This window comes from Citrobacter sp. VF227 (assembly GCF_052950715.1).
Map to the genome: position 1 here is coordinate 804,379 of NZ_JBRFVF010000002.1, position 57,671 is coordinate 862,049.

55 protein-coding genes (2 of these 55 only partly in view) are annotated in these 57,671 nt (G+C 52.1%); 21 read left to right on the forward strand and 34 right to left on the reverse strand.

The genetic code is table 11. The features are described 5' to 3' along the window. A protein-coding gene (gene cyoE, locus ACU8YC_RS11305; protein WP_286543130.1) for a heme o synthase crosses the window boundary here: on the forward strand, window positions 1-793 show its 3' portion. It extends 98 nt beyond the left edge of the window; 793 of the gene's 891 nt are visible here — the last part of the coding sequence; its start codon lies off the left edge, out of view; it ends in the stop codon at window positions 791-793. A 56-nt stretch (window positions 794-849) separates the two neighbouring features. Here the strand turns inward: cyoE and ACU8YC_RS11310 are convergent, their stop codons facing one another. Then, window positions 850-1,173: a DUF1493 family protein gene (locus ACU8YC_RS11310; protein WP_423390321.1), complete on the reverse strand. Its 324-nt coding sequence runs from the start codon at window positions 1,171-1,173 to the stop codon at window positions 850-852. Between the two features lie 167 nt (window positions 1,174-1,340). After that, window positions 1,341-1,715 (reverse strand): DUF1493 family protein, encoded by a 375-nt coding sequence (locus ACU8YC_RS11315; RefSeq protein WP_040232711.1) that lies wholly within the window; start codon window positions 1,713-1,715, stop codon window positions 1,341-1,343. 235 nt (window positions 1,716-1,950) lie between these two features. On the opposite strand from ACU8YC_RS11315, the gene ACU8YC_RS11320 reads away from it, so the two are divergent. Continuing rightward, a complete protein-coding gene (locus ACU8YC_RS11320; protein ID WP_423390322.1) occupies window positions 1,951-3,315 on the forward strand; it encodes an MFS transporter in 1,365 nt (454 codons plus the stop codon). An 80-nt stretch (window positions 3,316-3,395) separates the two neighbouring features. Here the strand turns inward: ACU8YC_RS11320 and ACU8YC_RS11325 are convergent, their stop codons facing one another. Continuing rightward, entirely contained in the window at window positions 3,396-3,887 is a 492-nt protein-coding gene (locus tag ACU8YC_RS11325) for a YajQ family cyclic di-GMP-binding protein (protein WP_003831002.1), read from the reverse strand. Between the two features lie 174 nt (window positions 3,888-4,061). On the opposite strand from ACU8YC_RS11325, the gene panE reads away from it, so the two are divergent. From panE to ACU8YC_RS11340, 3 genes are read left to right on the forward strand one after another with little or no spacing between them, the layout of a single operon-like run. After that, window positions 4,062-4,973, forward strand: coding sequence for a 2-dehydropantoate 2-reductase (panE, locus tag ACU8YC_RS11330; protein WP_040232714.1), 912 nt, complete (start codon window positions 4,062-4,064; stop codon window positions 4,971-4,973). Beyond that, window positions 4,936-5,526, forward strand: a complete 591-nt coding sequence (yajL, locus tag ACU8YC_RS11335) for a protein deglycase YajL (protein WP_187259369.1) — start codon at window positions 4,936-4,938, stop codon at window positions 5,524-5,526. Before panE ends, yajL begins: the two co-directional genes overlap by 38 nt. Before the next feature lie 32 nt (window positions 5,527-5,558). After that, window positions 5,559-6,641 (forward strand): hypothetical protein, encoded by a 1,083-nt coding sequence (locus ACU8YC_RS11340; RefSeq protein ID WP_446895338.1) that lies wholly within the window; start codon window positions 5,559-5,561, stop codon window positions 6,639-6,641. Window positions 6,642-6,706: 65 nt separating this feature from the next. Here ACU8YC_RS11340 and thiI read toward each other — a convergent pair whose 3' ends face one another. Then, entirely contained in the window at window positions 6,707-8,155 is a 1,449-nt protein-coding gene (gene thiI, locus ACU8YC_RS11345) for a tRNA uracil 4-sulfurtransferase ThiI (protein ID WP_005125147.1), read from the reverse strand. A 208-nt stretch (window positions 8,156-8,363) separates the two neighbouring features. Between thiI and xseB the strand changes: the two genes are divergently transcribed. The 4 genes from xseB to ACU8YC_RS11365 are packed head-to-tail and all read left to right on the forward strand — an operon-like array spanning window position 8,364 to window position 12,424. Then, the gene (xseB, locus tag ACU8YC_RS11350) at window positions 8,364-8,606 is read left to right on the forward strand and encodes an exodeoxyribonuclease VII small subunit (protein ID WP_038638224.1); all 243 of its coding nucleotides are present in this window, start codon (window positions 8,364-8,366) and stop codon (window positions 8,604-8,606) included. Further along, entirely contained in the window at window positions 8,607-9,506 is a 900-nt protein-coding gene (gene ispA, locus ACU8YC_RS11355; protein WP_151218616.1) for a (2E,6E)-farnesyl diphosphate synthase, read from the forward strand. Window positions 9,507-9,530: 24 nt separating this feature from the next. Further along, window positions 9,531-11,393 carry a 1-deoxy-D-xylulose-5-phosphate synthase gene (dxs, locus tag ACU8YC_RS11360; protein ID WP_446895339.1) on the forward strand — a complete coding sequence of 621 codons (1,863 nt, stop codon included), beginning with the start codon at window positions 9,531-9,533 and terminating at the stop codon, window positions 11,391-11,393. A gap of 56 nt (window positions 11,394-11,449) precedes the next feature. Then, window positions 11,450-12,424 carry an aldo/keto reductase gene (locus tag ACU8YC_RS11365; RefSeq protein WP_151218615.1) on the forward strand — a complete coding sequence of 325 codons (975 nt, stop codon included), beginning with the start codon at window positions 11,450-11,452 and terminating at the stop codon, window positions 12,422-12,424. Between the two features lie 83 nt (window positions 12,425-12,507). On the opposite strand, the gene pgpA is transcribed toward ACU8YC_RS11365, so the two are convergent. The 6 genes from pgpA to nrdR all read right to left on the reverse strand — a co-directional run bounded on the left by pgpA (window position 12,508) and on the right by nrdR (window position 16,614). Beyond that, window positions 12,508-13,026 (reverse strand): phosphatidylglycerophosphatase A, encoded by a 519-nt coding sequence (pgpA, locus tag ACU8YC_RS11370; protein WP_061067419.1) that lies wholly within the window; start codon window positions 13,024-13,026, stop codon window positions 12,508-12,510. Then, entirely contained in the window at window positions 13,004-13,981 is a 978-nt protein-coding gene (thiL, locus tag ACU8YC_RS11375; RefSeq protein WP_423390324.1) for a thiamine-phosphate kinase, read from the reverse strand. Before thiL ends, pgpA begins: the two co-directional genes overlap by 23 nt. A gap of 76 nt (window positions 13,982-14,057) precedes the next feature. Further along, the gene (nusB, locus tag ACU8YC_RS11380) at window positions 14,058-14,477 is read right to left on the reverse strand and encodes a transcription antitermination factor NusB (RefSeq protein ID WP_000801129.1); all 420 of its coding nucleotides are present in this window, start codon (window positions 14,475-14,477) and stop codon (window positions 14,058-14,060) included. Window positions 14,478-14,496: 19 nt separating this feature from the next. After that, window positions 14,497-14,967 (reverse strand): 6,7-dimethyl-8-ribityllumazine synthase, encoded by a 471-nt coding sequence (gene ribH, locus ACU8YC_RS11385; RefSeq protein ID WP_003021575.1) that lies wholly within the window; start codon window positions 14,965-14,967, stop codon window positions 14,497-14,499. Between the two features lie 90 nt (window positions 14,968-15,057). Further along, window positions 15,058-16,161 (reverse strand): bifunctional diaminohydroxyphosphoribosylaminopyrimidine deaminase/5-amino-6-(5-phosphoribosylamino)uracil reductase RibD, encoded by a 1,104-nt coding sequence (gene ribD, locus ACU8YC_RS11390; protein ID WP_151218614.1) that lies wholly within the window; start codon window positions 16,159-16,161, stop codon window positions 15,058-15,060. 3 nt (window positions 16,162-16,164) lie between these two features. Next, the gene (gene nrdR / locus ACU8YC_RS11395; RefSeq protein WP_016152032.1) at window positions 16,165-16,614 is read right to left on the reverse strand and encodes a transcriptional regulator NrdR; all 450 of its coding nucleotides are present in this window, start codon (window positions 16,612-16,614) and stop codon (window positions 16,165-16,167) included. 154 nt (window positions 16,615-16,768) lie between these two features. On the opposite strand from nrdR, the gene ACU8YC_RS11400 reads away from it, so the two are divergent. Together ACU8YC_RS11400 and ACU8YC_RS11405 are read left to right on the forward strand one after the other, a co-directional pair. Next, complete coding sequence (locus ACU8YC_RS11400) at window positions 16,769-17,308, forward strand: SadB/YajI family lipoprotein (protein WP_210904715.1); 540 nt, start codon at window positions 16,769-16,771, stop codon at window positions 17,306-17,308. Between the two features lie 298 nt (window positions 17,309-17,606). Beyond that, window positions 17,607-18,470: a nucleoside-specific channel-forming protein Tsx gene (locus ACU8YC_RS11405; RefSeq protein ID WP_003021561.1), complete on the forward strand. Its 864-nt coding sequence runs from the start codon at window positions 17,607-17,609 to the stop codon at window positions 18,468-18,470. 46 nt (window positions 18,471-18,516) lie between these two features. Here ACU8YC_RS11405 and ACU8YC_RS11410 read toward each other — a convergent pair whose 3' ends face one another. The 7 genes from ACU8YC_RS11410 to queA all read right to left on the reverse strand — a co-directional run bounded on the left by ACU8YC_RS11410 (window position 18,517) and on the right by queA (window position 25,231). Beyond that, entirely contained in the window at window positions 18,517-19,209 is a 693-nt protein-coding gene (locus ACU8YC_RS11410) for a helix-turn-helix transcriptional regulator (protein WP_210904714.1), read from the reverse strand. 23 nt (window positions 19,210-19,232) lie between these two features. Beyond that, window positions 19,233-19,598 (reverse strand): VOC family protein, encoded by a 366-nt coding sequence (locus ACU8YC_RS11415; protein ID WP_151218610.1) that lies wholly within the window; start codon window positions 19,596-19,598, stop codon window positions 19,233-19,235. Between the two features lie 169 nt (window positions 19,599-19,767). Continuing rightward, window positions 19,768-20,739, reverse strand: coding sequence for a protein translocase subunit SecF (secF, locus tag ACU8YC_RS11420; protein ID WP_038638190.1), 972 nt, complete (start codon window positions 20,737-20,739; stop codon window positions 19,768-19,770). A gap of 10 nt (window positions 20,740-20,749) precedes the next feature. Continuing rightward, window positions 20,750-22,597 (reverse strand): protein translocase subunit SecD, encoded by a 1,848-nt coding sequence (gene secD, locus ACU8YC_RS11425; protein ID WP_003021547.1) that lies wholly within the window; start codon window positions 22,595-22,597, stop codon window positions 20,750-20,752. A 27-nt stretch (window positions 22,598-22,624) separates the two neighbouring features. Continuing rightward, window positions 22,625-22,957 (reverse strand): preprotein translocase subunit YajC, encoded by a 333-nt coding sequence (gene yajC / locus ACU8YC_RS11430; RefSeq protein WP_003021544.1) that lies wholly within the window; start codon window positions 22,955-22,957, stop codon window positions 22,625-22,627. Between the two features lie 22 nt (window positions 22,958-22,979). Further along, window positions 22,980-24,107, reverse strand: coding sequence for a tRNA guanosine(34) transglycosylase Tgt (gene tgt / locus ACU8YC_RS11435; RefSeq protein ID WP_446895340.1), 1,128 nt, complete (start codon window positions 24,105-24,107; stop codon window positions 22,980-22,982). A gap of 53 nt (window positions 24,108-24,160) precedes the next feature. After that, window positions 24,161-25,231, reverse strand: coding sequence for a tRNA preQ1(34) S-adenosylmethionine ribosyltransferase-isomerase QueA (gene queA / locus ACU8YC_RS11440; protein ID WP_151218609.1), 1,071 nt, complete (start codon window positions 25,229-25,231; stop codon window positions 24,161-24,163). A gap of 90 nt (window positions 25,232-25,321) precedes the next feature. Between queA and acpH the strand changes: the two genes are divergently transcribed. From acpH to ACU8YC_RS11460, 4 genes are all read left to right on the forward strand, one after another. Then, window positions 25,322-25,903 carry an ACP phosphodiesterase gene (gene acpH / locus ACU8YC_RS11445; RefSeq protein ID WP_151224856.1) on the forward strand — a complete coding sequence of 194 codons (582 nt, stop codon included), beginning with the start codon at window positions 25,322-25,324 and terminating at the stop codon, window positions 25,901-25,903. 168 nt (window positions 25,904-26,071) lie between these two features. After that, on the forward strand, window positions 26,072-26,674 hold the full coding sequence (locus ACU8YC_RS11450) for a peroxiredoxin C (RefSeq protein ID WP_151224855.1): 603 nt from the start codon (window positions 26,072-26,074) through the stop codon (window positions 26,672-26,674). Window positions 26,675-27,294: 620 nt separating this feature from the next. Further along, on the forward strand, window positions 27,295-28,020 hold the full coding sequence (locus ACU8YC_RS11455) for a response regulator transcription factor (protein ID WP_151218608.1): 726 nt from the start codon (window positions 27,295-27,297) through the stop codon (window positions 28,018-28,020). 130 nt (window positions 28,021-28,150) lie between these two features. Then, on the forward strand, window positions 28,151-31,984 hold the full coding sequence (locus tag ACU8YC_RS11460) for an autotransporter outer membrane beta-barrel domain-containing protein (RefSeq protein ID WP_446895341.1): 3,834 nt from the start codon (window positions 28,151-28,153) through the stop codon (window positions 31,982-31,984). A 407-nt stretch (window positions 31,985-32,391) separates the two neighbouring features. On the opposite strand, the gene ACU8YC_RS11465 is transcribed toward ACU8YC_RS11460, so the two are convergent. The 3 genes from ACU8YC_RS11465 to ACU8YC_RS11475 form a co-directional block, all read right to left on the reverse strand. Beyond that, entirely contained in the window at window positions 32,392-34,260 is a 1,869-nt protein-coding gene (locus ACU8YC_RS11465) for an amidohydrolase (protein WP_446895342.1), read from the reverse strand. Between the two features lie 21 nt (window positions 34,261-34,281). Next, on the reverse strand, window positions 34,282-34,827 hold the full coding sequence (locus ACU8YC_RS11470) for an antibiotic biosynthesis monooxygenase (protein WP_446895343.1): 546 nt from the start codon (window positions 34,825-34,827) through the stop codon (window positions 34,282-34,284). Between the two features lie 173 nt (window positions 34,828-35,000). Next, window positions 35,001-35,642 carry a hydrolase gene (locus ACU8YC_RS11475; protein ID WP_003021513.1) on the reverse strand — a complete coding sequence of 214 codons (642 nt, stop codon included), beginning with the start codon at window positions 35,640-35,642 and terminating at the stop codon, window positions 35,001-35,003. 273 nt (window positions 35,643-35,915) lie between these two features. Between ACU8YC_RS11475 and ACU8YC_RS11480 the strand changes: the two genes are divergently transcribed. Further along, complete coding sequence (locus tag ACU8YC_RS11480) at window positions 35,916-36,818, forward strand: LysR family transcriptional regulator (RefSeq protein ID WP_446895344.1); 903 nt, start codon at window positions 35,916-35,918, stop codon at window positions 36,816-36,818. Here ACU8YC_RS11480 and malZ read toward each other — a convergent pair. From malZ to phoB, 5 genes are all read right to left on the reverse strand, one after another. Next, entirely contained in the window at window positions 36,812-38,629 is a 1,818-nt protein-coding gene (gene malZ / locus ACU8YC_RS11485) for a maltodextrin glucosidase (RefSeq protein ID WP_446895345.1), read from the reverse strand. The two genes, ACU8YC_RS11480 and malZ, sit on opposite strands and share 7 nt — an antisense overlap. A gap of 138 nt (window positions 38,630-38,767) precedes the next feature. Then, complete coding sequence (gene proY / locus ACU8YC_RS11490; RefSeq protein ID WP_151218601.1) at window positions 38,768-40,141, reverse strand: proline-specific permease ProY; 1,374 nt, start codon at window positions 40,139-40,141, stop codon at window positions 38,768-38,770. A gap of 81 nt (window positions 40,142-40,222) precedes the next feature. After that, window positions 40,223-41,542 (reverse strand): branched-chain amino acid transporter carrier protein BrnQ, encoded by a 1,320-nt coding sequence (gene brnQ, locus ACU8YC_RS11495; protein ID WP_016152017.1) that lies wholly within the window; start codon window positions 41,540-41,542, stop codon window positions 40,223-40,225. Between the two features lie 405 nt (window positions 41,543-41,947). After that, window positions 41,948-43,243 carry a phosphate regulon sensor histidine kinase PhoR gene (gene phoR, locus ACU8YC_RS11500; protein ID WP_187252930.1) on the reverse strand — a complete coding sequence of 432 codons (1,296 nt, stop codon included), beginning with the start codon at window positions 43,241-43,243 and terminating at the stop codon, window positions 41,948-41,950. A 50-nt stretch (window positions 43,244-43,293) separates the two neighbouring features. Next, window positions 43,294-43,983 (reverse strand): phosphate response regulator transcription factor PhoB, encoded by a 690-nt coding sequence (gene phoB, locus ACU8YC_RS11505; RefSeq protein ID WP_151218600.1) that lies wholly within the window; start codon window positions 43,981-43,983, stop codon window positions 43,294-43,296. A gap of 194 nt (window positions 43,984-44,177) precedes the next feature. On the opposite strand from phoB, the gene sbcD reads away from it, so the two are divergent. From sbcD to araJ, 3 genes are all read left to right on the forward strand, one after another. Then, a complete protein-coding gene (sbcD, locus tag ACU8YC_RS11510; RefSeq protein ID WP_446895346.1) occupies window positions 44,178-45,380 on the forward strand; it encodes an exonuclease subunit SbcD in 1,203 nt (400 codons plus the stop codon). Further along, on the forward strand, window positions 45,377-48,520 hold the full coding sequence (gene sbcC / locus ACU8YC_RS11515; protein WP_370611768.1) for an exonuclease subunit SbcC: 3,144 nt from the start codon (window positions 45,377-45,379) through the stop codon (window positions 48,518-48,520). The genes sbcD and sbcC overlap by 4 nt, the downstream gene beginning before the upstream one ends. Before the next feature lie 192 nt (window positions 48,521-48,712). Beyond that, a complete protein-coding gene (gene araJ, locus ACU8YC_RS11520; RefSeq protein ID WP_187259459.1) occupies window positions 48,713-49,885 on the forward strand; it encodes an MFS transporter AraJ in 1,173 nt (390 codons plus the stop codon). Window positions 49,886-49,892: 7 nt separating this feature from the next. Here the strand turns inward: araJ and mak are convergent, their stop codons facing one another. After that, window positions 49,893-50,801: a fructokinase gene (gene mak / locus ACU8YC_RS11525; RefSeq protein ID WP_151224844.1), complete on the reverse strand. Its 909-nt coding sequence runs from the start codon at window positions 50,799-50,801 to the stop codon at window positions 49,893-49,895. Window positions 50,802-50,892: 91 nt separating this feature from the next. Here mak and rdgC point away from each other — a divergent pair, with 91 nt between their 5' ends. After that, entirely contained in the window at window positions 50,893-51,804 is a 912-nt protein-coding gene (gene rdgC, locus ACU8YC_RS11530) for a recombination-associated protein RdgC (protein ID WP_003021479.1), read from the forward strand. A 50-nt stretch (window positions 51,805-51,854) separates the two neighbouring features. Here the strand turns inward: rdgC and ppnP are convergent, their stop codons facing one another. From ppnP to ACU8YC_RS11555, 5 genes are all read right to left on the reverse strand, one after another. Next, on the reverse strand, window positions 51,855-52,139 hold the full coding sequence (gene ppnP, locus ACU8YC_RS11535) for a pyrimidine/purine nucleoside phosphorylase (RefSeq protein WP_151218596.1): 285 nt from the start codon (window positions 52,137-52,139) through the stop codon (window positions 51,855-51,857). 71 nt (window positions 52,140-52,210) lie between these two features. Beyond that, the gene (locus ACU8YC_RS11540) at window positions 52,211-52,888 is read right to left on the reverse strand and encodes an AroM family protein (RefSeq protein WP_151218595.1); all 678 of its coding nucleotides are present in this window, start codon (window positions 52,886-52,888) and stop codon (window positions 52,211-52,213) included. Between the two features lie 246 nt (window positions 52,889-53,134). After that, entirely contained in the window at window positions 53,135-53,326 is a 192-nt protein-coding gene (gene yaiA, locus ACU8YC_RS11545; protein ID WP_151218594.1) for a protein YaiA, read from the reverse strand. Between the two features lie 26 nt (window positions 53,327-53,352). Next, the gene (gene aroL / locus ACU8YC_RS11550; RefSeq protein ID WP_151218593.1) at window positions 53,353-53,898 is read right to left on the reverse strand and encodes a shikimate kinase AroL; all 546 of its coding nucleotides are present in this window, start codon (window positions 53,896-53,898) and stop codon (window positions 53,353-53,355) included. A 185-nt stretch (window positions 53,899-54,083) separates the two neighbouring features. Next, the gene (locus ACU8YC_RS11555; RefSeq protein WP_151218592.1) at window positions 54,084-54,539 is read right to left on the reverse strand and encodes a YaiI/YqxD family protein; all 456 of its coding nucleotides are present in this window, start codon (window positions 54,537-54,539) and stop codon (window positions 54,084-54,086) included. A gap of 187 nt (window positions 54,540-54,726) precedes the next feature. On the opposite strand from ACU8YC_RS11555, the gene proC reads away from it, so the two are divergent. Continuing rightward, window positions 54,727-55,536, forward strand: a complete 810-nt coding sequence (proC, locus tag ACU8YC_RS11560; protein WP_151218591.1) for a pyrroline-5-carboxylate reductase — start codon at window positions 54,727-54,729, stop codon at window positions 55,534-55,536. Between the two features lie 17 nt (window positions 55,537-55,553). Here proC and adrA read toward each other — a convergent pair whose 3' ends face one another. From adrA to phoA, 3 genes are all read right to left on the reverse strand, one after another. Further along, on the reverse strand, window positions 55,554-56,669 hold the full coding sequence (gene adrA / locus ACU8YC_RS11565) for a diguanylate cyclase AdrA (RefSeq protein WP_187259458.1): 1,116 nt from the start codon (window positions 56,667-56,669) through the stop codon (window positions 55,554-55,556). 91 nt (window positions 56,670-56,760) lie between these two features. Next, window positions 56,761-57,081 carry a phosphate starvation-inducible protein PsiF gene (gene psiF / locus ACU8YC_RS11570; protein WP_003830956.1) on the reverse strand — a complete coding sequence of 107 codons (321 nt, stop codon included), beginning with the start codon at window positions 57,079-57,081 and terminating at the stop codon, window positions 56,761-56,763. Window positions 57,082-57,178: 97 nt separating this feature from the next. Continuing rightward, window positions 57,179-57,671, reverse strand: partial view of an alkaline phosphatase gene (gene phoA / locus ACU8YC_RS11575; protein ID WP_446895347.1) — the 3' end only. Its footprint extends 923 nt past the window's final position; only the last 493 of its 1,416 coding nucleotides appear in the window; the start codon falls outside the window, past its right edge — the gene reads right to left on this strand; the stop codon is at window positions 57,179-57,181.

Below are 57,671 nucleotides of genomic sequence, written 5' to 3' on the forward strand. Positions count from 1 at the left end.
CATTGATTATCCCCTGTTTATCTACACGCTGGTTGGGGTGTCACTGGTTGTGGCGTCGGGTTGTGTATTTAACAACTACATCGACAGGGATATCGACAGGAAGATGGAGAGGACCAAAAACCGCGTGCTGGTTAAAGGTCTGATTTCCCCTGCGGTCTCACTGGTATACGCCACCCTGCTGGGTATTGCTGGCTTTATGCTGCTGTGGTTTGGCGCGAACCCTCTGGCCTGCTGGCTGGGGGTAATGGGCTTCGTGGTCTATGTGGGCGTCTATAGCCTGTACATGAAGCGCCATTCCGTTTATGGCACGCTGATTGGCTCACTCTCCGGCGCTGCGCCGCCGGTGATTGGCTACTGCGCCGTAACCGGTGCGTTCGATAGCGGTGCGCTGATTCTGCTGGCTATTTTCAGCCTGTGGCAGATGCCGCACTCTTACGCGATTGCGATTTTCCGCTTTAAGGATTATCAGGCTGCCAACATCCCAGTACTGCCGGTGGTGAAAGGCATTTCAGTCGCGAAAAACCATATCACGCTGTATATCATCGCATTTGCTATCGCCACGCTGATGCTAACCCTGGGCGGCTATGCAGGTTATAAATACCTGATTGTTGCTGCGGCGGTGAGCGTCTGGTGGTTGGGCATGGCGCTGCGCGGTTATAAAGTGGAAGATGACAAAGTCTGGGCGCGCAAGCTGTTCGGCTTCTCCATCATCGCCATTACCGCGCTTTCCGTGATGATGTCCGTCGACTTTATGGTGCCAAACTCGCAGAACCTGCTGACTTACGTCTGGTAAAATCTGCTGATACGAAAAGGGTGCTTCGGCACCCTTTTTATTGGCAAGAAAGCTATTCAATCATATAGCCATTTCCCGGCCTTTGCTGACTCAATAATCATCCCAACTGTCAAAGGCTTCAACTCAATTTCAGGAGGATCTTTTCGCCAGAAAGGGTATTCTTGTTCAATATAATTCCTTCCATCAAAATTCGAATATTCAATATCAAAATGTTCAAATAAATCAGCTAAAAAATCATATGCATCTTCCGGAACAAACTGAAAATCATCCTCAAGGGTCCATTGTTTAGTGACCTGCTTAAGACCAGGTCTGAACCAACGTTCCCTAATTGGGTAATTCTTCATGATGTACTCAATAACTTCAACTTCATAAGTTCTCATCAGAAGGATGTCCACTGTATGCGATCTTTAGTCGTACTAATATCATGATATCATTAGACTTTATGATGTATTATTCATACACCCTGTTGACCTTGGTTGGGTAAATTCAGCGAATGCTAAAAGGGTACTTCGGCATCCTTTTTATTTACTACCCGATTTTGACAGCGTCAGGTCTCGTCTTTTTGTTCATCAGGCCAGATCTCAAACAACCATTTCCCCGCCTCTGCTGACTCCGCAAACATCCTTACGGTTAAAGGTAAACGTGTGCCTTCTACTTCTTCCCATTTAGCTTTGAACCATCTAGTGAATAGTGGCAAATTGTGCCACGGATAATACGGTTTCCAGTTCACACATGATAAATCGACTTTAAACTCTTTCTCATATCGAGTCAGAGCACTGTGGAGGTCATCACCGGGGACATCAAATAGTTCTGAGTCGAGTTCTAAAGGAACCTCTTTCCAGTTTTCATCCAAATACCCGGGTATTTCTTCCCTGAAAAGCTTTAACACATCGTCTTGAATACTCATTAGAATGATGTCCATTGAATACCGTCATCAGCCTGAATCAATTGGTGATATTTATTACGAAATACCATTTTCCTTTTCCCTGTTTCCATTAGTAATAACCACAAAAAGACTACACCTGAAATTATCGCAAGCAAATTAGTTGCAACCGTAACTATTTAAGTTTCCGTGCTACACAATTCCACATATCGTAGAGGTTTACCCCATTCCTTCCCCGCTTTACACTAGGCGCGAAATTAATACAGAGGTGGGAATGAACGATTACAAAATGACGCCCGGTGAGTTGCGCGCCACCTGGGGTTTAGGGACCGTATTCTCGTTGCGCATGCTTGGCATGTTTATGGTTCTGCCAGTTCTGACCACGTACGGCATGGCGCTACAGGGTGCCAGCGAAGCGCTGATAGGCCTTGCCATCGGCATTTATGGCCTGGCGCAAGCCGTCTTCCAGATCCCCTTTGGTCTGCTCTCTGACCGCATCGGCCGTAAGCCGCTTATCGTCGGTGGGCTGGCGGTGTTCGTTCTCGGCAGCGTGATTGCCGCCCTTTCCGATTCAATCTGGGGAATTATTCTAGGCCGCGCCCTACAAGGCTCTGGCGCGATTGCTGCCGCCGTGATGGCGCTGCTTTCCGACTTAACCCGCGAGCAAAACCGCACCAAAGCGATGGCGTTTATCGGCGTCAGCTTTGGTATCACCTTTGCCATTGCGATGGTGCTGGGGCCCATCGTTACCCATGCGCTGGGGCTCCACGCGCTGTTCTGGATGATTGCCGCTCTTGCCACCACGGGTATCGTGCTGACTATTTGGGTCGTTCCCAATAGTACCAACCACGTGCTGAACCGCGAGTCGGGCATGGTAAAAGGCAGCTTCAGCAAAGTGCTGGCGGAGCCTAAACTGCTGAAGCTCAACTTCGGCATCATGTGCCTGCACATTTTGTTGATGTCCACTTTCGTCGCGTTACCAGGACAACTGGCGAAAGCCGGTTTCCCCGCCGCCGAACACTGGAAAATTTATCTGGTGACGATGCTGCTGTCTTTTGTTTCCGTGGTGCCGTTCATCATTTACGCCGAAGTGAAGCGCAAGATGAAACGCGTGTTCCTCGCCTGCGTGTTACTGATCCTTATCGCAGAGATCGTATTATGGAGCGCTAACGTGCGTTTCTGGGGTCTGATTGCGGGCGTGCAGATCTTCTTCCTCGCCTTTAACCTGATGGAAGCCCTCCTCCCCTCGCTTATCAGCAAAGAATCGCCTGCGGGTTACAAAGGCACGGCGATGGGCGTTTACTCCACCAGCCAGTTTCTTGGCGTGGCGATTGGCGGTTCACTCGGCGGTTGGGTGGTCGAAATGTTTAATGGTCAGGCAGTATTCCTGGCCGGCGCGCTGCTGGCAGCCATTTGGTTACTGGTGGCAAGCACAATGAAAGAACCGCCGTACGTCAGCAGCCTGCGCGTGGAAATCCCACCAGAGATTGCCGCGGATGACACGTTGAAGCAGCGTCTGTTGGCGAAAGAAGGGATAAGCGAAGTGTTAATCGTGGCGAAAGAGCATTCAGCCTACGTGAAAATCGACAGCAAAGTGACCAATCGATTCGAAGTTGAGCAAGCGATAAGCCAGGCGTGAAGAGTGCCGAATGGTGACTATCGTCTTGTCCGGCCTACAAATAGCGTGTGCGACCTGTAGGCCGGATCAGGCATTACGACTTAATCGCGGAAGTTCTTAAACTGGAACGGCTGGCCGAGATCGCCGCCGCGAACCAGCGCCATGACGGATTGCAGATCGTCACGCGCCTTACCGGTCACACGAATTTCTTCGCCTTGAATCTGCGCCTGCACTTTCAGCTTGCTGTCTTTGATCAGCTTAACGATTTTCTTTTGCACCGCGCTTTCAATGCCCTGCTTCAGCTTAGCTTCAACAAACCAGGTTTTACCGCTGTGCACGAAGGTCTCTGGTACGTCCAGCGACGTGCCTTCAATACCGCGTTTCAGCAGCTTTGCACGTAAAATATCCAGCAGCTGATTGACCTGGAAATCAGACTCGCTCAGCACCTTAATCGTCTTATTTGACTCATTCAGCTCAAAAGTGGCTTCAACGCCACGAAAATCAAAGCGTGACTCGACTTCACGGCTGGCGTTATCCACCGCGTTACGGGCTTCCTGAAGATCAACTTCAGAGACAATATCGAAAGATGGCATCTTTTCCTCTCCCTTCATTTTTGATGCAAAGCATAATACCTGCAAAGTTACTCAACAGACAGCGCTATACTAGGCTGTATCCCTTCATTGTACGTGGTAGTGACATCTGCGAACAATAATGGGGTGCGGTCGAAATGGATTAACACCTGGTGTTGTTGCAGGTGAGGAGGAAGAATGAAAATTACCGTACTGGGATGTGGAGCGTTAGGACAGCTATGGCTTACAGCACTGTGCAAACATGGACATGAGGTGCAAGGGTGGCTGCGCGTACCGCAACCCTACTGCAGCGTAAACCTGATCGACACGGATGGCTCAGTTTTTAATGAATCCCTGACGGCAAACGACCCCGACTTTTTGGCAAAAAGCGACCTGCTGCTGGTCACTCTGAAAGCCTGGCAGGTTTCTGATGCGGTAAAAGGCCTGGCCGCAATTCTGCCTGAAACCACGCCCATTCTGCTTATTCACAACGGTATGGGGACGATTGAAGAGTTACATAACATTAAGCAACCCTTGCTGATGGGTACCACCACCCACGCAGCACGCCGTGACGGGAACGTCATCATTCATGTCGCTCAGGGAACAACGCGTATTGGACCGGCGCGTGAGCAAGACGGAGATTTCAGCTATCTGGCTGAAACCCTGCAAGAGGTGCTGCCGGACGTCGCCTGGCACAACACTATTCGCGCCGAGCTGTGGCGCAAGCTGGCCGTCAACTGCGTCATTAACCCGCTGACCGCATTATGGGATTGCCCAAACGGTGAGTTACGCCACCATCCGGAAAAAATAGCGCTCATCTGCGAGGAAGTGGCAGCGGTGATCGAACGCGAAGGCCACCACACATCAGCGGATGATTTACGCTATTATGTCGAGCAAGTGATTGACAGTACGGCGGAAAATATCTCATCTATGCTGCAGGACATTCGCGCCATGCGTCATACCGAGATCGACTACATTACCGGTTATTTGTTAAAACGCGCACGCGCGCACGGCATCGCCGTTCCGGAAAATGCCCGCCTGTTTGAAATGGTTAAAAGAAAGGAAAGTGAGTATGAGCGCTCAAGCACTGGTATGTCTCGCCCCTGGTAGTGAAGAAACCGAAGCAGTTACTACTATCGATCTGCTGGTTCGCGGCGGAATTAAGGTCACAACCGCCAGCGTCGCCAGCGATGGCAATCTGACGATCGTGTGCTCGCGCGGTGTGAAACTGCTGGCGGATGCGCCATTAGTCGAAGTTGCCGACGGCGATTTCGACATCATCGTGCTGCCCGGTGGTGTCAAAGGTGCCGAGTGCTTTCGCGACAGTCCCCTGCTGGTCGAAACCGTGAAACAGTTTCATCGCTCCGGACGCATAGTCGCGGCAATCTGCGCCGCTGCCGCGACCGTCCTCGTCCCACACGACATTTTTCCCATCGGCAACATGACCGGCTACCCGGCGCTGAAAGACAAGATCCCCGCGGAGCAATGGCAGGACAAGCGCGTCGTGTGGGATCCGCGCGTTAACCTGTTAACCAGCCAGGGACCGGGAACCTCCATCGATTTCGGTTTAAAAATCATTGATCTGTTGGTTAGTCGTGAAAAAGCCCATGAGGTAGCGTCACAGCTGGTGATGGCTGCGGGAATTTATAACTACTACGAATAAATCTTCAGGCCACTTACCTACAAGGAATAAGAATGAAAGGATATCTGAGCGCAGTGGCTTTACTGCTCCTTTCCGGCTACGCCGCAGCAACGCAACTTGAAATAAAAAACCTTGAATATCGCTACCCCGCAAGCGCTGAGATACAGTATCGCGTGCCGTGGTTTACTTCAACGGATAACCCTCAGGTCGCTAAACGCATTAACGATTATATTTTCGCAAGCTTTATCAATCAGCTACCGGGTAACAATCCACAAACAACAGTGAACCAGTTTGCGAAATCAGAGAGAAACGCCACCGCAAACCTTGATTACACGGTTGAGTATCGCGACGACAAAATACTGTCACTGAACATGTTTGTCGAAGGGTGCGGCGCGTATTGTGAATCGTACAATGTACCGCTCAGCTTCGATTTAGCCAACGGCGCAGCAATTACCCTCAACGATCTCTTTTCCCGCTCTACGATGGCCGAATTAAATACCCGCATCAGAAAAGATATCCGTGGCCAAATCGACACCTTTGTTGATGCGCATAAATCGCAGACGTCGGCGCAAATAAAAGAAGAGAAAGGCGATGATTTTGACTATGCCGAATTCTACGCATCATGCGCAACCTACACCGACGGTTTGTACTACATCGATAAATTCTCTCTGCAAAAAGACCATTTGGCCTTCCTGAATGGACGCTGTAGCAACCATGCCAGCCGTGCGCTCGACGATCTGGGCGATTTCACCACGAAAATACCTACCGCAGAACTGCATAATCAGCTCACGTCATACGGCCAGTATCTGACTGGCGCAAAGAGTACAACACCGGTTGAGCCCGCCCCCGGCATTGACGGCAAGGTGATGTACGGCACGCTGGGAAAAAGCATGCGTATTGTGTTGAAGGTGCAGTGCAAATACGGTGATTTTATTGACGGGGCTTACTTTTACCAGAAATTTGGCGCACCGATTGAATTAACCGGTAAGTGCGATACGGCCGATAATCAACATTATGAACTGAAGACGTCTGCAGCTGAACAATCGCAAGAGAAAATAACACTGGATTTAAAAGACGGGGTTTATCAGGGCGTCTGGGAGTCGAACGGGAAAACGCTTCCCATGCGTTTTGAATAATAACGTTGTATTGCCGGATGGCGGCGTAACCGCCATATCCGGCCTTCAACATGGTGTTTGCTCAATTATGGGCGATACACCTTCACGTTTTCAAAGCCCTGCTCGCGCAGGTAAAGCGCCTGCAGACGGCTCATCACCCCGCGTTCACACCATAGCAGCCAGGTTTTGCTCTGATCCAGATCGCCAAATTTGGTGCTCAGCTTGTAGAACGGCAGAGAAACGACGTCCACGCCGTCAACCTTCAGCGGTTTGTCATCCTGTTCATCCACAGAGCGGATATCCAGAATCACATCGTTCGGGCCGAAGCCGCTCACGGTTTCCACTTCCACCACGGTCTGCTGCGTCTGCTGGGCGATATCACGAATATCGATATTGTTCGCTTCTTCAACCACTTTATCGAGGATCGAGAAATCGAAGTTTTCTTCTTCGGCCTCAATCTTCGCCTTAATTGCTTTCACCGTCGGGCTTTTTGAAATCACGCCGCAGTATTCCGGCATAGTACGGGCAAAGTCCTCGGTACCAATTTCACGTGCCAGATTGATAATGTGCTCTTTATCATGGGAGATAAGCGGTCGCAGGATCAGGGTGTCAGAAACGTTATCGATCAGGCGCAGGTTGGTCAGCGTCTGGCTGGACACCTGGCCCAGCGCTTCACCAGTTACCAGCGCCTGTACGCCATAGCGCTCAGCGACTTTCGACGCCGCGCGTACCATCATACGTTTGAGGACCACGCCCATCTGACCGTCGTCGACTTTCTCCAGGATCTCGCCCACTACCGGCTCAAAGTTGATGGCAACAAAACGCACGCGATGCGAGCTACCAAAGCGGTTCCACAGATAATGCGCCACCTGACGAACGCCGATTTCATGCGCTGCCCCGCCAAGGTTGAAGAAGCAGTAGTGCACGCGGCAGCCGCGACGCATCAGCATGTAGCTGGACACGCCGGAGTCGAAACCACCCGAGATCAGCGACAGTACGTCTTCCTGTGTCCCTATCGGGAAACCGCCGATACCTTCATAGCGGCCTTTAACCAGCAACAGGCGGTCGTTTTCGATTTCAAGATTCACCGTCACGTCCGGCTTCGTCAGCTTCACGCGCGCGGATTCAATATGCTGGTTCAGTCCACCGCCAACATAACGTTCCACCTCAATAGAGCTAAACTCATGCTTACCGCGACGTTTGACGCGAACGCAGAAGGTCTTACCTTCCAGTTGATCGCGATACTGTACCAGTGCTTTCTCGAAAATATCGTGCATATCGGTAAACGGCACGTCTTCTACTTCGAGAATATGGTGGATCCCCGGAATACGGGTTAGCGCGTCGCGAATGTCCAGGCGTTGGCTTTCATCTTTCGCGCGAACCTCAACGTGATCCCAGTGACGGACAACGGCAAGGTCTTCATCATAGTGCTTTAAAACGTTACGAATGTTCCCTGTCAGAATTTTTATAAAGCGCAAACGCACAGATTGGCTTTTGATGGTGATTTCTGGGAACAATTTAATGATAAACTTCATGGCGGCAATGGTTCTTTGGCAAGTCTGAATGACTTGTAATGGAAAAAAATACAGCAGCCCATACCCTGCGGCTGCATCCAGGCGCGCAAGTATACCACCATCATGGTCATCCTGTGCACATCGCCTTACCATTGCGCGTTATTTGCTTATCAGTGCGAGTCCGTTACCATAGTCTTGTGCTGCCAATACAGAGAGTCAGACATTCATTATGCCGAAGAAAAATGAAGCGCCAGCCAGTTTTGAAACAGCGCTGAGCGAGCTGGAACAGATTGTTACCCGCCTGGAAAGCGGCGACCTGCCGCTGGAGGAAGCGCTGAACGAATTCGAACGAGGCGTACAGTTGGCGCGTCAGGGACAGGTTAAATTGCAACAGGCTGAACAGCGCGTGCAAATCCTGCTGTCAGATACTGAAGACGCCGCCCTTACGCCTTTTACACCGGATAATGAGTAAATGGATTTTACGCAGCAGCTACAGGCTTGCGTTGAGCAGGCCAATCAGGCACTGAGCCGTTTTATCGCGCCACTGCCCTTTCAGAACACTCCCGTGGTCGAAACCATGCAATATGGCGCATTATTAGGCGGTAAACGTCTGCGCCCGTTTCTGGTGTACGCGACCGGTCAGATGTTTGGCGTCAGCCTGAGTACGCTTGATGCTCCCGCGGCAGCCGTCGAGTGCATCCATGCTTATTCGTTGATGCACGATGATTTACCCGCGATGGACGACGATGACCTGCGCCGCGGTCTGCCGACCTGCCACGTAAAATTTGGCGAGGCAAACGCGATCCTCGCCGGAGATGCGCTGCAAACGCTGGCGTTCTCCATTATCAGCGACGCCCCGATGCCGGAAGTGTCTGACCGTGACCGCATCGCGATGATCTCTGAACTGGCCCAGGCCAGCGGTATCGCCGGAATGTGCGGCGGCCAGGCACTGGATCTGGCAGCCGAAGGCCATCAGGTTGAGCTGGATGCGCTGGAGCGTATTCACCGCCACAAAACCGGGGCATTGATTCGCGCCGCCGTACGTTTGGGGGCATTAAGCGCAGGTGACAAAGGGCGAGAATGCCTGGCAACACTCGACAAATATGCAGAAAGCATCGGCCTGGCTTTCCAGGTTCAGGATGACATCCTGGATGTGGTGGGCGATACTGCAATATTGGGTAAACGTCAGGGTGCTGACCAGCAGCTTGGCAAAAGTACCTATCCTGCACTTCTGGGTCTTGAGCAAGCCCGGAATAAAGCCCGGGATTTAATCGAAGATGCCCGCCAGTCGCTGAATCTGCTGGCCGCACAGTCACTCGATACCTCGGCACTGGAAGCGCTAGCGGACTATATAATCCAGCGTGATAAATAAACCAACATATCCCATGAGCTTGCGATGAGTTTTGATATAGCCAAATACCCGACCCTGGCGCTGGTCGACTCCACCCAGGAGTTACGCCTGCTGCCAAAAGAGAGCCTGCCAAAGCTTTGCGACGAACTGCGCCGCTATTTGCTCGACAGCGTAAGCCGTTCCAGCGGGCACTTCGCCTCTGGTCTGGGCACGGTGGAACTCACCGTCGCGCTGCACTACGTCTACAACACCCCGTTTGACCAGTTAATCTGGGATGTGGGGCATCAGGCTTACCCACACAAAATTCTGACCGGCCGTCGCGATAAAATCGGTACGATTCGCCAAAAAGGCGGTTTGCATCCGTTCCCGTGGCGCGGTGAGAGCGAGTATGACGTACTGAGCGTCGGACACTCCTCGACCTCTATCAGCGCTGGCATCGGTATTGCGGTTGCCGCCGAGAAAGAAGGTAAAGAACGTCGTACCGTCTGCGTGATTGGCGACGGCGCCATCACCGCTGGCATGGCGTTTGAAGCGATGAACCACGCGGGCGATATTAAGCCCGACATGTTGGTTATTCTGAACGACAACGAAATGTCGATCTCAGAAAACGTCGGCGCGCTGAATAACCACCTGGCGCAATTGCTCTCCGGCAAACTTTACTCTTCGCTGCGCGAAGGCGGAAAGAAAGTGTTCTCCGGCGTACCGCCGATTAAAGAGCTGCTCAAACGTACCGAAGAACACATCAAAGGCATGGTTGTTCCGGGTACGCTGTTTGAAGAGCTGGGCTTTAACTATATCGGCCCGGTGGATGGTCACGACGTGCTGGGGCTTATCACTACGCTGAAGAACATGCGCGATCTGAAAGGTCCACAGTTCCTGCACATCATGACCAAAAAAGGTCGTGGCTACGAGCCAGCGGAAAAAGATCCAATTACCTTCCACGCGGTACCCAAATTCGATCCGTCCAGCGGATGCCTGCCGAAAAGTAGCGGCGGCCTGCCAAGCTATTCAAAAATCTTCGGTGACTGGCTGTGCGAGACCGCGGCGAAAGACAATAAGCTGATGGCGATCACCCCGGCGATGCGCGAAGGTTCCGGCATGGTGGAATTCTCACGTAAGTTCCCGGACCGCTACTTCGATGTGGCAATTGCCGAGCAGCACGCGGTGACGTTTGCTGCCGGTCTGGCGATTGGCGGCTATAAGCCGGTCGTGGCTATTTACTCTACCTTCCTGCAACGCGCTTACGATCAGGTGCTGCATGATGTCGCCATTCAGAAACTGCCGATCCTGTTCGCCGTTGACCGGGCGGGTATCGTTGGTGCAGATGGACAAACCCACCAGGGGGCGTTCGATCTCTCCTTCCTGCGCTGCATCCCTGAAATGGTCATTATGACCCCAAGCGATGAGAACGAATGTCGCCAGATGCTGTTCACTGGCTATCACTATAACGATGGTCCAACGGTAGTGCGCTATCCGCGCGGTAACGCGGTGGGCGTTGAGCTGGCGCCGCTGGAACAACTGCCTATCGGGAAAGGTATAGTGAAACGTCACGGAGAGAAAGTCGCGATTCTCAACTTCGGTACCCTGATGCCGGAAGCCGCTCAGGTCGCCGAGTCGCTGAACGCCACGCTGGTGGATATGCGCTTTGTGAAACCGCTGGATGAAACGCTGATCCTGGAAATGGCAGCTCAACACGAAGTGCTGGTCACCATTGAAGAGAACGCCATTATGGGCGGTGCTGGCAGCGGCGTAAACGAAGTGCTGATGGCTCATCGCAAGCCCGTTCCGGTACTGAACATTGGCCTGCCTGATTTCTTCATCCCGCAGGGGACTCAGGAGGAGGCTCGCGCCGATCTGGGTCTTGATGCCGCTGGCATTGAGACCAAAATCAAGGCCTGGCTGGCATAATCCCCTCTCCGCTCCTGCTATGCTTAACTCATCACGAGCTAAGCAGGAGTGGATTGATGAAATACAACACCTTAGGAAAAACCGACCTTCGTGTCTCCCGCCTTTGCCTGGGCTGCATGACGTTTGGCGAACCCCATCGCGGCAATCACGCCTGGACGCTACCTGAAGAAAGCAGCCGCCCGATAATCAAACACGCCCTTGAGGGTGGCATTAACTTTTTCGATACCGCCAACAGTTACTCCGCTGGCAGTAGCGAAGAGATTCTCGGTCGCGCGCTGCGTGATTTCACCCGCCGCGAAGATGTCGTGGTCGCCACCAAGGTTTTTCACCAGGTTGATGATTTAGCAGAAGGATTATCCCGCGCACAAATCCTGCGCTCGATCGATGACAGCCTCAGACGTCTGGGTATGGAGTATGTCGACATCCTGCAAATTCACCGTTGGGATTACAACACGCCAATCGAAGAAACGCTGGAAGCTCTGAACGACGTTGTTAAAGCCGGTAAAGCGCGCTATATCGGCGCCTCATCCATGCACGCTTCGCAGTTTGCTCAGGCGCTGGCCTTACAGAAACAACACGGCTGGGCGCAGTTCGTAAGCATGCAGGATCACTACAACCTGATTTATCGCGAAGAAGAACGCGAAATGCTGCCGCTTTGCTATCAGGAAGGCGTTGCGGTGATCCCATGGAGTCCACTGGCGCGTGGTCGCCTGACACGCCCCTGGGGAGAAACCACTGCACGTCTGGTTTCTGATGAAGTCGGTAAAAATTTGTACAACGAGAGCGATGAAAACGATGCACAAATTGCCGCACGGCTCGCCGGTATCAGTGAGGAATTAGGCGTCACGCGGGCACAGGTCGCACTGGCCTGGCTGCTGAGCAAACCCGGTGTGGCCGCACCGATTATCGGTACGTCGCGTGAGGAACAGCTGGATGAATTGCTTAATGCGGTGGATTTAACACTGAAGCCGGAGCAGATCGCCGAGCTGGAGACGCCGTACAAACAACATCCGGTGGTGGGATTTAAATAATCTGGCAATGCCCGATAGCGCTGCGCTTATCGGGCCGTTTGTAGGCCGAATGAGGCATTTACGCGGCCATCCGGCAAAAGCATTTAAATGATACCTACCGGCCAGTGATGGCCGATAAAATAGAGGATCCCGGCAGAAAGTATCCCGGCCACAATATCATCGATCATGATCCCCGTTCCGCCATGCACGTTGCGATCGAACCAGCGGATCGGCCACGGTTTCCACATATCCAGAATACGGAAAATCACAAAACCCGCAGCAACCCACCGCCAGTCATTGGTCGGAAGCGCCATCAGGGTTATCCACATCCCGACAAACTCGTCCCAGACAATGCTGCCGTGATCGTGCACGCCCATATCTTTCGCCGTTTGATGGCACAGATAAACGCCAATACAGATAGACAACATGACCACCAGTGAATACAGTTGCCACGGCAAAAACGTCATTAAATACCAAAATGGGATCGCCGCCAGCGATCCCATCGTGCCAGGAACAATTGGACTCAGCCCACTGCCAAAACCGGTCGCCAACAGATGCCACGGGTTGCGCATGCTCAGGCGACTTTTGGCGACATCTTTTTTAAGGCGCGGCAAAATGGTCATATCCTTTCCAGTCGAACGTGACGGGTTTTCCGTCGCGCGTAAAGTGAATACCTTCCACATCCGCGCTCATCTGCCCGATACAGGTAAACGATGCGCCGAGATTCCCCAGCGCGACGTCCAGCGCGCCACGGTTAATTTCCGGTACAGTAAAGCATAACTCATAATCTTCACCACCCGAGAGCGCCCAGCGCAGCGCTTGTTCCGATTCCACGTGTTGGGCAAATGCCGAAGAGTAAGGCAGCGCATCAACGTTAACCCGCGCGCCGCAGCCGCTGGCATTAATAATGTGCCCGAGATCGGAGATCAGGCCGTCAGAAATATCGATAGCCGCACTGGCAAGATCGCGCAGGGCTTGACCCTGCAAGATGCGCGGCGTTGGCCGCAGATGACGTTTAAGCAGATAGTCTGCGTCTTTTGCATCTCCAACCTGCAACCGATTCTGTAAAATCGCCAGCCCCGCCGCGCTGTCGCCCGGTGTGCCAGTCACATAAATCCAGTCTCCCGGTTTCGCTCCGGAGCGTTTTAAGGCCCGTCCGACAGGAACGTAGCCATGGATACCCAGCGTCATCGCCAGTGGCCCACGCGTGGTGTCACCGCCAATCAGCTGCATATCATAGTAATTAAGCAGTTCAAACAGGCCATCGCTGAAGGCTTCAAGCCAGGCTTCATCGACTTCAGGTAACGTGAGTGCTAACGTCAGCCATGCAGGGTCCGCCCCCATCGCCGCCAGATCGCTCAAATTCACCGCCAGCGCTTTCCAGGCGAGATCGGTGGGATCAATGTCAGGGAGGAAGTGGTTGCCAGCCACCAGCGTATCGGTACTGATCGCCAGCGTCTGTTTTTCAGGGATATTCAAGAGTGCGCAATCGTCGCCAATACCGGTTTCGACATCAAGACGAGAGGTTCTTACGCGGTCAAAATAACGGGCAATCAGGGAAAATTCGCCACATGCCATACGTTATGCCTCAGCAGAAAAAAAGAAAAAGCCGGGGATAGTGGAAACACGTTCCACCATCCGACCGGCCTCGGAATTACTTTTTGTTGGGGCGAATCACAGGTGCTGCTTTATCCAGTACACCGTTCACGAATTTGTGGCTGTCTTCAGCGCCGAAGGTTTTCGCCAGTTCAATCGCTTCATTGATGGCCACTTTGTATGGCACATCGCTACGCTTAGACAGTTCAAACAGCGCAATACGCAGCACAGCTTTTTCTACCTGACCCAGCTCTTCCAACAGGCGAGACAGGTAAGGCTTCATTAAGCCATCCAGGTACGCGCTGTTAGTCGCCACCCCGGACAGCAGTTCACGGAAATACAGAACGTCGACATCTTTTACGTCCTGTTCCGCCAGGAACTGGTATTCAACATCAGCGATGTCGTTCTGGGACAACTGCCAGGAGTAGAGCGCCTGGACGGCACACTCACGGGCGCGGCGACGAGCAGCAGGTTTCACGGATTTCCCCTTACAAAAATCAGGCCTTGATGGCTTTCAATACATTAATCATTTCAAGCGCAGTCAGTGCAGCTTCTGCGCCTTTGTTACCGGCTTTAGTGCCAGCACGTTCGATGGCTTGTTCAATACTTTCGGTGGTCAGAACACCGAAGGCTACCGGAATGCCGCTGTCCTGAGCGACATGCGCCAGGCCATTGCTTGCACCGCCAGCCACATATTCGAAGTGCGCGGTACCGCCACGGATCACCGTACCGAGCGCAATCACCGCGTCGTATTTACCGGTTTTCGCCAGAGCGTCAGCCGCCAGCGGCAGCTCATAGGCACCAGGAACCCAAACAACGGTAATGTTTTCATCTTTAACCTGACCAATACGTTTCAGGGCGTCGATCGCACCTTCCAGCAGGCTGTCATTGATAAAGTTGTTGAAACGCGCAATGGTGATGGCGACGCGAGCGTCCGGGGTAGCAACGTTAGCTTCAATAATGTTCATATTCTTCCTTCGGGTTCGATTTATAGCCCCGTAAGGGGGGCGGATTTTATCATAATATTCTGTGCGCTGCTTCCTCTAAATCAGAAAGCCTCACGCAGTCGTTAAATGCAGGCAAACGTCCGGGCCCACCTGGCGTATCTCATTGAATTTGAAATGGGGGGCATCGGCCAGTTTCTCAAGGCCTGGAAGCACACATAATCCTCGCGCATCGCTGCCTAACAGTTTAGGCGCAACATACACGATTAGCTCATCAACCAAACCGGCCTGTAGTAACGCGCCCGCCAGCGTTGGGCCAGCTTCAACCCAAATGCTGTTAATTTGCTGCTTACCCAGTTGCATCATCAGCACCACCAGATCCAGATGCCCGTTATGTTCCGGCACTTTCAGGCTACGCACCGTCTCCGGCCAACTGCGAGGGTCGTCTTTAGTCCGGGCAATCCAGGTTTCTCCTGGCTGTTGCACAATTCGATGCTCCGGCGTGACCTGATTCTGGCTATCAAGAACAATGCGGATCGGCTGGCGCAGATTTTCCTGCGGGTAACTGGCCTGGGTAGACTCTCCAAGCTCCGACCAACGCACAGTAAGCTGAGGGTCGTCGGCTAATACCGTAGCGCTGCTGGTTAAAATAGCATGGCTTTGCGCTCGTAAACGTTGCACATCGCGACGCGCCTGCGGCGAGGTTATCCACTGGCTTTCACCGCTGGCCATTGCCGTACGTCCATCAAGCGAGGCACCAAGCTTAAGCTGCACATAGGGGAATCCCGTACGCATACGCTTCAGGAAGCCCTTATTAAGCTGCTCAACCTCGCTCATCATCAGCCCGTGGCTGACGTCAATGCCAGCCTGCTGCAAACGATAGAGCCCACGACCTGCTACCTGCGGATTGGGATCCTGCATCGCGGCAACCACACGTGACACGCCTGCGGCAATCAGCGCCTCGCAGCACGGCGGCGTACGCCCATGATGACTACAGGGTTCAAGCGTGACATAGGCCGTTGCCCCTTGCGCTTTTGCTCCCGCCATCCGCAAGGCATGGACTTCGGCATGCGGTTCGCCCGCGCGGTGATGATACCCTTCACCGACGATCTGCCCATCTTTAACAATCACGCAGCCCACGTTGGGATTGGGGTGAGTGGTAAAACGTCCGCGCGCAGCAAGCTTCAGCGCGCGCGCCATGTACAATTCATCCTGCATGGCTTAGTCCTGTAGGCGAGCAATCTCTTCGCCAAATTCTTTGATATCTTCGAAACTACGGTACACCGAGGCAAAGCGGATATAGGCGACTTTATCGAGTTTTTTCAACTGCTCCATCACCAGATTGCCAATCATCTTGCTCGGCACCTCACGCTCGCCAGTGGCACGCAGTTGTGATTTGATATGGTTCAACGCCATTTCGACGTCATCAGAACTGACCGGGCGTTTCTCAAGCGCTCTGAGCATGCCGCTGCGCAGCTTATCTTCATTAAAAGGTTCACGCACATCGTTGCTTTTCACAACGCGCGGCATGACAAGTTCAGCCACTTCAAAAGTGGTGAAACGTTCGTTACAGACCAGACACTGCCGACGGCGGCGTACTGAGGAGCCCTCGCCGACAAGACGAGAGTCAATTACCTTAGTGTCTACGGCGAAACAGAATGGGCAATGCATACGGCGTCCTGTACCTCAGTGGTTAACAGAAATCTATTTTACCCTGAACTGGCGTGACAACAAAGGCGCAGCGCTTTTGAGACAAAGGATCGATGCCTTCGCGCTCAGTGCGCACTACCATTATGCTATCGCGACAATAAAGGAAGTGATCACAATGACAAGACGTTACCTAAGAATTCTCCTGGTGGGAAGTCTCTTTAGCCTTAGTGCCTGCGCGCAGCAAAGTGAAGTACGCCAGATGCATCAAAGCGTTAGCACGTTGAATAAAGAGATGACGCAGCTCAATCAGGAAACGGTAAAAATTACCCAGCAAAATATGTTGAACGCAAAATCGACCAGCGGCGTCTATCTGCTGCCAGGTTCCAAAACCCCTGCCCGACTGGACAGCCAGATAGGCACGTTACGCATGTCGCTGATAAATATTGCGCCGAACGCCGACGGAACGCGCCTGACGCTGCGGATTCAGGGTGAATCCAACACGCCTTTACCCGCCTTTAGCGCCACCGTCGAATACGGGCAAATTCAGGGTACCACGGACAACTATCAGGAAGTGAACGTTCACAACCAATTGGTCAACGCCCCGGCAAGTATTCTTGCCCCCAGCGACGTCGACATTCCGCTGCAGATAAATGGTCTCACTCGCGAACAGTTAGGTTTTGTTCGCATCCACGACGTTCAACCTGTTAGTCAATAAACTTTTTTGCGGAACGTTTTGTGCGTTCCGCAACATCACTCCCGTCTATTTTGTTACTCCTCTGACATAACCGATATTTCTGGTAAAACTTGGCAACATTGATGAGAGCCAGTACAATTCGCCGCCTAAAGTACGCAAACGTGAACGCAATCGATTACGTAAATGATAGAACTGTGAAACAAGACATATTTTTGTGAACAATGATTTTTATAATAGGCACCGAAGAATTACGAAATATTTAGAAACGCAAATTGCGCATTTTTCACTCCCGAAAGGGATTTCAAACAGTGGCATACATATGAAAAAAACATTACTTGCAGCCGGTGCAGTGCTGGCGCTCTCCTCGTCTTTTACTGCCAACGCAGCAGAAAATGACAAACCGCAATATCTGTCCGACTGGTGGCACCAGAGCGTCAACGTGGTGGGTAGCTACCACACCCGTTTCTCCCCGAAACTGAACAACGACGTGTATCTGGAATATGAAGCGTTTGCCAAAAAAGACTGGTTTGACTTCTATGGCTACATCGATATTCCTAAAACCTTCGACTGGGGTAACGGCAACGATAAAGGCATCTGGTCTGACGGTTCTCCGCTGTTTATGGAAATCGAACCGCGTTTCTCTATCGACAAACTGACCGGCGCTGACCTGAGCTTTGGTCCGTTCAAAGAATGGTATTTCGCCAACAACTACATCTACGATATGGGTGATAACAAAGCCAGTCGCCAGAGCACCTGGTATATGGGTCTGGGTACCGATATCGATACCGGTCTGCCGATGGGTCTGTCTCTGAACGTGTATGCTAAATACCAGTGGCAGAACTATGGCGCATCCAACGAAAACGAGTGGGATGGCTACCGTTTCAAAGTGAAATACTTTGTGCCGATCACTCAGGTATGGGGCGGTCAGTTAACTTACATCGGCTTCACCAACTTCGACTGGGGCTCAGATTTGGGTGACGATCCGAACCGCACCAGCAACTCTATCGCTTCCAGCCACGTTCTGGCGCTGAACTACGATCACTGGCACTACTCCGTAGTGGCGCGTTACTTCCATAACGGCGGTCAGTGGAAAGGTGGCGACACTCTGAACTGGGGCGAAGGCGATTTCAGCGCGAAATCTACCGGTTGGGGTGGTTACCTGGTTGTAGGTTACAACTTCTAATTCAGCCAATCTGTCCGCAGACAAGCCAGCTTAACCGCTGGCTTTTTTATGGCTGGTCTTCACAGCGTACTTTACGTAAAAAGTCACTTAGCGAGCGATCCGCTGATTCGCGAAAGTACCTGTCGAGTGGCGTGATCTTCAGACATCGATCAACGCGAAAGCAGCGATAATCGTCACGTTTTTCACACCATGCAACGAGCAGCCAGTGCTCACCCCAGAAAAATAGTCCCAGCGGCTGAACATCGCGCCAGGAAAGATTCCCGACCTCATCGCGATAATGCAGCGCTAGTGTCTGCTGCGCCGAAACCGCGCGATGAATGAGATCGAACGCACTGCGTGAATGCGGCTGATTACCAAAATCAGGTGCGAAAATCCGTGTTTGCTCGGCCCTGCGCCGACTCTCTGACGGCAATATCGCCAGCACTTTTTCCTGCGCAGACTCCAGCGCCTGTGAGAGTGAATCCCCACCCCATGTTTTCAGCAGCCGAATAGCCACCATCAACGCTTCTGATTCGTGTTGCGTTAACATTAACGGCGGCAAATCAAATCCTGCCATTAGGCGGTATCCACTGCCCACTTCACCTTCAATGGGCACGCCGGATAAAGAGAGATCGCGGATATCGCGATAAATCGTCCGTTCAGATACCTCCAGACGTTCTGCCAGCAGCGCCGCCGTTGTCACTCGCCTGCCACGCAGGATTTGTACAATCTGAAACAAGCGGTCGGCGCGTCTGGACATATTAATCCTCAGTGCTGAAAAAATTACGCGGGTTGATGTAAACCAACGCGATTGCCTTCGCTGTCAGTAAACAGCGCAATCGTGCCAATGTCTTGCCCCAGTTCGAGCGGGCCAAACACGCAGTGGCCGCCAGCGGTGGCGACACGCTCAAGCGTTGCAGCCAAATCGTCCGTATGCAGGTAAATAATAGCGCCCTGCGCTGAAGGCGTAATGCCGTCAAATTTAGCCAGCGCTCCGCCGGGAGCAGGATCCTGATGCGGGAATACAGCCAGCTCGGCGCAGTCCATATTTTCCCGACGCAAAGAAACCTGCATCACGGGCTCATAAAATGCAATGGCGCGATCCATTTCTGCCACGGGGATTTCAAACCAGTTAATGACGTTGTTCATACTTCCTCCTGCCTGTGTGAGTAGTGTCAGAAGGACTATAAGACAGTGCTACTGACAGCATACTGTCAGTAGTGTGGCGACCGAAACCAATAATGGTCTGCCGCTAAATCACAGGCAAAAAAAATCCCGACCTTACGATCGGGATTCCAGTATTTCCACTCTTGATGGGTTAAGGCAGAATCGACGGTTGATCCGCCCCTTCTTTCTCAACCTTCTGCTGCAGCATGTGCTCACGCTTCATACCCAGCTTCAGCGCCAGCGCCGATGCCACGTAGATAGAAGATGCAGTACCGATGGAAACACCGATCAGCATCGTCAACGAGAAGCCTTCCAGTACCGGACCACCGAACAGGAACAGCATCAGAATAACCATCAACGTCGTACCGGACGTAATCAACGTACGGTGCAGCGTCTGAGTCAATGACACGTTAAAGATTTCGTAAGGCGTACCGCGACGAATTTTGCGGAAGTTTTCACGAATACGGTCAGATACAACGATACTATCGTTCAGCGAGTAACCGATTACCGACATCAGCGAGGCGACGATAGTCAGGTCAATCTCGATATGGAACAACGACAGGATCCCCAGCGTGATAATCACGTCGTGCGCCAGAGCAATAACCACCCCTGCCGCCAGTCGCCACTCAAAGCGGAAACCGACGTACACCAGGATGGAGATCAGCGCCGCCATCAACGCCATCGCCCCCGTTTGCGCCAGGTCTGCACCCACACTCGGCCCCACGAATTCAATTCGCTTCACCGCCGCGTTTTGGTTGGTGGATTCGTTAATCACACTCAACACTTTGCTACCCAGCACCTGACCGCCGTCTGCGCCTTCGGTTGGCGGCATACGCACCATAATGTCGTGGCTGCTGCCGAAGTTCTGCAGCAGCGGGTCAACAAAGCCCGCTTTCTCCAGCGCATCGCGCATCACGTCCATTTCCGCTGGTTTTTCCAGCGTGATTTCAATGACCGTACCACCGGTGAAATCGAGACCCCAGTTAAAGCCGCGCACGCCCATAATCACGATGGCCGCGATCAGCAGAAAACCTGAAATGCCGAAAGCCCAGTAGTCCCAGCGCATAAAGTCCCAGACTTTACGGCCGTGGTTCAATTGTTCAACAGTATATTCCTGTGCCACTTCGCACTCCTCAGATTGACAGCTTTTTGACGCGCTTGCCGCCATACAACAGGTTTACGATGGCACGTGTACCGACAATTGCGGTAAACATCGACGTCGCTACCCCAATACCGGTAGTAATCGCGAACCCTTTAATTGCCCCGGTGCCGACTGCGTACAGGATAATGACCTTGATCAGCGTCGTAATGTTCGCATCGAAGATGGAGCTAAATGCGCCCGCATAACCTTCATTGATGGCCTGCTGCACCGAACGCCCGTTACTCAACTCTTCTTTGATACGTTCGTTGATCAGTACGTTCGCATCGACCGCGACAGCAAGGGTTAAGACGATCCCCGCAATCCCCGGCATACTCAGCGTAGCGCCCGGCAGCAGCGACATAATACCGACAATCAGTACCAGGTTCGCAATAAGCGCACTCGTGGCGATCAGACCGAACTTCTTATAGAAGAAGATCATGAACAGGATAGACACCACCAGACCAGCCAGACACGCTTCCAGACCCTGTTTAATGTTCTGCATACCCAGGGTTGGGCCGATGGTACGTTCTTCCACAATCTGAATCGGCGCAATCAACGCACCGGCACGTAACAGCAGAGAAAGCTGACGCGCCTCATTCGGGTTGTTGATACCGGTAATACGGAAGCTGTTGCCCAGACGAGACTGGATGTTGGCGATGTTAATCACCTCTTCCTGTTTCACCAGCACGGCGCGACCGTTGGCATCTTTCTTACCGCTGTCTTTGTACTCCACGAACAGGGTCGCCATCGGCTTACCGATGTTGTCCTTGGTGAAGTTGGACATGATGTTACCACCCGCGCTATCCAGCGAGATGTTAACCTGCGGCTGATTGTATTCGTCCTGGCTGGAAGTGGAATCGGTGATATGGTCACCGGTCAGGATCACGCGTTTGTAAAGCACAACCGGCTGACCTTCACGAGACTGTTTCACTTCCGAATCACCCGGTACACGCCCGGATGCCGCAGCAGACTGGTCAACGTTGGTGTTTACCAGACGGAATTCCAGCGTCGCGGTAGCGCCCAGAATTTCTTTCGCCCGCGCGGTATCCTGAATACCCGGCAGTTCGACCACAATGCGGTCAGCACCCTGACGTTGTACAACCGGCTCAGCAACACCCAGTTGGTTAACACGATTACGCAGAATGTTGATGTTCTGCTGTACCGCGTATTCACGGGCTTCGCTCAGGCGCGCATCGGTCATCACCGCACGCAGTGCATTGCTGCCCTGGCTAGAAATAACCAAATCCTGGTGACGCTTGCTCAGGTAAGAGATAGCTTCATCACGGGCGCTGCTATCACGGAAAGTGATGCTCAGACCGTAGTTATCTTCTTTGCGAACGGTAGTATAAGGAATGCCTTTTTCACGCAGATCGCTGCGCAGGCTATCAATATTTTGTTCCTGCAACTTACTCAGCGCGGTGTCCATATCCACTTCCATCAGGAAGTGAACGCCGCCACGCAGATCAAGACCGAGTTTCATCGGTTCTGCGTGAATGGCTGCCAGCCAACGCGGGGTTGCCGGAGCAAGGTTAAGCGCCACGACGTATTGATCACCCAATACGCCCATTAACACTTCACGAGCGCGCAGTTGGGTATCAGTGGAGTCGAAGCGCGCGAGAATAGCACCCTCTTCCAGAGCCACAGACTTAGGTGTGATTTTATCTTCTTGTAACGTTTTCTGGACCTGGATCAGCGTTTGCTCACTGGCGGCGGCACCGCGCACGCCAGTGATTTGAACAGCCGGATCCTCACCATACAGGTTGGGAAGCGCATAGAGCAGACCGACGACAATCACGACGATCAGCATGACATACTTCCACAAAGGATAACGGTTTAACACGGCAGTTCCCTTTGGGAAAACAATAAATTACAGCGCCTTCATGGTGCCTTTCGGCAGAACGGCAGCTACGAAATCACGTTTAATAACCACTTCAGTGGTGTCGTTCAGCGCGATAGCGATGTAGCCGGATTCTGCTACTTTGGTCACGCGACCCACCAGACCACCGTTAGTCAGCACTTCATCGCCTTTCGCAATGGAGTTCATCAGATTTTTGTGTTCTTTGGTACGCTTTTGCTGCGGGCGCAGGATCATGAAATAGAAAATCAGACCAAACACCACCAGCATCAGAATCAGAGACATCGGGCTGCCCTGCGCCGGAGCACCTGTTGCCGCTACCGCATCAGAAATAAAAAAGCTCATTCAAATTCCCTCATTATTAAAATTAATCAACGTTCACAGGTGGAACTGGTCTACCCTGACGTTGGTAAAAATCGGTCACGAAGCTCTCTAATTTACCCTCTTCAATAGCCTTGCGTAAACCCGCCATCAAACGCTGGTAGTAGCGAAGGTTATGAATCGTGTTGAGTCGCGCGCCCAATATTTCGTTGCAACGGTCAAGATGATGCAAGTATGCGCGCGAATAATTGCGACAGGTGTAGCAATCACACTCAGCATCGAGCGGACTGGTGTCGCTTTTATGTTTCGCGTTACGAATTTTTACCACGCCGTCAGTCACAAACAAATGACCATTACGGGCATTTCGCGTTGGCATCACGCAGTCAAACATATCGATACCACGACGCACGCCTTCAACCAGATCTTCTGGTTTACCAACGCCCATCAGGTAACGCGGTTTATCAGCCGGAATCTGCGGGCAAACATGCTCCAGAATGCGGTGCATATCTTCCTTCGGTTCACCAACAGCCAAACCGCCGACAGCGTAGCCATCAAAGCCGATATCTACCAGACCTTTGACGGAGATATCACGTAAATCTTCGTAAACGCTGCCCTGAATGATGCCAAAAAGCGCATTTTTGTTGCCGAGGCTATCAAAACGGTCGCGACTGCGCTTCGCCCAACGCAAAGACATCTCCATCGATCGTTTAGCATAGTCCCAGTCGGTCGGATACGGTGTACATTCGTCGAAGATCATCACGATATCGGAACCGAGATCGTATTGAATCTCCATAGACTTCTCAGGATCGAGGAAGATCGGATCGCCGTTGATCGGATTACGGAAATGCACGCCCTGCTCGGTTATCTTCCGGATGTCGCCCAGGCTGAATACCTGGAAGCCGCCGGAATCGGTGAGGATCGGTCCTTTCCACTGCATGAAATCGTGCAGATCGCCGTGCAGCTTCATGATTTCCTGACCCGGGCGCAGCCAGAGGTGGAAGGTGTTACCGAGGATGATCTGTGCGCCGGTCGCTTCAACTTCTTCCGGCGTCATGCCTTTCACGGTGCCATAAGTACCGACCGGCATAAAAGCAGGCGTTTCCACTACGCCACGATCAAAAACCAGGCGGCCGCGGCGGGCGCGACCGTCTGTGGTGTCCAGTTCAAATCTCATTTTAACTCCTGCGTCAGAAAAACAGTCCGACGTTAAACACTCGCATCGCGGATTTATTCCCCAACGCGCTCAGAAATAGCCTGCGGATTGTACGTGATAAACATGGCATCACCGTAACTAAAAAAGCGATATTCCGCTTTTACCGCTTCATGATAGGCGTGCATGGTGTTTTTATAACCAGCAAATGCGGAAACCAGCATAATCAGTGTCGATTCCGGCAGGTGAAAGTTGGTTACCAGGGCATCAATCACCTGATATTTATAGCCTGGATAAATGAATATTTGCGTATCACCGAAGAACGGCTCGATAAGGTCATTTTTGGCCGCCTGCGCCGCGCTTTCCAGTGAACGTACGGAGGTGGTACCTACCGCAATCACGCGGTTGCCGCGTGCTTTCGCCGCCAGCACAGCATCAACCACATCCTGTGGCACTTCCGCATACTCGGAGTGCATAATGTGATCTTCGATGGTATCTACGCGCACCGGCTGGAAGGTACCCGCCCCCACGTGCAGCGTAACGAACGCCATCTCGATACCTTTATCACGCAGTTTTGCCAACAGTGGTTCGTCAAAATGCAGACCGGCGGTCGGCGCGGCGACAGCCCCTGGTTTTTCGCTATACACGGTCTGGTACAGCTCGCGGTCAGCGTCTTCATCCGGACGGTCGATATATGGCGGCAGCGGCATATGGCCAATCGCGTTGAGGATATCCAGCACGCTACGCTCGTCATCAAACTCGACTTCAAACAACGCGTCATGGCGCGCCACCATCGTTGCTTTAATGCTTTCGTCATCGCCCAGCAGCAGCTCGGCACCCGGCTTCGGCGCTTTAGAGGCGCGAATATGCGCCAGAATCCGTTTGTCATCCAGCATACGCTCGACCAGTACTTCAATCTTGCCGCCGCTGGCTTTACGCCCAAACAGACGCGCCGGAATAACGCGGGTGTTATTAAAAACCAGCAAATCGCCAGGGTTGAGCTTATCGAGCAAATCGGTGAAAGTACCGTGCGTCAGCGCGCCCGTCGGCCCGTCCAAAGACAGCAAGCGGCAGCTACTGCGTTCAGCCTGCGGATAGTGGGCAATCAGGGATTCGGGTAGTTCAAAGGTGAAATCGGTAACGCGCATGACACTGACTCAGACTAAAATAAGAGGCGGGTAGTCTAGTGCCGGGGCGTTCTCCCTGCAACCTTTACCCCTCTGGATAAACATTTAACTATGAATTTTCTTGCACATTTGCATCTGGCTCACCTCGCCGACAGCTCGCTTTCCGGTAATCTACTGGCGGATTTTGTCCGGGGTAATCCCCAAACGCACTATTCGCCCGACGTGGTGGAGGGCATCTTTATGCACCGTCGTATCGACGTGATGACCGATAACCTGCCACAGGTGCGTGAAGCCAAAGAGTGGTTTCGCAGCGAAACGCGCCGCGTCGCACCGATTACGCTGGACGTCATGTGGGATCATTTTCTGTCGCGCCATTGGTCGGAAATCTCCCCCGACTTCCCGCTGACGGACTTTGTACGCTATGCCCGCGCCCAGGTGACCCCTATTTTACCGGAATCGCCGCCGCGCTTTATCAATCTGAACAACTACATCTGGTCGGAGAAATGGCTCGAGCGCTATCGGAATATGGATTTTATCCAGAACGTCCTGAACGGCATGGCCAGCCGCCGCCCGCGGCTCGATGCCCTGCGCGACTCATGGTATGACCTCGATACGCACTACGATGCGTTAGAAGAACGTTTCTGGCAGTTTTATCCCCAAATGATGGGACAGGCGCGACGTAAATCCCTTTGATTATAGCCCGCATCATGCACAGGATAAGCAGCAGCCGCTATCCGGCAAAAGATTGATAGACAAAACCTGTCTCATTGATTGCCAGCGCCTCTTTGTCTTATTCCCGAACACTCTCTATACTGGCCCGCGTTGCGTTCCAAAAACCCCTTAACATTGCAGGAGAATTATATGGTACTGGTAACTCGTCAGGCTCCGGATTTCACAGCAGCTGCGGTACTGGGTAGCGGTGAGATCGTTGAAAACTTCAACTTCAAGCAGCATACCAACGGTAAAACTACCGTTCTGTTCTTCTGGCCGATGGACTTCACCTTCGTTTGCCCGTCTGAACTGATCGCATTCGACAAACGTTACGAAGAATTCCAGAAGCGCGGCGTTGAAGTTGTTGGCGTTTCCTTCGACTCTGAATTTGTCCACAACGCATGGCGTAACACCCCTGTCGAAAAAGGCGGCATTGGTGAAGTGAAATACGCAATGGTTGCTGACATCAAACGCGAAATCCAGAAAGCCTACGGCATTGAGCATCCTGAAGCAGGTGTTGCTCTGCGCGGTTCTTTCCTGATCGACGCTAACGGCGTTGTTCGCCACCAGGTGGTTAACGATCTGCCGCTGGGTCGTAACATCGACGAAATGCTGCGCATGGTTGACGCGCTGCAGTTCCACGAAGAGCACGGCGACGTATGTCCGGCACAGTGGGAAAAAGGTAAAGAAGGTATGAACGCGTCTCCGGACGGCGTAGCAAAATACCTGACCGAGAACGTTTCCAGCCTGTAAATGGCATGAATCGTAAGAGGCCCGCAAATGCGGGCCTTTTTTACATCTGGTTATTAGTCTCCAGTCATCCCTTTCTCCTTATACCTCTCCGCTCATTTTGAAGTAAGTAAATGACGTCATAACCGTTTTTTTGTCCTATCTCTGGATAAACATCCTTAACGCATCAACATATTTTTCTCTAAGAATTTTCCTAACAATTTTAAGATGATATCTGAATTTTTAAGACAAAGAGCAATAAAGGAAGAGTGAACTCGCTAAATTTAACCAACATGCAATAAATATATTTAATGTCTTCACATCTGAATAATGCCGCCACACACATTGCATTTTAATTCTTATCCCATTGTTATATAAGGCATTCCTGTTTCTTTTCAAAATAGAACGCTATAAAAAACTCATGTTAATCATAGCGCTTATAAATAAATTATAAATTTATTAACTGTGCTAATTATTCCAACAAATATTAACACTTTTTACTTATCATTCTACAAATTCAATTAAAAAAACAGATCTTATCGATCGATTTTAATCATTACACATCAATTTATCAGCAGATTAGGATTTCTCCAGGAAACCACATTGTTAACAGTGTTTTTCTTGCAGATTAGGGAGAGATATGCATGAGCAGTAAAGATAAATGCACGCGGTTTTTTATTTATTCCGCAGACTGGACGCATGCGGCTGCATTACAAAATTTAATCAGCGGTAAAAAAACTCCTGATAACTATATTTCATTGCCACAACTCACCATCAGTGAGTTGTGCGAATATACCGGACCGCCACCACATATAATCATCCTGGATGTCCCACCAGGAAGATATGTGGCATTAATCCTGGCTCTCCGTAAAAGTTTTCCTCAAGCACAAATGATTTGTACTCAGCATTATTTTCTCTACTCAGATCGTATGGTTGCTGAGTATTTTGGTGGGATATTGCTAAAGGAATATGATGCTTTAATATCTGGATATCCCAATATAGGCATTGCTGAGCATCTTACGTCACCAATATTCTCAGCTGCATATCCTCGGCTCAGATTTTTTTGTGCAAGCGTTCCTCCGCAGGTGGTATTAGGTTCACTTGAAAAGTGGATCAGAAGAAGGTTATCAGAAGTGATACCTTCATCACGCACACGAACAATTACGCTGGATTGGTTAGCCAGAGGCATTTCACTTCGGGAAACTGCAAAACAATTGAAAAGAAGTGAAAAAGTGATGTACCACTATCGCTGGATGATGATGCAAGCTTTAGGTATACGCCATTGCAGCAGAGATTTCATTCACTCACTGACGGTAAATGCAGGACCAACAAACTGGAAAAAACCCGACAAGAAAACCGCGCATAAATAATAGTATGTCGCGTATATAGAGCTCATTTAAATTCCAAAATAAAAAATCGCTATCAATCACGATGCGGTTTCTATTGTTTCATCCCTATTTTATAGAAGTGCCATGTGTTAGCAAATATAAGGATTTATTTATGTCGCAAAAAAGCGTTTCTTTCTCAAAAAAGATATTAGTCGTCTCTATACTACTCGCAATATCAGGTACCGCTACAGCTTCTGATGAAGGCTCTGGTATGGTGAGTGGGCTTAACTGGAGTTTGTTGGAGCCTAACTCTGGCGCCGGTGATACTGCCGTTAAAGGAATTTATGCCTGGAACTTTAGTAACACCCAGGAGGAAGCCTCTCTCGATTCCGCCAGTAATAAAGGTAATATCTATTTTAACCCTCCACATCACGACCTTCTAAGTCGAACAGTAAATGTTACTGATCTTGACCTGAGCGGATACTACATTAATTTTAGCAAAACCGATCTTGCTGGTAATCAGTCTACCCTCAATCTGACCAAGGCCACCGTTGATTTTATCGAATCAGGAGGGTCTGGCACCGACACTAATATAGCCATCAACTTAAAGGACGCTCAGCTTAACGGCGCTCAGATGGATACCAACTATGATAATGCCCTTAAAAATGGGGTGGCAAAGAACAAAAACTGGGTGGCAAATCAAAATGGTGATGGCGGATATGGTATTTATGTCGATCTCGGTGACACAGGCGATGTAATTGTCGATATTGATAACAGTCAGTTAGGCTCAGAAACCTGGAAAGCAGGTATTTTTACCGGCGGATCTGACTCCGTTAACATTACTGCTTCTGAAAGTAACATTTTCGGTTCTGTACAAGCCGGATATTCTGAAGATGTCAATATTGAACTGACAAAGCAAACAACACTCACCGGTAATATTGTCACCGGTAAGGGCACAAGTATTGTCAGTATTAATGACAACTCGAAAGTACTCGGCGACATCAACGTCAGCAAGAGCAATCAAGCCCAGGTGTCTCTGGGCGATAATGTTGCAACCAGCAATGTTAGTAAAATCACCGGCAACAAAACCAATTCCACTCTTGAGTTAGGCCAAGAAGTCACTGAATTAGACGGCAGTAAATTTGTCGATTTTACGGTGTTAAACGTGCTGGGTAAAAGTACCATCCTCAATGGTCTGAATGACACAAACGTAGGGTCAGCACTCAATCTGACGGGGAATCACATCATTGCTGATGTTAATATAACGGGCAATGGCGCACTCACCGTAGCAGGTAATTCCACGCTACAGGCAGATAATATCTCTTTGAGCAGCGACGCTTCGTTAACCATCGATAATGGAACTTTGCAAACCAGCTCAGCGCAAATATTTACTGATGGTCTGGGTAGTAACGGTCTTAATACTTCTGCCACCGGCCTGAACACCACAGGCCAGCAGGTATCTTTCAACGATGGCACATTAGCGCTCTCTGATGCGCTATTTAACCTCGATTATGTAAAATCTGTTAATGGTCTGGTGGACAATGCCAAACTTATTATGCTGGGCAACGTGGTGTCTGCTGATGGTACTGGTCCTGCTGGTAGTGTAGATTTTGACACGGTTGGTGCTGTGGGTGAAAACACCGTGCTTGCCGGTGTTACCGTTAAATCTGATAAAAGTGACGTCGTTATTGGCGCTGACGGTGATGACGGCAGCAAAAACAGTATTGCAGTGAAAAATCTGGAATTAACTGCTGATGGTGACAATAAAGCAAATGTATTCGTAACAGGCCAAAAAACGCTCACCTTAACTGGCGATGCCACAGGCATGAATAACACCAGCCTTGTTTCCGCAGGGGAAGACGCCAGCGTCAGTGTTGATGTCAAAGAGGGTACATTGCAGTTGGGTCATGCTTCTCTGTCCGGAGCCACAGGTTCGTTGAATGCCACCGTAAACCTGGACAATGGGAATTTACAGGTCGCTGGTGGCAAATACAGCGTTTCCGGAGAAATTTCAGCAAACAAAAACAGCGCCATTACCATTGCAGACAGCGCGGCGTTACAAGCGTCTAAAATTGATATGAAAGACGCCAATATGCAGGTCAATGGTGTATTGCAAACCGCTGCACTCAACGCCGACTCAGGTACGACTATCAATGTGGGCACTACCGCAGATCAGGGCGCTGCGGGACATCTGCTCGCACAGAACGTAAGCCTGAACGGGGCATCTCTGTTCCTTGATCCGCAATGGCAAACCAATAGCACCATCAGTCAGGCTTCCAAAGCTGCGCTGCAATTTATCGATGACAAAATTGACGGCAAGCTCACTGCCGGGCAAAACGCCTTACTGATCCTGGGTGAGGCAACGACCGAGTGGGCTGAAACACAGTTTGCCAAAACGGGTCTGCAATGGTCTGCTGACGGGATTACCGCCGCATTAGCCATTAATGCCCCGCAATTGCTGGATAAAGACCATGGTAGTCTGGTTGTGGATGGTTCACAGACCTCAGCCCCCAGCGCAAATGCCAATACGGCTACTTTTGCCGATAATTCACTGTTAATGGTGAATGGCAAAACCATTGCCGGCGGGCAGTATGCGCTCACAGCTGAAAATGGAACGCTCAACGTCAGCGACAGCGCCAGCCTTTACATTGCCGACGCCAAAGCCAGTCAGACCTATTATATTGTCGACGGTTTTAACGGTGGTTCACCAGGTCCTATCGATGATTCCACTCAAACAGGTGTATCGGAAAAGGGATGGAATGGTGAAAATTTACTGACCAACCGACTGCTTTCTGCAACACGTCACTGGGATGTAGACAGCGGACAATTGCAGGTCACCACGGAGGCTAAATCCTCTGCTGACGCGTTACCTGGCGTCGCACTGACGCAAACGCTGGATACTATGATGGGCCAGGGAATCAATGACACGCAAAGTCAGTCTGCCGGCGTTCGTTTCCTGTCACGTGCGATAGATAATCCTTACGTCTCTACGCAGGATATCGTGAAAACCATTAACAGTGCAGCGCAGTTGGCTGTGGCCGGAGGTGTGCAGAACACTACCCTGTCCACAGGGTTGTCTGCCACCAAAGCGATCAACGATCGTAACTCAGTGCTTAACAGCAAACTCCAACCTGACGCAGGAGCTGAAGGTCTGAATTTCTGGGCCAGCACACTGTATGGCCACGACAGTAACAGTGGTTTTAAAACTGGCGCACTGGAAACCGGCAATAATGTTAATTACTTTGGTTTAATGATTGGCGCAGATATCACTCATCAAACCTCTCTGGGTAATTTGCGCAGCGGTTTAGCATTCCATTCCGGAACCGGTAAATCATCGTCCAAAGGAGATCTGCAATATACCAAAAATGATGTTGATTTTTGGGGTGCAACGTTTTATGAAAACTGGACAAATAATAATTTCAGCGTGACCGTTGATTTAGGATTGTCCAGGAACAGTAATGACGTTGAGCAGAATCTTCCGGCTTGGGTGGATATGGGCAGTAAGTTAAAAGCGGATATTGATTCCGAAATGCTGACTGCGGGAATTACGGGTGAATACCTGTACAACCTGTCCTCTATCGATATCGTTCCACACGCCGGTGTACGCTATGTACAACTCAAAACTGAACGTTTTGATACTACTACCCAGTCCGGAGAGAAGCTGTTTGATACCGCTGAGCAGAAGCAGAACCTCTGGCAATTCCCGGTTGGCGTGCGTTTAAGCACCACATACTCGCTTGATTCTGGCTGGGCAGTTAGCCCGCAAGCCGATCTGTCGGTCATTCCGGTTACTGGCGACACCAACGCGAAAACGCATATTCGTACCTACGGTATTAACGCATCCGATACACTGTCTTCAACGATTGTTGATGATACTTCGTTCTCAGGACAACTCGGTGTGAAGGCGCAGAAAGGAAATGTAAGTTTCGGTATCAACTACAACCTCGACGCATCTGAACACCAGACAGGTCAGGGGGCAATGGCCGTATTTAATTATAACTTCTGATGTGATTTAAAAAATACTCGCCCTCCTCAAATCGGGAGGCGAGTATTTCTTTTCAAGAATGACGTACAGGAGAAAATATTTATGTTTAGATATCACAAAGTGATGCAAGCCATTTTCTTCATACTGACACTTGCCACAATAAGTTGCACCATCACTTCGCTTTGTTTAGGCTATGGGAACTGGGCTTTTTATTATGGTATTGTTTCGGTAGGCTCGATGATAATTTATATGATTCACCGCTGATTATTAATTATTACGGATTATTTAATTTATCCCCCGCTTCTTACTTCTGTATAACACGTTTAACCGGTTAGCACTTCTACAGCCGTTGGCACAACAGCATTAGCCTGAGTCACAGACGCTTGCGCCACACTGCACAGCCCCTGGGCAGGGACTGCAATGAGAGATTAAAACGCGAAACAGGAACAGCCAAGCGCGCCCCAGAAAGCCCGGTCATCCGACACCGGAATGCCTGATTGACGCGCAATATCATGCTGATGACCGTGTACGCCGCAGCTACCGCAGCACTGGTGCATCTGCACTATGGCGCCAATTTTTGCCGCACCAGGCGGCGCTGCGCGATAGTGCCCCGGCACTTTCACTACCGGCGACCAGTCAGGTATTACCGGGATAGCCGGCGGTGCAAGTGGGGTGAAGTGCCCGGCCGCGTACACCACGTTGCCATCGACAATGGTCATCACTGACTCAATACCTTTAATCTCTTCTTCCGGCACGCTGAAGTAGTCTTTGGACAGCACCACCAGGTCGGCCAATTGATCTTTCTCGATGCGCCCTTTCTTACCCTGCTCGCTGGAGAACCAGGCGCTGCCAGCCGTCCACAGTTCCAGCGCCACGTCGCGCGGCAGGCGGTTGTTATCATCGTACATCGCCATTCCGCCAACAGTACGACCCGAAACCAGCCAATAGAGCGCGGTCCACGGGTTGTAGCTGGCCACGCGGGTGGCGTCAGTCCCCAGCCCGACCGGAACTTCAGCCGCCAGCATTTTTGCCACTGGCGGCGTATGTTTGACCGCATCTTTGCCATAACGATCGACAAAGTATTCCCCCTGGAATGCCATTCGGTGCTGAACCGCAATCCCGCCACCCAGCGCTTTAACGCGCTCGATATTCCGTTCAGTAATCGTTTCGGCGTGATCGAAAAACCAGTGCAGGCCATTGAATGGGATATCGCGATTTACCTTCTCAAACACGTCCAGCATACGGCTGATGGATTCATCGTAGGTGGCATGCAGGCGGAACGGCCAGCGGTGCTCCACCAGGTGACGAACCACGCGCTCCAGTTCATCTTCCATACCCTCCGGCAGATCCGGGAGCGGCTGGAGGAAGTCTTCAAAATCCGCAGCCGAGAAGACCAGCATTTCCCCTGCCCCATTGGCACGGTAAAAGTCAGTCCCCTGCCCAGGCTTGAGCATGTCGGTCCAGCGTTCAAAGTCTTCCAGCTCCTGCTTAGGACGCTGGGTAAACAGGTTGTAGGCAATACGCACCGTCATCTGCTTGTTGGCATGTAACTGTTCAATTATCTCGTAATCTTCCGGATAGTTCTGGAAGCCACCGCCCGCGTCAATGGCGCTGGTCAGTCCCAAACGGTTCAGCTCTCGCATAAACTGGCGGGTCGAGTTAACCTGCATTTCCAGCGGCAGTTTTGGTCCTTTTGCCAGCGTCGAATAGAGGATCATGGCGTTGGGTTTGGCAATCAGCATGCCGGTCGGGTTGCCGTTGCTGTCACGTACAATCTCGCCGCCCATCGGATCCGGCGTTGCTTTGGTGTAGCCGACGGCTTTCAGCGCGGCGCGGTTCAGCAGCGCTCTGTCATAGAGATGCAGAACAAAAACCGGGGTATCCGGGGCAGCTTCATTGAGTTCTTCGAGGGTTGGCATGCGCCGTTCGGCAAACTGAAATTCGCTCCAGCCGCCCACCACGCGTACCCATTGCGGCGACGGCGTTCTGTCCGCCTGCTCTTTGAGCATACGTAGCGCATCCGCCAGTGACGGCACGCCTTCCCAACGTAATTCCAGATTGTAATTCAGACCGCCGCGAATCAGGTGCAGGTGTGAATCGTTCAGACCGGGGATCACCGTATGCCCCTGCAGATCGACAATCTGCGTCCCTTCGGTGGCAAAGATCATGATCCGATCATGGCTACCGGTCGCCAGAATCTTACCGTTGGCGATCGCCACCGCCTCGACCTGCGGGTTTTGTCTTTCGAGCGTATGAATTTTTCCGTGAGTCAGAATCAGTGTGGCAGTTTGCGACATAACAATCTCCTGAGAAACCGGTCAGACTTTTTTCAGCCATCCGGCAAACAGACGGGTTACGATGGGCATCCAGAACCAGACCACCAACGCAACCACACAGGCATCATTGATCAGATGCAGGAGTAACGAACCCTTCAATGCAGGCAACACAATGCCGGTCAACCACGGCACCAGATTGGTGCTGGGAAAAATCACCAGCAGGGTTATCAGAAACTGTTTCCAGCGTCTCGGCTGACGTACATGGGGCGCGGGCGGAGTAAACCAGAACGCGGCTTCGGTACGAATTTCGGTTTTATCACCTTCCGCCAGCATCGGAGCAATCTCTTCTACCAGCCCACGGCGCGTATCGGACTGGGTCCAGTTATAAAGATGCTCAAGCGTGTCGAAACGAATAATGATATTCCACAGGTTGTCGCCATCCGCAGGGCGAATCACATTCGCCCCGAGATGACCGGGAAACTCGGCCGCCACTGGCATAATTTTCCCCAGCCATTGCTCATATCGCTGTGCCTGCTCAGGCAGCAGGGTGTGGGTATTCACCAACGTCACATGTTTGTTCTGCGCCATGAAGGGTTCCTTGTTGAGAGGAAACAGACCGCTTAGGCCAGGAAAGCAATACACAAAATCATTCATGGTGCATCGAGGCGGCAAGGTTGTGGATCCCCGGGAGCTTACATCAGTAAGCGACCGGGGTACGCAAGCGAAGCCAACAAAGATGCAGCATGAAGGATGAAGTGTATTCAGGCTTTACGTTCCGGCGCGCCATGCACCATGGTATAGGCGTAATCCACGCCCATCCCGTAGGCACCGCTGTGCTCGCGCACCAGATCCATGACAGCGTCGTAGGTTTCTTTACGGGACCAGTCGCGCTGATACTCAAGAAGTACCTGTTGCCAGGTCACGGGTACGGCACCCGCCTGTACCATGCGGTCAATGGAACGCTCATGGGCATCCACCGACGTGCCGCCTGAAGTATCTGTTACCACATACACTTCATAGCCCGCTTCCAGCGCCATCAGCGCCGGGAAAGTCAGACACACTTCGGTCCACAGCGCGGAGATAATCAGTTTTTTACGCCCGGTCGCTTCTACGGCCTTCACAAACGCCGCATCTTCCCAGGAGTTCATCGAGGTGCGTTCAATCGGTTTCACATCAGGATGTACGGCTAATAATTCTGGCCAGATATATCCGCTAAAACTTTTTGTTTCCACAGAAGTATAAATCACTGGAACATTAAATATTTTCCCGGCTTTCGCTAATGCGACGGTATTATTTTTCAATGTCTGGCGATCGATATTCGCCACACCAAATGACATTTGCGGCTGATGATCAATAAAAATTAGCGTAGAGTTTTGTGGGTCAATCAGTTCCCGAATAGACATAGCACACCTTCTTAATCAATAAGTTAAAAGGCAACGGTCTGTTTCTGCCGTCAGCAGCAGGATCCTGAATCAGAAAGCTTGTTGAGTATAGCGGGAAATTTCTAACGAGTTATTAAAGAAAACTTACCGTCTAGTGAAACTATTCGTTCTGTGTTGCGATATATCTTAAACAATGTCAAAAAAATGCGCATGTCTCATCTAATTTATTCACTGGCATTGTTTTTCTCCATTCGGTAAAACAGAGGGGTTTAATTTTCAGGATATTTTTTGCTTATGCGCATCAATCTGGATGTATTGCTAATCCTCGACGCACTCGACAAACAGGGGTCCTTTGCTGCGGCGGCCGAATCGCTGTTTAAAACCCCTGCTGCACTCAGCTATATGATTCAGAAGCTGGAAAGCGATTTGAATATCGAATTGCTTGACCGCTCTGGGCATCGGGCAAAATTTACCGACACCGGGCAGATGATGCTGGAAAAAGGACGTTTGCTGCTGAGCGCGGCCAAAGATCTCGAAAAGCAAGCGATACAGCTAAGTTCAGGCTGGGAAAAAGAGCTGGCGATTGCGTTGGACGACTCTTTTCCTTTCACCGCGCTATTGCCCATTATCGATGAATTTCACGCGCTTAATATGCAAACCCGCCTGAGCTTTACCCACCACACGCTGGCAGGATCATGGGAGGAGCTGACCCATAATGGAGCAGATATCATTCTGGGGGCGATTAATGAACCGCCAACGTCAGCGGCCTGGTCCTACAAAATGCTCGGTACATTGGACAATGTATTTGTCGTGGCACCTGAGCATCCGCTGGCCGCAGCACCTGATGGCCTGACCAACGAGCAGTTGTGCCTGCATCGGGCGATTGTTATCAGCGACAGCGCCCGCTTTTGTCATCCGTTACAAACCAACCTGATGGATGAGCAGGCGCAGATCCGCGTCGATGATTTCCACAGTAAGGTGATGCTATTGCGAGCAGGCATGGGATGCGGATTTCTCCCCCGCCATATTGCCAACCCGTGGCTTGCCACGGGCGAGCTGGTGGAAAAAGCGGTCATCTCATTTCGCCAAAAAGACGTGGCCTATATGGCATGGCGTAATAACCGCGATGGGCTGGCGCAGCGCTGGTGGCGGGAAGCGCTGCTGGCAAGCCCGCAGGTGGCGCGCTTGTATCAATGACCTGACCACACCGAGGCGGAAATTGCCGGCAGCGTCAGGATATCGTCGACAAGCACGCCTGTTCCTTCTTTGAGCTGCCATTGACTGACGCTCAATAATGGCGAGGCAGGCAGGACCACTTCGCAGGCGTGACCACGGTTAATCGCCACCAATACGCGCTGGCGGTTTAGCACCCGTACAAACACCACCACGTTATCCTCGGCGTAAATCACCTGACATCCACCGTGGCGGAGCGCCTGGCTCTGGTGACGTAATTTGGCCAGACGCTGATACAACGCCAGCAGGTCAGCGTCCTGTTTTGCAGGCTGCCACGGGAACGGTTTGCGACAAAACGGATCGTTATTTCCGTCCAGTCCCACTTCGTCGCCGTAGTAAACACAGGGTACGCCCGGCCAGGTAAACAGCCACACCACCGCCAGCGGTAAACGTGCGACGTCTTTACCGAGCAGAGACTTAAAGCGAGCGGTATCGTGGCTGTCGAGCTGGTTGAACATGCGCAATTGCTGTTGATGCGACAACCCCGCGCGGTAGTTATCCATCCACGCCATACAGGTCTGGGCGTCAATAGATTGCGGATCGTATGAGATATCGGTATTGGCGAGAAATCCCCAGATCGGAAAGGTAAAACCGCGATAGTTCATGGCGGCATCTTCCGCGTCGGCCTGCAACCACTGGCGCGCGTCGCCAAAATGCTCGCCCACTATATACGCCTCTGGCTGGGTTTCTTTCGCCGCCTGCGTAATGCCAGCCACGTGTTGTAGGTTGTTACGTGCGCCTCCTGCCTCTCCCAGCATGTGCACCACATCAAGACGCCAGCCGTCCATACTCCACGGCGCTTTCAGCCAGTGACGGACGATACTGTCTTCGCCGCGATAAATTTCATTTACCAGGCTTTCCGAAGAAAAGTCCAGCTTAGGCAAGCTGGCATATCCCAGCCAGTCGAGCGCAACGCCGTCGGCTGAGAAATGATACCAGTCGCGCCAGGGAGATTCTGGGTTATGGCACGCCCCGTCCGTTCCCCGATTATGTCGGTCAAACCAGGCGTGCGAATCGCCGCTATGGTTAAAAACACCGTCCAGAATCAGGCGCATGCCCTGCTGTTGCGTGTTGTGACGCAGGCGCAGCAGCGCCGTGTCGCCGCCAAATTGCGGATCAACATGACGGTAATCTTCGGTATCGTATTTATGCACGCTCGGCGCGGTAAACACCGGATTCAGGTACAGCGCCGTGATCCCTAACGTTTTCAGGTACGGCAGCTTTTCGCTGATACCGTCCAAATCACCGCCATAAAACGTTGAGCCACCAGCCTGAGCCGTAAGCGGTTCATCCCATTCGCGCCGCACAATATCGTGTCCGGCAGCGTGGTGATAATAGACGTTATCCTGATCAGCTTCACACGACTGGCTGCGGGCAAAACGGTCCGGGAAAATTTGGTAAAAAATCTGGTCAGCGACCCACTGAGGACCATTATCCGGCACATCAACCGCAAATTGTTCCAGACGCGCAGGCGGAAAACGGCTGAATCCTTGTGGGGTAAACCACAGCTGACGGTCGCGCCAAAGTAATTTAAAACTATAGCGTCTTCGAGGCTGACCGCTGGAGAGATCGATCGCCGCTCGCCACGCGGTCACGCCCGACTGCGGCTGGCTACGCTGCTTGTGCATGCTCAGCGAAATCTCTTCGTTATCATTTTCTGCGCGTAGCGTCACCCGCTGGGGTGGATTTTCCCCCGCCAGCCATAACGTAATCGTCAGTTGATCTTTGTTTTGCTTAACAAATGGGGCAACCGGAAGGTGCCAGGCGTTCAACATCACGTATCCCCTTTGATGATAATGACGTCACCTTGCCATAGCGAAGTGCAGGATCACTCCTCATCTTAACGTTTATTGGGGGAGGAGCTTGGGGGAGGAGAAAATTGCCGGGTAACGACAGGCTACCCGGCAAAAATATTACTGCGCTTCAGCCAGTTGACGCTCGCGACGGCGTTTGAAAACCCACCCAGCCAGCAGCAGGACAATCCATGCAAAGCCAACGTACAGCGAAATGCGAGTATCCGGATGGTAGCCGATGAGCCCGATGATAAAGACCAGGAAAATCAGGCCAATAACGGTCGTAACCACCCCACCCGGCACTTTAAATTTCAGCGCTTTGACCTCTTCCGGCGGCAGACGACGACGGAAAGCAATTTGTGAGAGCAGGATCATAATCCACACCCAAACAGTTGCGAAAGTTGCCAGAGAGGCGATCACCAGGAAGACATTTTCCGGCATGATGTAATTAAGATACACCGCAAACAACAGCGCAATGGTCATCACCATCACCGTGACCCACGGCACGCCACGACGCGACGTTTTGGCAAACATTTTCGGGGCGCTGCCCTGCTCCGCCATACCATGCAGCATACGACCCACACCGAAGACGTCAGAGTTGATCGCCGACAGCGATGCGGTCAGGACGACAAAGTTGAGGATCCCGGCGGCAAAAGTAATCCCCATATGCTGGAATGTCAGAACGAATGGACTACCGTCGGTACCGACCTGGTTCCACGGGTAAATCGACATAATGACGAACAGTGTCCCCACGTAAAACACGAGGATGCGCATCGGTACAGAATTGATGGCGCGCGGAATAGATTTTTCCGGGTCTTTGGCTTCGCCTGCGGTAATACCGATAATCTCAATCCCGCCGTAGGCGAACATCACCATTTGTAGCGACATCACCATGCCGAGCCAGCCGTTGCTGAAGAAACCACCGTTACTCCACAGATTATGGATCCCGGTTGGCTGCCCGCCGTTGCCAATCCCCCAAATAATGATGCCGAACCCGGCGACAATCATGATGATAATGGTGGCAACTTTAAAGAACGAGAACCAGAACTCCAGCTCGCCAAACACCTTCACGCTCATCAGGTTGATGGCGCAGATAATCAGCACCACGCTGAGTACCCATATCCAATGCGGTACCGCCGGGAACCAGACGCCCATGTAAATACCAAAGGCGGTCACATCGGCAATGGCGACAATCAGGATTTCAAAACAGTAGGTCCAGCCGGTGATGTAGCCTGCCAGCGGTCCGAGGTTTTCCTGCGCATAGCGCGAGAAAGAGCTGGCAGCCGGGTTATGAACTGACATTTCGCCCAGCGCGCGCATAATAATATACGCCGCTACGCCGCCGATAATGTAGGCCAGCAACACGCTTGGCCCCGCCATTTTGATGGCATCGGCCGAGCCGTAGAACAGCCCGGTACCAATTGCTGAACCTAATGCCATAAAGCGAATGTGCCGGGTGCTCAGCCCACGCTTTAGCTTGTTATTACTTTCCATCGATTCCTAACCTGTTAACACAATAAAAAAACCACGGGGCCATGTTAATAGCCCCGTGGTTAAAACTTATTGTCAGTGATATTAGTGTGCGCTGGAGGTCACTTGTCGACCCGCCGCGCGATCCCAGATAACGGCCAGGACCACCATCACGACTGTTGGCATCAACCACGCCAGCCCCTGCTCCGCCAGCGGTAAACGCTGGGTCCAGGCTGGTAACACGTCGCCAATTGCAGAAGCTTTAATGCCATCAAGGATACCAAAAATCAGGCTGATAAACATCGCAGGTGCAATGACGCGGGAAGAATTATGCCACCAGGAGCGGGTAAAACTTAATACAACCAGTGCGATACATGGCGGATAGATGGCCGTCAGCACTGGAATAGAGATCTGAATCAGATGGCTCAGTCCCAGGTTAGACACCACCATCGAGAAGCCGCCGAGGATGAATACCAGCGTACGATAAGACAGTGGAACATACTGGGCAAAGAACTCTGCGCATGCGCAGGTCAGGCCAACCGCGGTGACCAGACAGGCGATAAAAATCAGCGCCGCCAGCAGGAAACTCCCTGCACCACCGAAGGTATGCTGAACATACGCATGCAGAATTGCCGCGCCGTTAGCAGACTGATCGACCAGAATCGCGCTATCTGAACCCAGACGGAACAGCGCGAGATACAACAGCGTTAAGCCCACGCCCGCCATCAAACCCGCCCAAACGGTGTAACGGGTCAGCAGACGCGCTTCTGTAACGCCACGCGAGCGAGCGGCGTTAACGATAACAATACCAAAGACCATCGCGCCCAGCGTATCCATGGTCAGATACCCGTTCACGAAGCCATTAGAAAACGCCGCAGTTTGATAGGCTTCCATCGCATTGCTGATCGGACCTGCTGGCCAGACGATTGCGGCGACAGACAGAACCACCAGCGCCAGAATTTTCAGCGGAGCCAGGAAATTACCCACCGTATCCAGCAGTTTGCCGGGATACAGCGAAACCAGAATCACAATCGCGAAGTAGACCACGCTGTAGATAAGCAGTGGCAGTGCGGAGTCACCGGTCAGCGGTGCAATCCCGACTTCGAAAGAGACCGTCGCGGTACGCGGGGTAGCAAATAACGGCCCAACAGCCAGATAGCAAACGGTCGCCAGCAGCAGTCCAGCGACTTTACCAATAGGCGTGCTCAGTCGGTCCACACCGCCACCGACTTTCGCCAGTGCGACAACGGTAAGCACCGGCAGACCCACGGCGGTAATCAAAAAGCCAAAAGCCGCAGTCCAGACGTGTTCACCTGCCTGCAAACCAACCATTGGGGGGAAGATAATGTTACCTGCACCAACGAACAGTGCAAATGTCATAAATCCCAAAGCGATAATATCGCGCGATTTTAACTGATGGGTCATAAAGTCTTACTGCCTGTGGATGTGGTGTTGAAAATAGTAAATTTTTGCCTTTCCCTGGGGGACAATACAGCGGCATTTTTGCTCAATTCCAGCGGGAAACACTCCCGACCTGGCGCGGCGAAGAATAGTTTTTCGATTTACCGCGTAAATGCAGTCGGTATGACAGCACCTGGGGCGCAATTTAAACGCTTATAACGTTTTAAAGCAAGGTGGGATCCAAAAACCAGAACAATATAGCGATATGAAAAATAGGGTTAGCACAAAACACCATTTCATGGAAAAAGGTATGGGTAATAGTTCGAACAAAAAACAACCAAACGTCGTAAAATTCAGGATACTTATATTGACCATATAGAAAAAGCCAGCTTACGCTGGCTTTTGGAAAGATTATCTTACGAATACGCCTTAACCGTTATTTTTGGCAATTAAACGTTCCGGGATCACGAAACTAAATCGCGTCCCTTTGCCGGGTTCGCTGTCGATATTCAAACGGCTGTCGTGATGATGCAAGGCATGCTTCACGATGGCCAGCCCGAGTCCGCTCCCGCCCGTTTGCCGCGATCGCGCCTTGTCTACGCGATAAAAACGCTCGGTCAGGCGTGGAATATGCTCGGCGGCAATGCCTGGACCGTTGTCTTCCACACAAAATTCCGCCCCCGAAGGCACATGCTGCCAGCGTACGGTAATGTGCGTTCCCGCAGGCGTATGGTTCACCGCGTTATAGACGAGATTCGAGATAGCGCTACGCAACTGCTCCTCGTTACCCCGCACATTCAGGCTGTTATCAACATCAAAAGTAAACGTATGTTTGTGCTGGCTCAGCGTTTGCGCTTCGTGCTCAACCACGCGCAGCATCATGGGCACATCGACCTTCTCATTCAATTGCAGCGCTGGCGCAGCCTCAATTTTTGACAGCGTTAGCAGTTGCTTCACTAACCCTTCCATCCGGTACGTTTGTTCACGCATGGTATGCAGCGCTTTTTCGCGCGTTGTCCCTTCTAACGGATGCTCCTGCATCATTTCCAGATAGCCTTGCAGCACCGTCAGCGGGGTACGCAGTTCATGGCTGGCATTGGCGAAAAAGTTACGTCGTGAACCTTCCAGTTGATGCATCTGGGTAACGTCGCGCGCCACCATCAGCAATTGCTTATCGGTATAGGGCATTACGCGAATTTCCAGATGCCGTCCGGTATTGAGCACCAGATTGATGGGCCGGCTAAAATCGCGCGTTTTTAAATATTGTGTGAATTCCGGGTAGCGCAGCAGGTTAAGAATATTTTGCCCGCTATCGTCCGGCCAGCGCAGTCCAAGAACCTGCTGAGCCAGTCCGTTACACCAGAAAATACCGCCTTCTTCGGTGGTTAGCACCACTGCGTCGGGTAGCGATTCCGCCCCGCTGCGAAAGCGCTTAATCAGATTACCCAGTTCACGACGGCGCTTTTTGTTGCGCAACTGCATTTGATGCAGTCCATGCAGCAGCGGTTCCCAACTGCCGCGCCCCGGCGGGGGCGTCATACTTCTGTCGACCCATAGCCACCAGGACAAACGTAATAAATTCCAGAAATGCCAGATAAGCAGGCCCGTTACCGACGCCAGTAAAAACCAGGGCAGGTAACCAAAAAAAGCACTAAGGATAAATGCCGGTATGCAGCACAGGATCAGCTCCAGTACCAACCTTTTCCATGACAATCGTTCTAGCAAACGCCTTACTCCCTAAACGGCCTAATCCTTCAGGCCCTGATTCTTGTCAGTCAGAAGCGGGTCGAAAAACGATATCCCGTTCCGCGAACCGTCTGCACCATACGATCGTGTCCGCTGTGCTCCAGCGCCTTACGTAAGCGGCGGATATGCACATCGACAGTCCGGTCTTCCACGTATACATTGGTTCCCCAGACATGATTGAGGAGTTGCTCGCGGCTGTAGACACGCTCTGGGTGAGTCATAAAGAAGTGCAACAGCTTGAATTCGGTCGGCCCCATATCCAGCGGATCATCACCAGTCATCACGCGATGCGAGGTGGGATCAAGGCTTAGCCCCTGCATCTCAATAACCTCTTCCACTGCCATCGGCGAAATACGACGCAAAACAGCTTTAATACGCGCCACCAGCTCCTTAGGAGAAAACGGTTTGGTAATATAGTCATCCGCGCCGGTTTCCAGACCACGAACGCGGTCTTCCTCTTCTCCCCTCGCCGTCAGCATCATCACCGGGATGTCCCGCGTCATCGCTTCACGCTTGAGATGTTTAATAAACTGTAGACCCGAGCCACCGGGAAGCATCCAGTCAAGCAGGACGAGGTCCGGCCAGGGTTCATTGAGTTGGTTCACAGCACTGTCATAGTCTTCGGCTTCTACGGGTTGAAAACCGTTTTGCTCGAGCACGAAGCAGACCATTTCACGAATTGGAGCTTCATCTTCTACGACCAGAATACGTCTCGCCATGATTTGCCCTGTTATTAGTTGCTTGTCATCATCAGTATCAATACGGCGTCATTATGCGTCAGATTTATGACAGATTTATGAAAAGATCATCCAGGTTTAACGCAGGCCATTGAATTATGACAGCCCGGAGACAAGATATTCTCTCCCATGCAGGGTTATAATCCCCGCCATTGTTTTATCGTCATGGAACTCTTATGCGCATCCTTCACACGTCTGACTGGCATCTGGGCCAAAATTTCTACAGCAAGAGCCGCGCCGCTGAACATCAGGCCTTTCTCGACTGGCTGCTGGAAACGGCACAATCCCATCAGGTGGATGCCATTATTGTGGCAGGCGATATTTTTGATACCGGCTCACCGCCAAGCTATGCCCGTGAGCTGTATAACCGTTTTGTCGTTAATCTGCAGCAAACCGGCTGTCATCTGGTGGTACTGGCAGGCAACCACGACTCCGTCGCCACACTCAATGAGTCCCGCGATATTCTGGCGTTTCTCAACACCACAGTCGTTGCCAGCGCCGGTCATGCGCCGCAGGTTCTACTGCAACGTGACGGCACGCCGGGGGCGATCCTGTGCCCGGTTCCTTTCTTACGTCCGCGCGACATCATAACCAGCCAGGCGGGGCTGACCGGACAAGAGAAACAGCAGCATTTGCTGTCAGCCATCACCGACTATTACCAGCAGCAGTATCAGGACGCCTGCACGCTACGTGGTGACCAGAATCTGCCCATCATTGCGACCGGGCATTTGACCACTGTCGGCGCCAGTAAAAGTGACGCCGTCCGTGAGATTTATATCGGTACGCTGGACGCCTTCCCGGCGCAAAACTTCCCTCCGGCGGACTACATCGCGCTGGGCCATATTCACCGGGCGCAGGTTATTGGTGGCACAGAGCATATTCGCTACTGCGGCTCGCCGATCGCTCTCAGTTTTGACGAGTGCGGCAAAAACAAATGCGTGCATCTGGTGAGCTTTGAAGCAGGGAAACTCAACGCCGTCGAAAATATCACCGTACCGGTCACCCAGCCGCTTGCAGTACTGAAAGGCGATCTCGCCGCCATTACCGCCCAGCTTGAGCAGTGGCGCAACGTACAGCAAGAGCCGCCGGTGTGGCTGGATATTGAAATTACCACCGATGACTATCTGCATGATATGCAGCGTAAAATCCAGGCCTTGACCGAAGATTTACCGGTAGAGGTGTTATTGGTGCGCCGCAGTCGGGAACAGCGCGAACGTATTATGGCCAATGAACGTCGTGAAACATTAAGCGAGCTGAGCGTGGCGGAGGTTTTTGACCGCCGCCTGGCGCTGGAAGAACTCGAAGAACCGCAGCGCGAGCGGCTTAATCAGCTGTTTAGCGCAACCGTACAGACGCTTGCCGGGGAGGCTGAAGCATGAAAATTCTCAGCCTGCGCCTGAAAAACCTCAACTCCCTGAAGGGAGAATGGAAAGTCGATTTCACGGCAGAACCTTTTGCCAGCAACGGGCTGTTCGCCATCACCGGGCCCACAGGCGCGGGGAAAACCACCCTGCTGGACGCAATTTGCCTTGCGCTGTACCACGAAACGCCGCGCCTGAATACTGTGTCACAGTCGCAAAACGACCTGATGACCCGCGACACAGCGGAGTGTCTGGCCGAGGTGGAATTTGAGGTGCGGGGCGAAGCCTACCGCGCATTCTGGAGCCAGAACCGGGCGCGTAATCAGCCAGAGGGCAATCTGCAGGTTCCGCGCGTAGAGCTGGCCCGCTGCGCCGACGGAAAAATCCTCGCCGATAAAGTCAAAGACAAACTGGAGATGACCGCCGAGCTTACCGGGCTGGATTACGGCCGTTTTACCCGCTCGATGCTGCTGTCACAGGGGCAGTTTGCCGCATTTCTCAATGCCAAACCGAAAGAGCGCGCCGAACTGCTGGAAGAGCTGACCGGCACCGAGATCTACGGACAGATTTCGGCGATGGTATTTGAAAAGCACAAATCAGCGCGCACGGAGCTGGAAAAACTGCAGGCCCAGGCCAGCGGCGTGGCGCTGTTAGCGCCAGAGCAGGTACAGTCCCTGACGGAAAGTTTGCAGGCACTTACTGACGAAGAAAAACAATACCTTACCAGCCAGCAAGCCCAGCAACAGCACCTCAACTGGCTCATTCGGCAAAATGAGCTACAGGCGGATTTAAACCGTCACCAGCAGGCATTACAGGCAGTGCTTCAGGCGCAAGAAGATGCGCAGCCGCAGCTGGCGGTACTGAGCCTGGCACTGCCAGCCAGAGCGTTACGTCCGCACTGGGAGCGAATCCAGGAGCAAACGGCTACTATTGACCGCACAAGACAGAAGATTCAGGAAGTAAATGCTCGCTTACAAAGCAGCTTAGCGCTGCGCGGTCGTATTCGTCAGCAGGCGCAAACGCAGTCAGCCGCCATGCTCGCCGGACAACAAACGCTAACCGACTGGCTGAAGGAACATGAAAACTTCCGCTTATGGAGTAGCGAACTGGCAGGATGGAAAGCGCTTCTGGCCCAGCAGTCCGACGCCAGAACCCAACTGCGCCAGTGGCAGCAGCTACGGGAGAACGATACGCGCAAGCTCGATGCGCTGACGCAACCCTCGCTGACTCTTTTGCCGCAAGAGGTAGCGACGGCGCTGGCGCAGCATGCGCAGCTTCGCCCATTACGCCAGCGGTTGAGCAATCTGCACGGGCAAATTGCACCGAAGCAAAAGCAACTGGCGCAGTTACGCACCACGCTTGTGCAGCGTCAGCAAGAGCTGACGCAACGTAACGTGGTATTAGCCGAAAAACGTCAGCGCTATAAAGATAAAAATCAGCAACTTACTGATGTGAGAGTCATTTGCGAGCAAGAAGCCCGCATCAAAGATCTGGAAAGCCAACGGGCATTGTTGCAATCCGGCATGCCTTGCCCGCTTTGCGGCTCGACCGCTCATCCGGCAATTGAACGCTATCACACGCTCGAACTGAGCGTGAATCAGACGCGACGTGAAGCACTGGAAAAAGAGGTCAAGGCGCTGGCCGATGAAGGGTCAACGCTACGCGGTCAGCTCGAAGCAATAACTCAGCAGCTTCAGCGAGATGAACGCGAAGTACAGACGCTTTCTCAGGAGGAGCAAGCGCTTACTTTGGAATGGCAGACGGTCACCGCCAGCCTCAACATAACGCTGCAACCTCAGGATGATATCGTCCCATGGCTTGCCGCTCAGGAAGAACACGAGCAGCAGCTTCACCAGCTGAGCCTGCGTCATACCTTGCAGGCGCAAATCACCGCGCATACGGAACAGATTACTCAGCTCCAGCAACATATTGACCAGCGACAGGCGACGCTAACCACCGAGCTGGCACGCCATGGTCTTGTCCTGCCTGCCGAGGATGACGTCGCCTCATGGCTGAGCGAACGGGCGAACGAAGCGCAAATTTGGCAACAGCGTCAGAACGAACTGGCCGCTTTACAGGCCCAAATAGCCCAGCTTGCTCCGCTGCTGGAAACACTGCCAGAAACCGAGGCGCTATCTGAAAGCACTGAGGATCTGTCGCTGGAAAACTGGCGGCAGGTGCACGACGATTGCCTCTCTTTACAGGGACAGTGGCAAACGTTGCAACAGCAGGAGGCGCAGGACGTTCAGCGCGCTGCGGAAATCCAGGCACAGTTTGATGCCGCATTGCAGGCCAGCATCTTTGCCGATCGCGACGCCTTTATTGCCGCCCTGCTGGACGAAGAGACCTTTAACCGCCTGGAGCAGTTAAAGCAATCACTGGAAGGCCAGCGACAGCAGGCGCAAACACTGCTTAATCAGGCCCAGCAAGCGCTGGCGGCTCATCAACAGCAGCAACCAACAGAAGTGGATCTCACGCTGACGGCGCAGCATCTGCACGACGCGCTGGCGCAGCTCACCCAGCAGTTACGGGATAACACCACGCGTCAGGGTGAAATTCGTCAGCAGCTCAAACAGGATGCAGACAACCGCCAACAGCAGCAGACGCTGATGCTGGAGATTGAAAGGGTCGCACAACAGGTCGAAGACTGGGGCTATCTGAATGCCCTGATCGGCTCAAAAGAGGGGGATAAATTCCGCAAGTTCGCCCAGGGGCTAACGCTGGATAATCTGGTCTGGCTTGCCAACAACCAGCTAACCCGTCTTCACGGCCGCTATCTGTTGCAGCGCAAGGCCAGCGAAGCGCTGGAGCTGGAAGTGGTAGATACCTGGCAGGCCGATGCGGTACGTGACACGCGTACGCTTTCAGGCGGTGAGAGCTTCCTCGTCAGTCTGGCGCTGGCGCTGGCGCTGTCCGATCTGGTAAGCCACAAAACGCGAATTGACTCCCTGTTCCTCGACGAAGGTTTCGGCACGCTGGATAGCGAAACGCTGGATACCGCTCTTGACGCGCTGGATGCACTCAACGCCACCGGCAAGACTATTGGCGTCATCAGCCACGTTGAAGCGATGAAAGAACGTATACCGGTGCAAATCAAAGTTAAAAAAATCAACGGACTGGGCTACAGCAAGCTCGACAAGATGTTTGCGGTGGAGTAATCGACCCGCGGATATGATTTCACAGGCTGGATAAGCGCCAGCGCTATCCAGCACGCTATGTAGCACAATATTGCATACTCAGGGACGGATATGAAATGGCATTCCACTTCGCTTATCCGCAAGCTATCCCGATTGGCAGCGAACGTTCGCCGCTATGGCGCAAATCCTGCGTCTTTCTTGTTGGCAGGTGGTATGAAAAAAGTCATTTTCTCTTTAGCGTTGGGAACATTTGGGCTGGGCATGGCCGAGTTTGGTATCATGGGTGTCCTCACTGAGCTGGCGCGGGACGTGGGAATTTCCATTCCTGCCGCTGGCCATATGATTTCGTTTTACGCCTTTGGCGTGGTGCTGGGCGCGCCCATTATTGCGCTCTTTTCCAATCGCTTTTCGCTCAAGCATATTTTGCTGTTTCTGGTCACACTGTGCGTAATTGGCAACGCCATCTTCACCCTCTCTTCCTCGTATTTTATGCTGGCGGTGGGCAGGCTGGTTTCCGGCTTCCCACATGGCGCATTTTTTGGCGTTGGCGCTATTATCCTGTCGAAGCTGGCTCGTCCGGGAAAAGTCACCGCCGCCGTCGCGGGCATGATTTCGGGAATGACCGTTGCTAATCTGATTGGCATTCCCGTTGGCACCTGGTTGAGTCAGGAATTTAGCTGGCGCTACACGTTTCTGCTGATCGCCGTTTTTAATATCGCGGTGATAGTCTCGGTCGCGTTTTGGGTACCCAACATCAGCGATGAAGCAAAAGGGAAACTGCGCGAGCAATTTCACTTCTTAAAAAACCCCGCCCCGTGGCTCATCTTTTCCGCCACCATGTTTGGTAACGCCGGGGTTTTCGCCTGGTTCAGCTACGTCAAACCGTACATGATGTACATCTCCGGCTTCTCCGAGGCGCTAATGACTTTCATCATGATGCTGGTGGGATTGGGAATGGTGTTGGGAAATCTGCTAAGCGGTAGGTTGTCTGGCCGCTATACGCCGCTGCGAATTGCGGTAATAACCGACTTCGTCATTGTGCTGGCTTTGCTGTTGCTCTTTGCTTTTGGCGGGATCAAAGCCGCGTCGCTGACCTTCGCTTTCATTTGCTGCGCGGGTCTGTTTGCCCTGTCGGCACCGCTGCAAATTTTGCTGCTGCAAAATGCTAAAGGGGGCGAGCTACTGGGTGCTGCTGGGGGGCAAATTGCCTTTAATCTCGGCAGCGCGATTGGCGCGTACTGCGGGGGCATGATGCTGACGCTGGGATTTGCCTACAACTACGTGACGCTGCCGGCGGCACTGCTGTCGTTTTCTGCGATGTCGTCGCTGCTGCTCTATGGTCGCCTGAAGCGCGGCGTGCAACAACAAGTTGCACCCGCGACATAGAAACCGTTTATATATGCGGCCACAGCCAGGCTGCGCCGCGTACACCGCTGGAGTCACCGTGCAACGCCTTGCGTACAGGCGTTTCACACTCGCCGCCAAAAACAAATTGCTTCATCAACGTCGGAACGGTTTGATACAACCTGTCGACATTGCTCATTCCGCCGCCCAGCACAATGACGTCTGGATCAAGAATATTCACTACATGCGCCAATGATTTCGCCAGGCGAAGCTCATAACGACTCAGCGCCTGCTCTGCCAGCGCATCCCGCACATTAACAAGGTTGATAATTTCACTGCCCTTGAGCGGATTACCGCTCAGACGCTGGTAATCGGTGGCAAAACCGGTCCCGGAGATGAAGGTTTCAATGCAGCCTTGCTTGCCGCAATAACAAGGTACTTCCTGCCGATAACGCAGCTCATCTTCGTCCATCCACGGCAATGGGTTATGTCCCCACTCGCCCGCAGTACCGTTGCCGCCCGTGTGCGCCCGGCCGTTCAGCGCCACGCCTGCACCACATCCGGTGCCAATAATCACCGCAAACACGGTTTGCGCCCCTGCCGCTGCGCCATCCACCGCTTCAGAAACCGCCAGGCAGTTGGCATCATTTGCCAGCCGCACTTCGCGGTTAAGACGCGCACTTAAGTCTTTGTCAAAAGGCTGCCCGTTAAGCCAGGTCGAGTTGGCATTCTTCACTACTCTGGTGTAGGGCGATATTGAACCAGGAATGCCCATCCCTACGCTTCCCGTCTGCCCGGTGGCTTTTTCCGCCATCTCTACCAGCGCGGCGATGGTTTCTATCGTTTGCCGATAATCATCACGCGGCGTAGGCAGGCGATGGCGAAAAAGCTGTTCGCCCGCATCGCCAAGCGCGATAACTTCCGTTTTTGTACCGCCCAAATCGATACCTATACGCACTGTTTGCTCCTCTTCCCGATTAACAATGCAAGCATAGCGACAATTCGCTATCATGCCCGCTGGATTTAACGACAAGGCCGTGGAAATTATCATGCTGTGGTTCAAAAATTTAATGGTTTACCGTCTTAGCCGCGATGTTTCTTTGCGTGCCGAAGAGATGGAAAAACAGCTGGCATCAATGACGTTCACCCCTTGCGGTAGCCAGGATATGGCAAAAATGGGCTGGGTTCCGCCGATGGGATCGCACAGTGATGCATTAACGCATACCGCCAATGGCCAAATTATTATCTGCGCCCGCAAAGAAGAAAAAATTCTGCCGTCGCCGGTTATCAAACAGGCGCTGGAAGCCAAAATATTCAAACTGGAAGCTGAGCAAGGTCGCAAACTCAAGAAGACTGAAAAAGACTCGCTGAAAGATGAAGTTCTGCACTCATTGCTGCCGCGCGCCTTTAGCCGCTTCAGCCAGACAATGATGTGGATCGACACCGTCAACGATCTGATCATGGTCGACTGTGCGAGCGCGAAGAAAGCGGAAGATACGCTGGCGCTACTGCGTAAGAGCCTCGGTTCGCTGCCGGTCGTTCCGCTGACGATGGAAAACCCTATTGAGCTGACGCTGACTGAATGGGTTCGCTCCGGCACAACGGCACAAGGGTTCCAGTTACTGGATGAAGCTGAACTGAAAGCGATCCTTGAAGACGGCGGTGTGATCCGCGCGAAAAAACAGGATCTGGTCTGCGACGAAATCGCCGTGCATATCGAAGCAGGCAAACTGGTCACCAAACTGGCCCTCGACTGGCAGCAGCGCATTCAGTTCGTTATGTGTGATGACGGCTCCATTAAGCGTCTGAAGTTTAGCGACGAGCTGCGCGATCAGAACGAAGATATCGACCGCGAAGATTATGCTCAGCGTTTTGACGCCGATTTCATCCTGATGACGGGTGAACTGGCTGCTCTGATTAAAAGTCTGGTGGAAGGATTAGGCGGCGAAGCACAGCGCTAAGCCGTATTTACCGAATGGCGGCTCAGTGTCGCCATTCGTTATTTTTACGCTTACAGATAGCGGCAAAGATAGGACGTTGGCTCTGCCACCTGCAGATGAAACTCGCTGTTGCCCGGTACGTTAAACACGTCCCCTGTGGCATACACCTTCCACTCTGTTTCCCCTGGCAGCAACACGTTCAGTGCGCCACTGACGACCGTCATCTCTTCAGGCGCCGCAGTACCAAAGGTATATTCACCTTCAGCCATTACGCCAACACTGGCGCGGCCAGTACTGCTGCTGGTAAAACCGATCGATTTTACTTTGCCGGAAAAGTATTCATTACTTTGAAGCATACAACTGGCCCTGTCTCGTGATTAAGTTAACAACCAATATAGGGGGCTGACGTTCCACCTGTCACGCAAAATTACGTCAACAATTCCGAAGCCAGTCGGGCAATTAGCACATTGGACAGAAGTACCGGGACATCCAGCGATTTTTGCAGTAGATCACGGTGGCGTTGATTAAACCCAAGGCAATCCAGCATGATCACATCCGCACCTTGCTCCAGCAGTTCTTTCCCCGCATCAATCAATTGTTCTTCGCTACCGTCGATCGGATTTGCCACGGCATACACTGGCGGCGTTTGTAGCACCTGCCATTTTTGCGTCTGGGCTTTGAGTAATTCGGTGACGGGGACAATCACCCCGACCTGATGCCCATCGACAATCGAGGCCACCAGTGGCGGGATAATCCGTAACGGCTCCAGCAAAATGCTATTGCGTGCGGTCAGACGAGCGATTGAGGCGGTACTCATCAGCAGGATAACGTCAAAGCCCTGGTTATCCAGCACCTCTACAATGCTTTGCAGGGAGCGCTCCACCTTCTGACGTGAGACATGTGCAAGTTGATGGTCACTGAGCAACGTTAATAATAGCTCGTCACCGGGCGAAACCCCGTATTCAGCCATCACATCTTCTCGCCGCATCTGCCCCAGCAGGCTGTGGTGAGTAATGTGCTGTTCATCGATATATTCCGTCAGGAGCGGTAACACCTCACACATTGGCACCACGCCAATCGTGAGGATAGCCAACGACGTACTCATTTGTTGCTCCACCGTCTTCTTACTTTGCTGTGAAATCCCGGACAATTGCCGGGCGCTGACCTGCACTATAAATGCTCAAAAGCGTAGCAGTAGATCGGCGGTGTATTGTGTAAAGATTCCAAATCATTCCAGTACTGGATTGTTATTGTTTAATTTTCAATTTTGACTGTACACGGCGAAATTTAAAAAAATGTGATGCACGCCCGTACTGGCACTTTTAAGACACGTGCCCGGGCGGTGCTTATATCAGGTTTTATTGGGGTCTTCGTAGCGCTTTTTGGCATCCATGGCTTCCTGCGCAGAAGGGTGCTCACTGATCAACGAATTCGGTTTAGGGTGATCGGCTCGAAGTTGATACCAGGTTACCGTCTGGCCTGGCGTCCCTTTTTCAACCGTAACAATGGTCGCTTGACGTGGGTAAGGTGGTTTTGTCGGCATAGTTCTTCCTTTTCACTGGATGAACACTAAGTATAGACACCGCCCTGTAACCGTGGTGCTGCCTGCGCCAGTATCCCAAGAATGTCTTCCACCACCTGCGCAGGTTCATTGGTGGCATCAACGATATAGTGCGCTACCTCACGATACAGAACATCGCGCTGGGCGAGAACCTCCTGCACTTCCTCAGTCAGAGGTTTACCGGTTAAGGTTGGACGCAAGCCCTCTTCAGGCGTGGCCTCCAGACGATCGACCAGTACCGATACCGATGCGCTTAAATAGATAACCACGCCGTGGCTGCGCATGTAGTGACGATTAAATTCGGTAAGAATAATGCCGCCGCCGGTCGCAATAACCGTTGCCGGGGCTGTGACGGCCTGCAGCGCGGTCGTCTCCTGGGCACGAAACCCTTCCCATCCTTCTCTTTCAACGATCTCCGCCACGGTCATCTGCACGTGCGATTGCAACCAGCGATCGGTATCGACAAACTGGAAATCGATAGCCTTCGCCAGCGCCATACCGGTAGTTGTCTTACCACACCCCCGGGGGCCAACAAGAAATAGAGGTTGCGTCATCACAGAAATTCCCCAGAGAACCGCAAACGAGCGGGATCTGATGCGGTTAAAGATCTAATCATATCATCAAACTAGTACATCACCAATTCGTAAAGATTAAATTACAGATAGAGTGGCGATACCTATTAAAACCCACTATAACAAGAATTCACAACGAATGTAGTGTAAATAATAAATTACACATTTTATTTTCTCCGCTGTACTTCCAGCCACCACTTATCAAGTTCAGCCGCAAAATGCTGCCTGTCACGAGGGGAAAGGCTGTCTGGTCCCCCGGTCTGAATACCGCTGGCGCGTAGCGTATCCATAAAATCACGCATCATCAGACGCTCACGGATCGTGGCTACGGTATAACGTTCGCCGCGTGGATTAAGCGCCGCCGCACCTTTTTCAATCACTTCTGCCGCCAACGGGATATCCGCCGTGATCACTAAATCACCGGCACTACACTGGCGCACAATCTCGTTATCCGCCACGTCAAATCCGGGGGGAACGCGTAGTGTACGGATAAGACGCGAAGCAGGGACGCGCAGGCTTTGGTTCGCTACCAAAATAAGCGGCATTTGCATGCGCTCTGAAGCGCGGTACAAAATGTCTTTGATCACATTCGGACACGCATCGGCATCCACCCATATTGTCATAACCTCTCCCACTGATGTGCAATCGCACATTGTCGCGTGCTTTTACTTTCAGGCAAAGTGCTGTTTATCCTTCTGCACATATTCTTTCCGCGCTAGACTTAGCTTTCCCCGGTTTACCTTAAATAATTCAAGTTACTTGAAGTAATTAGGGTATAAAACAATGAATATCATCCATAGGGAGTGACAAATGGACAAGAAAATTGGTTTTATCGGCTGCGGTAATATGGGCAAAGCGATACTTGGCGGCATGATCGCCAGCGGCCAGGTTCTCCCCGGCCAAATCTGGGTCTATACTCCCTCCCCCGATAAAGTCGCTGCGTTGCACGACCAGTACGGTATTAATGCGGCGCAGTCTGCACAAGAAGTCGCACAAATCGCCGATATCGTATTTGGGGCCGTAAAACCAGGCATCATGATTAAGGTGCTGAGCGAAATTACCTCCAGCCTGAACAAAGACTCTCTGGTCGTCTCAATTGCCGCAGGCGTCACCCTCGATCAACTCGCCCGCGCGCTGGGCCATGACCGTAAAATCATTCGCGCGATGCCAAACACGCCGTCTCTGGTGAACGCGGGAATGACCTCCGTCACACCGAACGCTTTAGTCACGCCGGAAGATACGGCCGACGTGCTGAATATCTTCCGCTGCTTTGGCGAAGCAGAAGTCATTGCGGAGGCAATGATTCACCCGGTTGTTGGCGTCAGCGGTTCAGCACCGGCCTATGTCTTTATGTTTATCGAAGCAATGGCGGACGCCGCCGTACAAGGCGGCATGCCTCGCGCACAGGCTTATAAATTCGCGGCACAAGCGGTAATGGGTTCGGCGAAGATGGTGCTGGAAACGGGTAAACATCCCGGAGAGCTGAAAGATATGGTGTGCTCGCCTGGTGGAACCACCATTGAAGCGGTACGCGTCCTTGAAGAACGCGGTTTCCGTTCAGCAGTGATCGAAGCGATGATTAAGTGCATGGAACAGTCTGAAAAACTCAGCCGCTCCTGAGTCAACACCTCCGGACGTCAGGCCGCCGCTTCAGTGCGGTTACGTCCGGAATTCTTTGCTTTGTAAAGAGCCATATCCGCCGACTTTAACCATTCCCGATAATGCTCGGTTTCTGAGGTCAGCGGCGCAACGCCCACGCTAATACGCAGGGCAACCTGTGGCGCGCAGGATAAACGCAAGTGGCTAAGTCGTTCGTGCACACGAGACATCGCTGCTATCGCGCTGGTTGCCGGCGTACCACACATAATCACTGCAAATTCATCACCACCAAAGCGCCCTATCACATCGCTACCGCGTAAGGTCATTTGCAACTGGCGGGTCAGCGCGACAATCGCCTGGTCCCCAACGTCATGACCCCAGGTATCATTAATGCTTTTGAAATGGTCAATATCGATAATCAGTAACGTGGCGTCACGCTGGTAGCGGCGACAATTATCAAATTCATTACGCAGTAACAGCTCCCAATGACGACGGTTATACACTCCGGTCATGCCATCTCGCGTACTCATCACCTGTAAGCGGCGCTTATGCTCCGCCAGTTTGATGACCGTTTGATAACTTACCCAGGCAAAAATCAGCGGATAGATCACCAGCACCGGCAGCGTCAATAGTACGCTAAGTTGAGTACTGCTGAACGCGACGGAGATATCGGTTAACTGTAACGTCACCAGGCATGAAACCACCATCAAAACAGCGCCTGCAATGAATATTCGCATCCCCCCTGCACCCATCAGGTTAATGCAGGTAATCATCAGCAGCGCCGTGGATGGCAACAGATTCACTCCCATAATTCCTATCCACATACCGGCAAGAATGGCATCAGCTTTTAAGTTGGTAAATTCACTATGCAGAGGATCGTCAGCTTTGCTTGCCAGCTGCCAGGCCAGATGCGGCCAGACAAACGCCCATCCCACCAGTAACAGCCACCAGCCACCGGTAATGGGCTGAGTAACGAGTACCGACGCGATAGATAAAAACATTCCCCCCAATCCCACCGCTCGCGGCAGCCTGATCCGTCGGGCGAATCGCAGACCGGAGCGCTGGTGGTCATTCTGATGAAGCGATAAAAACGCGTCATTCGGGACGACCTTCTTTTGATAAAAGTTTTCATCATTCATCGTATTTGGGAATATTCTGAAACAAATTTCCCAAATTATAGGAAGGGGTCTGGCGGCGGAAGTATGATATTTCGGGTGAGCGATTTTACCTGCTCACCCGTAAGTGCTACGCAGATTTTTTCAGGCAAGCGCTCATAAATTTATTACGATCATCACCTTTCAGGGACTGCTCCGTCGCCTTGACGTTGCATTCACGCATTTTCTGCTGCTGCGGCGTCAGGCTCTTTTCCTCAGGCGCAGATTTACTGTTTTTCAGGCAATCACTCATATATGTCTTACGCGCATCCCCTTTTAAGGTCTGCGCCGTTGCCTGCTGATTGCAGGTGGTCATACGTTGTTGTTGCGGGGTTAATGTCTTCTCGGCAGCACCGACGGTAGTTAAAAAAATAAGACCAAAAAGCAACGTCATTAATAATGTAATTTTCATAGCACCATCCTTTTCTGAACGACGACACACAGGTAAGTTTGGCTGCTAACGATAAAAATACCACCCGACGGCAAAAGTATTGCCGCCGGGCGTCGGGTTATTTCAGTCCTAACGCCGCTTTCATGGTGTAGAACAGGTCGGTCTGGTCGGTCAAACCAACCACATTCGCCGCATGCGGGCCGTAGGCTGCAATTCGCAGTTGGCTACCAGTGTGCTCCTGAGATTCCTCTTCAGAGTTACCGTAGCTAATAACCATCACCGCGCCATCTTTGGTGTTCAGTGCCTGAGTCAGGCCTGGTGCTTTGGTATCCGGTGCGACAATCTGGCTGGCATGCGCGTGGTCAGCGGTTACCACTACCAGGGTGTTGCCATCTTTCTTCGCAAAGGCAAGCGCGCGCTGTACCGCTTCGTCCAGATCGACCGTTTCGCCAATCTGTCCGCATGGGTTGGCGGCGTGGTCCTGTTTATCAATTGACGCCCCTTCCACTTGCAGGAAGAAACCTTTCTCATTTTTGCTTAACAGTTCAATCGCTTTATCCGTCATCTGCGCCAGCGTCGGCACACTGTCATTACGCTTTGGATTTGGCGCA

What these genes read in the sequence shown, in the direction of transcription:
- ppnP (WP_151218596.1), bottom strand. Translation starts at nt 52,139, where the DNA reads ATGCTTCAAAGTAATGAATACTTTTCCGGCAAAGTAAAATCGATCGGT.
- phoB (WP_151218600.1), bottom strand. Translation starts at nt 43,983, where the DNA reads ATGGCGAGACGTATTCTGGTCGTAGAAGATGAAGCTCCAATTCGTGAA.
- ACU8YC_RS11540 (WP_151218595.1), bottom strand. Translation starts at nt 52,888, where the DNA reads ATGAGTACGTCGTTGGCTATCCTCACGATTGGCGTGGTGCCAATGTGT.
- ribH (WP_003021575.1), bottom strand. Translation starts at nt 14,967, where the DNA reads ATGAACATTATTGAAGCTAACGTTGCTACCCCGGACGCTCGCGTCGCC.
- ACU8YC_RS11310 (WP_423390321.1), bottom strand. Translation starts at nt 1,173, where the DNA reads ATGAGAACTTATGAAGTTGAAGTTATTGAGTACATCATGAAGAATTAC.
- ACU8YC_RS11400 (WP_210904715.1), top strand. Translation starts at nt 16,769, where the DNA reads ATGACAAGACGTTACCTAAGAATTCTCCTGGTGGGAAGTCTCTTTAGC.
- psiF (WP_003830956.1), bottom strand. Translation starts at nt 57,081, where the DNA reads ATGAAAATTACATTATTAATGACGTTGCTTTTTGGTCTTATTTTTTTA.
- ACU8YC_RS11555 (WP_151218592.1), bottom strand. Translation starts at nt 54,539, where the DNA reads ATGACAATATGGGTGGATGCCGATGCGTGTCCGAATGTGATCAAAGAC.
- ACU8YC_RS11470 (WP_446895343.1), bottom strand. Translation starts at nt 34,827, where the DNA reads ATGGCGCAGAACAAACATGTGACGTTGGTGAATACCCACACCCTGCTG.
- ACU8YC_RS11320 (WP_423390322.1), top strand. Translation starts at nt 1,951, where the DNA reads ATGAACGATTACAAAATGACGCCCGGTGAGTTGCGCGCCACCTGGGGT.
- ACU8YC_RS11325 (WP_003831002.1), bottom strand. Translation starts at nt 3,887, where the DNA reads ATGCCATCTTTCGATATTGTCTCTGAAGTTGATCTTCAGGAAGCCCGT.
- brnQ (WP_016152017.1), bottom strand. Translation starts at nt 41,542, where the DNA reads ATGACCCATCAGTTAAAATCGCGCGATATTATCGCTTTGGGATTTATG.
- yaiA (WP_151218594.1), bottom strand. Translation starts at nt 53,326, where the DNA reads ATGCCGACAAAACCACCTTACCCACGTCAAGCGACCATTGTTACGGTT.
- yajC (WP_003021544.1), bottom strand. Translation starts at nt 22,957, where the DNA reads ATGAGCTTTTTTATTTCTGATGCGGTAGCGGCAACAGGTGCTCCGGCG.
- sbcC (WP_370611768.1), top strand. Translation starts at nt 45,377, where the DNA reads ATGAAAATTCTCAGCCTGCGCCTGAAAAACCTCAACTCCCTGAAGGGA.
- ACU8YC_RS11480 (WP_446895344.1), top strand. Translation starts at nt 35,916, where the DNA reads ATGCGCATCAATCTGGATGTATTGCTAATCCTCGACGCACTCGACAAA.
- ACU8YC_RS11475 (WP_003021513.1), bottom strand. Translation starts at nt 35,642, where the DNA reads ATGTCTATTCGGGAACTGATTGACCCACAAAACTCTACGCTAATTTTT.
- ACU8YC_RS11415 (WP_151218610.1), bottom strand. Translation starts at nt 19,598, where the DNA reads ATGAACAACGTCATTAACTGGTTTGAAATCCCCGTGGCAGAAATGGAT.
- ACU8YC_RS11405 (WP_003021561.1), top strand. Translation starts at nt 17,607, where the DNA reads ATGAAAAAAACATTACTTGCAGCCGGTGCAGTGCTGGCGCTCTCCTCG.
- sbcD (WP_446895346.1), top strand. Translation starts at nt 44,178, where the DNA reads ATGCGCATCCTTCACACGTCTGACTGGCATCTGGGCCAAAATTTCTAC.
- panE (WP_040232714.1), top strand. Translation starts at nt 4,062, where the DNA reads ATGAAAATTACCGTACTGGGATGTGGAGCGTTAGGACAGCTATGGCTT.
- ACU8YC_RS11340 (WP_446895338.1), top strand. Translation starts at nt 5,559, where the DNA reads ATGAAAGGATATCTGAGCGCAGTGGCTTTACTGCTCCTTTCCGGCTAC.
- pgpA (WP_061067419.1), bottom strand. Translation starts at nt 13,026, where the DNA reads ATGACCATTTTGCCGCGCCTTAAAAAAGATGTCGCCAAAAGTCGCCTG.
- ACU8YC_RS11450 (WP_151224855.1), top strand. Translation starts at nt 26,072, where the DNA reads ATGGTACTGGTAACTCGTCAGGCTCCGGATTTCACAGCAGCTGCGGTA.
- ACU8YC_RS11365 (WP_151218615.1), top strand. Translation starts at nt 11,450, where the DNA reads ATGAAATACAACACCTTAGGAAAAACCGACCTTCGTGTCTCCCGCCTT.
- aroL (WP_151218593.1), bottom strand. Translation starts at nt 53,898, where the DNA reads ATGACGCAACCTCTATTTCTTGTTGGCCCCCGGGGGTGTGGTAAGACA.
- ACU8YC_RS11465 (WP_446895342.1), bottom strand. Translation starts at nt 34,260, where the DNA reads ATGTCGCAAACTGCCACACTGATTCTGACTCACGGAAAAATTCATACG.
- ACU8YC_RS11410 (WP_210904714.1), bottom strand. Translation starts at nt 19,209, where the DNA reads ATGTCCAGACGCGCCGACCGCTTGTTTCAGATTGTACAAATCCTGCGT.
- ribD (WP_151218614.1), bottom strand. Translation starts at nt 16,161, where the DNA reads ATGCAGGATGAATTGTACATGGCGCGCGCGCTGAAGCTTGCTGCGCGC.
- proY (WP_151218601.1), bottom strand. Translation starts at nt 40,141, where the DNA reads ATGGAAAGTAATAACAAGCTAAAGCGTGGGCTGAGCACCCGGCACATT.
- dxs (WP_446895339.1), top strand. Translation starts at nt 9,531, where the DNA reads ATGAGTTTTGATATAGCCAAATACCCGACCCTGGCGCTGGTCGACTCC.
- thiI (WP_005125147.1), bottom strand. Translation starts at nt 8,155, where the DNA reads ATGAAGTTTATCATTAAATTGTTCCCAGAAATCACCATCAAAAGCCAA.
- xseB (WP_038638224.1), top strand. Translation starts at nt 8,364, where the DNA reads ATGCCGAAGAAAAATGAAGCGCCAGCCAGTTTTGAAACAGCGCTGAGC.
- malZ (WP_446895345.1), bottom strand. Translation starts at nt 38,629, where the DNA reads ATGTTGAACGCCTGGCACCTTCCGGTTGCCCCATTTGTTAAGCAAAAC.
- nrdR (WP_016152032.1), bottom strand. Translation starts at nt 16,614, where the DNA reads ATGCATTGCCCATTCTGTTTCGCCGTAGACACTAAGGTAATTGACTCT.
- ACU8YC_RS11315 (WP_040232711.1), bottom strand. Translation starts at nt 1,715, where the DNA reads ATGGACATCATTCTAATGAGTATTCAAGACGATGTGTTAAAGCTTTTC.
- proC (WP_151218591.1), top strand. Translation starts at nt 54,727, where the DNA reads ATGGACAAGAAAATTGGTTTTATCGGCTGCGGTAATATGGGCAAAGCG.
- ispA (WP_151218616.1), top strand. Translation starts at nt 8,607, where the DNA reads ATGGATTTTACGCAGCAGCTACAGGCTTGCGTTGAGCAGGCCAATCAG.
- yajL (WP_187259369.1), top strand. Translation starts at nt 4,936, where the DNA reads ATGAGCGCTCAAGCACTGGTATGTCTCGCCCCTGGTAGTGAAGAAACC.
- thiL (WP_423390324.1), bottom strand. Translation starts at nt 13,981, where the DNA reads ATGGCATGTGGCGAATTTTCCCTGATTGCCCGTTATTTTGACCGCGTA.
- queA (WP_151218609.1), bottom strand. Translation starts at nt 25,231, where the DNA reads ATGCGCGTTACCGATTTCACCTTTGAACTACCCGAATCCCTGATTGCC.
- ACU8YC_RS11455 (WP_151218608.1), top strand. Translation starts at nt 27,295, where the DNA reads ATGAGCAGTAAAGATAAATGCACGCGGTTTTTTATTTATTCCGCAGAC.
- tgt (WP_446895340.1), bottom strand. Translation starts at nt 24,107, where the DNA reads ATGAGATTTGAACTGGACACCACAGACGGTCGCGCCCGCCGCGGCCGC.
- acpH (WP_151224856.1), top strand. Translation starts at nt 25,322, where the DNA reads ATGAATTTTCTTGCACATTTGCATCTGGCTCACCTCGCCGACAGCTCG.
- rdgC (WP_003021479.1), top strand. Translation starts at nt 50,893, where the DNA reads ATGCTGTGGTTCAAAAATTTAATGGTTTACCGTCTTAGCCGCGATGTT.
- araJ (WP_187259459.1), top strand. Translation starts at nt 48,713, where the DNA reads ATGAAAAAAGTCATTTTCTCTTTAGCGTTGGGAACATTTGGGCTGGGC.
- ACU8YC_RS11460 (WP_446895341.1), top strand. Translation starts at nt 28,151, where the DNA reads ATGTCGCAAAAAAGCGTTTCTTTCTCAAAAAAGATATTAGTCGTCTCT.